Annotated in this window: 53 protein-coding genes and 1 pseudogene (1 of these 54 running past the window's edge); 36 read left to right on the top strand and 18 right to left on the bottom strand. The window is 59.9% G+C overall.

Annotation, left to right across the window (positions count from 1 at the left end; translation table 11 throughout):
• The 4 genes in view from AC13RC_RS19265 to mnhG are tightly spaced (each overlapping or abutting the next) and all read left to right on the top strand, a layout consistent with a single transcriptional unit that may run on beyond the window.
• A protein-coding gene (locus AC13RC_RS19265) for a monovalent cation/H+ antiporter subunit D (protein ID WP_488558128.1) crosses the window boundary here: on the top strand, positions 1-229 show its 3' portion. 1382 nt of this gene lie to the left of the window's left edge; only the last 229 of its 1611 coding nucleotides appear in the window; the start codon falls outside the window, past its left edge; it ends in the stop codon at positions 227-229.
• On the top strand, positions 229-705 hold the full coding sequence (locus tag AC13RC_RS19260; RefSeq protein ID WP_488558127.1) for a Na+/H+ antiporter subunit E: 477 nt from the start codon (positions 229-231) through the stop codon (positions 703-705). Before AC13RC_RS19265 ends, AC13RC_RS19260 begins: the two co-directional genes overlap by 1 nt.
• On the top strand, positions 702-983 hold the full coding sequence (locus AC13RC_RS19255) for a K+/H+ antiporter subunit F (protein WP_068393522.1): 282 nt from the start codon (positions 702-704) through the stop codon (positions 981-983). Before AC13RC_RS19260 ends, AC13RC_RS19255 begins: the two co-directional genes overlap by 4 nt.
• On the top strand, positions 980-1363 hold the full coding sequence (mnhG, locus tag AC13RC_RS19250; protein ID WP_488558126.1) for a monovalent cation/H(+) antiporter subunit G: 384 nt from the start codon (positions 980-982) through the stop codon (positions 1361-1363). Before AC13RC_RS19255 ends, mnhG begins: the two co-directional genes overlap by 4 nt.
• Positions 1364-1386: 23 nt before the next feature.
• Here mnhG and AC13RC_RS19245 read toward each other — a convergent pair whose 3' ends face one another.
• Entirely contained in the window at positions 1387-3741 is a 2355-nt protein-coding gene (locus tag AC13RC_RS19245; RefSeq protein WP_488558125.1) for a helix-turn-helix transcriptional regulator, read from the bottom strand.
• Positions 3742-3878: 137 nt separating this feature from the next.
• Here AC13RC_RS19245 and AC13RC_RS19240 point away from each other — a divergent pair, with 137 nt between their 5' ends.
• The 9 genes from AC13RC_RS19240 (at position 3879) to AC13RC_RS19200 (ending at position 15487) form a co-directional block, all read left to right on the top strand.
• Positions 3879-4907: an ABC transporter permease gene (locus AC13RC_RS19240; protein ID WP_488558124.1), complete on the top strand. Its 1029-nt coding sequence runs from the start codon at positions 3879-3881 to the stop codon at positions 4905-4907.
• Positions 4907-5788: an ABC transporter permease gene (locus AC13RC_RS19235; RefSeq protein WP_113389492.1), complete on the top strand. Its 882-nt coding sequence runs from the start codon at positions 4907-4909 to the stop codon at positions 5786-5788. The genes AC13RC_RS19240 and AC13RC_RS19235 overlap by 1 nt, the downstream gene beginning before the upstream one ends.
• 3 nt (positions 5789-5791) lie before the next feature.
• Positions 5792-7438: an ATP-binding cassette domain-containing protein gene (locus tag AC13RC_RS19230; RefSeq protein ID WP_488558123.1), complete on the top strand. Its 1647-nt coding sequence runs from the start codon at positions 5792-5794 to the stop codon at positions 7436-7438.
• A 17-nt stretch (positions 7439-7455) separates the two neighbouring features.
• On the top strand, positions 7456-9012 hold the full coding sequence (locus AC13RC_RS19225) for a hydantoinase/oxoprolinase N-terminal domain-containing protein (protein WP_145319556.1): 1557 nt from the start codon (positions 7456-7458) through the stop codon (positions 9010-9012).
• Positions 9005-10138, top strand: coding sequence for an S-methyl thiohydantoin desulfurase family protein (locus AC13RC_RS19220; protein WP_488558122.1), 1134 nt, complete (start codon positions 9005-9007; stop codon positions 10136-10138). The genes AC13RC_RS19225 and AC13RC_RS19220 overlap by 8 nt, the downstream gene beginning before the upstream one ends.
• 41 nt (positions 10139-10179) lie before the next feature.
• Positions 10180-11775, top strand: coding sequence for an ABC transporter substrate-binding protein (locus AC13RC_RS19215; protein WP_488558121.1), 1596 nt, complete (start codon positions 10180-10182; stop codon positions 11773-11775).
• Positions 11776-11842: 67 nt separating this feature from the next.
• Positions 11843-12919, top strand: a complete 1077-nt coding sequence (locus AC13RC_RS19210) for an S-methyl thiohydantoin desulfurase family protein (protein ID WP_488558120.1) — start codon at positions 11843-11845, stop codon at positions 12917-12919.
• Positions 12916-14454, top strand: coding sequence for a hydantoinase/oxoprolinase N-terminal domain-containing protein (locus AC13RC_RS19205; RefSeq protein ID WP_488558119.1), 1539 nt, complete (start codon positions 12916-12918; stop codon positions 14452-14454). Before AC13RC_RS19210 ends, AC13RC_RS19205 begins: the two co-directional genes overlap by 4 nt.
• 88 nt (positions 14455-14542) lie before the next feature.
• Complete coding sequence (locus AC13RC_RS19200) at positions 14543-15487, top strand: isoaspartyl peptidase/L-asparaginase family protein (RefSeq protein ID WP_488558118.1); 945 nt, start codon at positions 14543-14545, stop codon at positions 15485-15487.
• Positions 15488-15518: 31 nt separating this feature from the next.
• Here the strand turns inward: AC13RC_RS19200 and AC13RC_RS19195 are convergent, their stop codons facing one another.
• Together AC13RC_RS19195 and AC13RC_RS19190 are read right to left on the bottom strand one after the other, a co-directional pair.
• Complete coding sequence (locus AC13RC_RS19195; RefSeq protein WP_488558117.1) at positions 15519-16064, bottom strand: GNAT family N-acetyltransferase; 546 nt, start codon at positions 16062-16064, stop codon at positions 15519-15521.
• Between the two features lie 305 nt (positions 16065-16369).
• Positions 16370-17071, bottom strand: coding sequence for a FadR/GntR family transcriptional regulator (locus AC13RC_RS19190; RefSeq protein ID WP_488558116.1), 702 nt, complete (start codon positions 17069-17071; stop codon positions 16370-16372).
• Between the two features lie 136 nt (positions 17072-17207).
• Between AC13RC_RS19190 and AC13RC_RS19185 the strand changes: the two genes are divergently transcribed.
• Positions 17208-18503, top strand: coding sequence for an MFS transporter (locus AC13RC_RS19185; RefSeq protein ID WP_488558115.1), 1296 nt, complete (start codon positions 17208-17210; stop codon positions 18501-18503).
• 11 nt (positions 18504-18514) lie between these two features.
• Positions 18515-19411, top strand: a complete 897-nt coding sequence (locus AC13RC_RS19180; protein ID WP_488558114.1) for a dihydrodipicolinate synthase family protein — start codon at positions 18515-18517, stop codon at positions 19409-19411.
• Between the two features lie 13 nt (positions 19412-19424).
• On the opposite strand, the gene AC13RC_RS19175 is transcribed toward AC13RC_RS19180, so the two are convergent.
• Positions 19425-20171 carry a FadR/GntR family transcriptional regulator gene (locus tag AC13RC_RS19175; RefSeq protein ID WP_113329324.1) on the bottom strand — a complete coding sequence of 249 codons (747 nt, stop codon included), beginning with the start codon at positions 20169-20171 and terminating at the stop codon, positions 19425-19427.
• A 125-nt stretch (positions 20172-20296) separates the two neighbouring features.
• Here AC13RC_RS19175 and AC13RC_RS19170 point away from each other — a divergent pair, with 125 nt between their 5' ends.
• The 3 genes from AC13RC_RS19170 to AC13RC_RS19160 all read left to right on the top strand — a co-directional run bounded on the left by AC13RC_RS19170 (position 20297) and on the right by AC13RC_RS19160 (position 23995).
• Positions 20297-22018, top strand: a complete 1722-nt coding sequence (locus AC13RC_RS19170; protein ID WP_488558113.1) for an IlvD/Edd family dehydratase — start codon at positions 20297-20299, stop codon at positions 22016-22018.
• A 446-nt stretch (positions 22019-22464) separates the two neighbouring features.
• A complete protein-coding gene (locus tag AC13RC_RS19165; RefSeq protein ID WP_488558112.1) occupies positions 22465-23091 on the top strand; it encodes a GNAT family N-acetyltransferase in 627 nt (208 codons plus the stop codon).
• A gap of 91 nt (positions 23092-23182) precedes the next feature.
• On the top strand, positions 23183-23995 hold the full coding sequence (locus AC13RC_RS19160; protein ID WP_488558111.1) for an LLM class flavin-dependent oxidoreductase: 813 nt from the start codon (positions 23183-23185) through the stop codon (positions 23993-23995).
• Here AC13RC_RS19160 and AC13RC_RS19155 read toward each other — a convergent pair.
• Complete coding sequence (locus AC13RC_RS19155; RefSeq protein WP_069610031.1) at positions 23992-24540, bottom strand: cupin domain-containing protein; 549 nt, start codon at positions 24538-24540, stop codon at positions 23992-23994. The two genes, AC13RC_RS19160 and AC13RC_RS19155, sit on opposite strands and share 4 nt — an antisense overlap.
• A 143-nt stretch (positions 24541-24683) precedes the next feature.
• Here AC13RC_RS19155 and aptA point away from each other — a divergent pair, with 143 nt between their 5' ends.
• The 3 genes and pseudogenes from aptA (at position 24684) to AC13RC_RS19140 (ending at position 27663) form a co-directional block, all read left to right on the top strand.
• Positions 24684-26018 carry an omega-aminotransferase AptA gene (gene aptA / locus AC13RC_RS19150; RefSeq protein ID WP_488558110.1) on the top strand — a complete coding sequence of 445 codons (1335 nt, stop codon included), beginning with the start codon at positions 24684-24686 and terminating at the stop codon, positions 26016-26018.
• 66 nt (positions 26019-26084) lie between these two features.
• Positions 26085-26589, top strand: a pseudogene (locus tag AC13RC_RS19145) (MDR/zinc-dependent alcohol dehydrogenase-like family protein); the annotation flags it as partial.
• A 468-nt stretch (positions 26590-27057) separates the two neighbouring features.
• The gene (locus AC13RC_RS19140) at positions 27058-27663 is read left to right on the top strand and encodes a hypothetical protein (protein ID WP_488558109.1); all 606 of its coding nucleotides are present in this window, start codon (positions 27058-27060) and stop codon (positions 27661-27663) included.
• Positions 27664-28172: 509 nt separating this feature from the next.
• Here the strand turns inward: AC13RC_RS19140 and AC13RC_RS19135 are convergent.
• Complete coding sequence (locus tag AC13RC_RS19135; protein WP_488558108.1) at positions 28173-29111, bottom strand: GlxA family transcriptional regulator; 939 nt, start codon at positions 29109-29111, stop codon at positions 28173-28175.
• A gap of 194 nt (positions 29112-29305) precedes the next feature.
• On the opposite strand from AC13RC_RS19135, the gene AC13RC_RS19130 reads away from it, so the two are divergent.
• Both AC13RC_RS19130 and AC13RC_RS19125 read left to right on the top strand, forming a co-directional pair.
• Entirely contained in the window at positions 29306-30100 is a 795-nt protein-coding gene (locus tag AC13RC_RS19130) for an SDR family NAD(P)-dependent oxidoreductase (protein WP_488558107.1), read from the top strand.
• Between the two features lie 243 nt (positions 30101-30343).
• Positions 30344-31408: a glycosyltransferase family 2 protein gene (locus AC13RC_RS19125; RefSeq protein WP_488558106.1), complete on the top strand. Its 1065-nt coding sequence runs from the start codon at positions 30344-30346 to the stop codon at positions 31406-31408.
• Positions 31409-31458: 50 nt separating this feature from the next.
• Here AC13RC_RS19125 and AC13RC_RS19120 read toward each other — a convergent pair whose 3' ends face one another.
• The 3 genes from AC13RC_RS19120 to AC13RC_RS19110 form a co-directional block, all read right to left on the bottom strand.
• Positions 31459-32724: a glycoside hydrolase family 5 protein gene (locus AC13RC_RS19120; protein WP_488558105.1), complete on the bottom strand. Its 1266-nt coding sequence runs from the start codon at positions 32722-32724 to the stop codon at positions 31459-31461.
• A gap of 76 nt (positions 32725-32800) precedes the next feature.
• Positions 32801-33283, bottom strand: coding sequence for a YybH family protein (locus AC13RC_RS19115; RefSeq protein WP_145319612.1), 483 nt, complete (start codon positions 33281-33283; stop codon positions 32801-32803).
• A 17-nt stretch (positions 33284-33300) separates the two neighbouring features.
• Positions 33301-34539 (bottom strand): YbfB/YjiJ family MFS transporter, encoded by a 1239-nt coding sequence (locus AC13RC_RS19110; RefSeq protein ID WP_488558104.1) that lies wholly within the window; start codon positions 34537-34539, stop codon positions 33301-33303.
• Positions 34540-34643: 104 nt separating this feature from the next.
• Here AC13RC_RS19110 and AC13RC_RS19105 point away from each other — a divergent pair, with 104 nt between their 5' ends.
• On the top strand, positions 34644-35528 hold the full coding sequence (locus AC13RC_RS19105) for a LysR substrate-binding domain-containing protein (RefSeq protein ID WP_488558103.1): 885 nt from the start codon (positions 34644-34646) through the stop codon (positions 35526-35528).
• Here the strand turns inward: AC13RC_RS19105 and AC13RC_RS19100 are convergent.
• The 6 genes from AC13RC_RS19100 to AC13RC_RS19075 all read right to left on the bottom strand — a co-directional run bounded on the left by AC13RC_RS19100 (position 35512) and on the right by AC13RC_RS19075 (position 42620).
• Entirely contained in the window at positions 35512-37242 is a 1731-nt protein-coding gene (locus tag AC13RC_RS19100; RefSeq protein WP_488558102.1) for a M14 family metallopeptidase, read from the bottom strand. The genes AC13RC_RS19105 and AC13RC_RS19100 overlap by 17 nt on opposite strands.
• Positions 37243-37247: 5 nt before the next feature.
• A complete protein-coding gene (locus AC13RC_RS19095; protein WP_113329314.1) occupies positions 37248-38096 on the bottom strand; it encodes an ABC transporter permease in 849 nt (282 codons plus the stop codon).
• Between the two features lie 5 nt (positions 38097-38101).
• Entirely contained in the window at positions 38102-39025 is a 924-nt protein-coding gene (locus AC13RC_RS19090; protein ID WP_145319624.1) for an ABC transporter permease, read from the bottom strand.
• Between the two features lie 63 nt (positions 39026-39088).
• Positions 39089-40624, bottom strand: a complete 1536-nt coding sequence (locus AC13RC_RS19085; protein WP_488558101.1) for an ABC transporter substrate-binding protein — start codon at positions 40622-40624, stop codon at positions 39089-39091.
• 44 nt (positions 40625-40668) lie between these two features.
• Positions 40669-42495, bottom strand: a complete 1827-nt coding sequence (locus tag AC13RC_RS19080; RefSeq protein ID WP_488558100.1) for an ABC transporter ATP-binding protein — start codon at positions 42493-42495, stop codon at positions 40669-40671.
• Positions 42492-42620, bottom strand: a complete 129-nt coding sequence (locus AC13RC_RS19075; RefSeq protein WP_488558099.1) for a hypothetical protein — start codon at positions 42618-42620, stop codon at positions 42492-42494. The genes AC13RC_RS19080 and AC13RC_RS19075 overlap by 4 nt, the downstream gene beginning before the upstream one ends.
• 317 nt (positions 42621-42937) lie before the next feature.
• On the opposite strand from AC13RC_RS19075, the gene AC13RC_RS19070 reads away from it, so the two are divergent.
• The 4 genes from AC13RC_RS19070 to AC13RC_RS19055 all read left to right on the top strand — a co-directional run bounded on the left by AC13RC_RS19070 (position 42938) and on the right by AC13RC_RS19055 (position 47294).
• Positions 42938-43630, top strand: a complete 693-nt coding sequence (locus AC13RC_RS19070) for a GntR family transcriptional regulator (protein ID WP_113329310.1) — start codon at positions 42938-42940, stop codon at positions 43628-43630.
• Positions 43631-43862: 232 nt separating this feature from the next.
• Positions 43863-45086, top strand: coding sequence for an MFS transporter (locus AC13RC_RS19065; RefSeq protein ID WP_488558098.1), 1224 nt, complete (start codon positions 43863-43865; stop codon positions 45084-45086).
• 262 nt (positions 45087-45348) lie between these two features.
• On the top strand, positions 45349-46026 hold the full coding sequence (locus AC13RC_RS19060) for a FadR/GntR family transcriptional regulator (RefSeq protein ID WP_488558097.1): 678 nt from the start codon (positions 45349-45351) through the stop codon (positions 46024-46026).
• On the top strand, positions 46023-47294 hold the full coding sequence (locus AC13RC_RS19055; protein ID WP_113329307.1) for a CynX/NimT family MFS transporter: 1272 nt from the start codon (positions 46023-46025) through the stop codon (positions 47292-47294). The genes AC13RC_RS19060 and AC13RC_RS19055 overlap by 4 nt, the downstream gene beginning before the upstream one ends.
• A 177-nt stretch (positions 47295-47471) precedes the next feature.
• Here AC13RC_RS19055 and AC13RC_RS19050 read toward each other — a convergent pair whose 3' ends face one another.
• From AC13RC_RS19050 to AC13RC_RS19040, 3 genes are all read right to left on the bottom strand, one after another.
• The gene (locus AC13RC_RS19050; RefSeq protein WP_113350882.1) at positions 47472-47945 is read right to left on the bottom strand and encodes a Ros/MucR family transcriptional regulator; all 474 of its coding nucleotides are present in this window, start codon (positions 47943-47945) and stop codon (positions 47472-47474) included.
• A 265-nt stretch (positions 47946-48210) separates the two neighbouring features.
• Positions 48211-48630, bottom strand: coding sequence for an NUDIX hydrolase (locus AC13RC_RS19045; RefSeq protein WP_113389509.1), 420 nt, complete (start codon positions 48628-48630; stop codon positions 48211-48213).
• Positions 48631-48721: 91 nt separating this feature from the next.
• Entirely contained in the window at positions 48722-49705 is a 984-nt protein-coding gene (locus AC13RC_RS19040) for an alpha/beta hydrolase family protein (protein WP_488558096.1), read from the bottom strand.
• 179 nt (positions 49706-49884) lie between these two features.
• Between AC13RC_RS19040 and AC13RC_RS19035 the strand changes: the two genes are divergently transcribed.
• The 8 genes from AC13RC_RS19035 to AC13RC_RS19000 form a co-directional block, all read left to right on the top strand.
• Complete coding sequence (locus AC13RC_RS19035) at positions 49885-50211, top strand: PadR family transcriptional regulator (protein WP_092707768.1); 327 nt, start codon at positions 49885-49887, stop codon at positions 50209-50211.
• Positions 50208-50780, top strand: a complete 573-nt coding sequence (locus AC13RC_RS19030; RefSeq protein WP_183808688.1) for a DUF1700 domain-containing protein — start codon at positions 50208-50210, stop codon at positions 50778-50780. The genes AC13RC_RS19035 and AC13RC_RS19030 overlap by 4 nt, the downstream gene beginning before the upstream one ends.
• A gap of 33 nt (positions 50781-50813) precedes the next feature.
• Positions 50814-51521, top strand: coding sequence for a GIN domain-containing protein (locus AC13RC_RS19025; protein ID WP_113329301.1), 708 nt, complete (start codon positions 50814-50816; stop codon positions 51519-51521).
• Positions 51522-51653: 132 nt separating this feature from the next.
• The gene (gene hpaR / locus AC13RC_RS19020) at positions 51654-52175 is read left to right on the top strand and encodes a homoprotocatechuate degradation operon regulator HpaR (protein ID WP_488558271.1); all 522 of its coding nucleotides are present in this window, start codon (positions 51654-51656) and stop codon (positions 52173-52175) included.
• Between the two features lie 96 nt (positions 52176-52271).
• Complete coding sequence (locus AC13RC_RS19015; RefSeq protein WP_113350887.1) at positions 52272-53258, top strand: helix-turn-helix domain-containing protein; 987 nt, start codon at positions 52272-52274, stop codon at positions 53256-53258.
• A gap of 103 nt (positions 53259-53361) precedes the next feature.
• On the top strand, positions 53362-54768 hold the full coding sequence (locus tag AC13RC_RS19010) for an aldehyde dehydrogenase family protein (protein ID WP_488558095.1): 1407 nt from the start codon (positions 53362-53364) through the stop codon (positions 54766-54768).
• 3 nt (positions 54769-54771) lie between these two features.
• A complete protein-coding gene (locus AC13RC_RS19005; RefSeq protein ID WP_488558094.1) occupies positions 54772-56367 on the top strand; it encodes a GMC family oxidoreductase in 1596 nt (531 codons plus the stop codon).
• A 59-nt stretch (positions 56368-56426) separates the two neighbouring features.
• Positions 56427-57671 (top strand): ABC transporter substrate-binding protein (locus AC13RC_RS19000; RefSeq protein ID WP_488558093.1); only part of this gene is annotated, 1245 nt, incomplete at its 3' end.

Genomic DNA, 57671 nt, shown 5'->3' with positions numbered 1-57671 from the left:
CGGCATACGCACATTCTGGAGTTCGCTGGAGGGCACGGTTCCCCGTGTGCTCGTCATCGAGATAGTCCCGGTCATGGGCCTGCTCGCCTTGACGCTCGCATTGACCATTTGGGCAGGCCCCGTCATGCAATATATGGACGCGACCATTCGCACGCTCAGCGACCCCAATATCTATGTCGATGCGGTTCGCAATGCGGTCGTTGCGCCCGCGAAAGCGGGAGGCCTGTGATGCTGCCTTATCCGCTCCTGGCGTTGAGCCTGATCCTGATGTGGCTGCTGCTGAACGGCTTCACGCTTGGTCAGCTTATCCTCGGCATCATCGTCGCGGTTTTCGCCTCCTGGGGCATGGCATCGCTGCGGCCCGAAAAACCGAGGCTGCGGAAATGGTATTTGCTGCCCACGCTGTTCTTCCGGGTCGTTTTCGACGTCTTGAAATCGAATGCCCAGGTGGCCTGGATCATCCTGAGGGGACGCTCGCGCAAGACGACGCCGGGCTTCGTTGTCCTTGAGCTCAGGGTGCGGGATCAGATCCCGCTGGCGCTGCTTGCGGTTATCCTGACCAGCACGCCGGGGTCCGCGTGGCTGGAATATGATTCCAACGACAACACCGTGCTGCTTCATGTCCTCGATCTCGAAAACGAGGCGCAATGGCGCGATACGGTCGCCAATCGCTACGAGAGCCTGCTGATGGAGATATTCGCATGAGCGCCATGATCATCCAGATATCCGTGGCGGCCGCGCAGCTGATGATCGTGGCGGCCATGGCGATCGCTTCCATCCGCATGTTTCGCGGCCCGCGCGCGCAGGATCGCATCATCGCGCTCGACACGCTCTATGTGAATGCGATGCTGTTGTTGTTGACCTTCGGCATAGGCACCGGTCGTGTCGTCTATTTCGAGGCGGCGCTCGTCATCGGCATGCTTGGCTTCGTTGCAACCGTTGCATTGGCGAAATTCCTGATGCGCGGAGAGGTGATCGAATGAGCACGCCGTTTGAAAACATACCTCTATGGGCCGCTATCCCCGTCGGCGGGCTTCTCGTGATCGGCGCTTTCCTGACGCTCATCGGCGCCATCGGCTTTCTGAGGCTTGGAACATTCTACGAGCGCATCCATGCGCCGACATTGGGAACGAGCGGCGGCATCGGGGCAATCATGATCGCGTCGATGATCTTCTTTTCGACCGCGACACGGACGCTCGTCATTCATGAATTGCTGATCGGTATTTTCATCACGGTGACGACGCCGATCACCTTCATGCTCCTCGCCCGCGCCGCGCTGCATCGCGATCGCGCCGAGCAGAACGGCAACGTTCCGCCCAAGCAGCCGCCCGAGGAGACATCGGTCGAAAGGCGCCCGTCGTAACGTTCAACCCATCCGCTCGATGCTCACAGCCAGCCGAGTGCGGTTGCCGCCCGGATTGCTTCGGCGCGGCGATGACAGCCCAGCTTGCGGAACAGATTTCCGAGGTGAAACTTCACCGTCACCTCGGAGACATTAAGGGTATGAGCAATGCGCTTGTTCGACATGCCGCTCGCGATCAGCTGAATCATCTGGACCTCGCGCTGCGAGAGACCGCCCTGGAGGGCTTTCGCCTGTGGCGAGTTCACGGAGCTTGCAAAGAGCGAAAGTGCGGTGCGGACCTCGGATGAGGTTTCGATGAAGCTGCGAATGCGCTGGTTCTTGAGAAGCGGCGAGAGAAAGATCCGCTCCTCGGAGAGCACGCCGTTGCAGCCAAGGCGCGTTGCGCCTTCAAGCGCCGATAGAAGATGCGCGCGCGTCGCAGCATTGTCGCGACGCTGGTAAGCGGTATAGCTTTGCCATAGCTGCAGGGCGACTTTCTCGCGGTTGGTGACTTTCGGGTTTGCGATCAGCGCGTCGATCTGGCGTGACAGATAGGGCCGCGGCGTCGAGAGGCGCACGCTGTCGCGTAGCCATGCCATGGCATAGGAAATTTCGTCCCGGCGGGTCAGGCGCGTCAGCTCCTCGTTGGCGCTTTCCACCCAGTTACGGCCGATACGCATTCGGACGGCGGACAGCGTTGCCGCCGCGTCGCTCCAGCGATTGGCATTCTGGTAGGCGATGGCGGTGCGGATCTCCATCATCGCGTGAAACTGCAGGCCCTCGGACAGATGAATCCAGAGTCCGTCGAGAAAGCCGGGCCTGATCACCATCGGAAAATGGTCGGCCAGCACCTGTGATGCGTAGTGGAGAGCGAATTGCATCAGGCTCGGCCAGATTTCTGCGGCGGCAAAATCATCGAATTCGTTTTGAACGAATTGGAGAAGATCGCGCGGCTGGCCGGCTTCGTAGGAGATACAGGCTTCGGCGAGCCGCAGCATACGGAATTCAGCCTCTGCTGCGTGCGGCACCTGTTCCAGTTTCTGCCGTGCTTCCTGGGCGGCACGACGCGCGAAAAGGGCATCGCCGCTCATCAGTCGAAGCACTGTCTGATGCAGATGGATGAAGAATTCCAGCAGCGGCTGGCCGCCCATATGGCCGAGATAGATCAAGGCGCGGGCTGCGGCGGCTTCCGCTTCGCGGAAATTCCTGCGGCGAATCTCGAATTCCAGCAGCGCGTTGTAGTAGGCGGCCCACTTGCCGTAATCGCCCATCGGATAATCCGCCATGAACTCGCCGAGGCGGGTAATCATTGCGTCCGTCGGCATCAGGTCCTCGGAAATCATGAGGTTGAGCCGGAACGTTCGCGCCGCGAAGGAAAAGCGCGATCCGCGCAGCAGGACCTTCAGCGGATCGAGATAGTCCGAACCCAGATGTTTGCCGACGAGGTGCCGCACGCGCTGCAATTCTCCGAGCTTCAGGAGCGTGCGAGCCATGGCAAAAAGCACGACTTCATTGGTCGCGATCATCTCGTGGGAAAAGCGCATGATGATATCGCGAAAGGTCCCGAGGCTGTTTCGATAGATCAGCTCCAGACCCCGGGCACGCTCCAGAATCTGCGCCGCATGGGCCTCGTGCCCATGATCGAGGAGCAGCGACATGGCGGCAAGCGCACGTCCCGCCTGCTCGTAAGCGGAGGCTACCTCGATCACGGCGACGGTGGTTTCGAAGGTTGCCAGGCGTTCGCTGACGGCGCCCGTCAAGAGTGTCAGCAGTTCCTGATGTTCGTCCGGTGCCTCGATCAGGCGTGGTGGCAAAAGGCCCGTCCACTCCTCGACGGTGACAGGAGATCGCGTTTCGAGCCAGATGGAAAGCAGCGCGGTCTGTCCCGGCGAAAGGTGGCCGAGGAAATTCTCGCGCAGATAGTCGATGGATAGGCGAGGATCCTTTTGGCGTGTCAGCGGCAGGAAAACCGGCCAGCCGGCATAATCCCTGACTAACCGGCTGGCTTCTTCGACTGGCAGTTCCCCCAATTCCTCAACGGAAAATGTTAGATCGCCGGCGTCGAGCGTCACCGCACCTCGATGCAGGATGAGCCGCGCCAGCCCGCTGATGCGCTGATCGGGACGGCAGGCGATGACCAGAACCTCGACGGTCTCCAGGAGCTGAGCGGAAAGACGAGCCGATCGAGCGGAAACCGGTATATCCCATAAGAGCCATCCATCCCTCACGTCGCTCATGCGCGGTTGCTGCAGGTTGCAAACCTCCTTGCCTATCGCCTTTGCAGCCATGGACAGAACTGTGCTCTTTCCGGCGCCCGCGGGGGCACGCAGGAAGATGACGCCGGCGCGTTCCGTCGCGATGCGATGGCAAAGATGAGGTCGGGCAATCAGTCTGTGCATGCGGGGGTTTGTAAGCGAGTATTGAAAAATAACCTATACCATAAGGCTGAAAAACTATACCTCCAGCCGGTTGTCCATCGTCCGCAGATGAGGACTGTTGTTTGTCAGTTAGCTGACGAACAAGGAAACTCCCGTCGATGCAGCAACATCCGTTGGTCGCGATCCTGACGCGGCTTGGCACCTTCGTTCTGGTCATGATCGCGCTTTCCATCATGATTTTCGCTCTGGCGCGCGTCGTGCCAGGAGACCCCGCGCGCATGGCTCTCGGCCCGGCGGCAATGCAGGAGCAGGTCGATGCGCTGCGTGTGCAGATGGGGTTGGACAAGCCGCTTCTGGTTCAATACGTCGACTATGTCGGCAAGGCGCTGCAAGGCGATCTGGGCATGTCGCTGGTCTCGCAACGTCCCGTCACGACCGATCTGGAACAGACGGTGCCCGCCACCGTGGAACTGGTTCTCGTCTCCGTGGTCTTCATGTTCGTGGTGGCCATTCCGCTCGGTGTCGTCACCGCACATTTTAGGGATCGTGCGCTGGATCATATCGGCCGCATCCTGTCCTTGACCGGTGTGACCATTCCGAGTTTCCTGTTTGCGATAAGCCTGCAATTGCTTGCCGCGCGCTGTCTGCCGAATTGGCCGATCATCGGCCGGCTTGATCATTCTCTGAGCTTTCAGCCCGGACCGACCGGATTTCTGTTGATCGACGGCCTGCTGGCGGGACGTCTGGATGTGTTTGTCGATGCGCTTCAGCATCTTGTGCTGCCGGCTTTCGCGCTTGCCATGGCCGGCATCGGCCAGATTACCCGCATCACTCGTTCCTCCATGCTGGAGAACCAGCGCAAGGATCACGTTCTGACCCTGCAGAGTTTCGGTGTGCCGGAGCGGGTCATCATTTTCCGCTACCTTCTCAAGCTGTCGTCGATCGCGCCGTTGACGATCATGGGCCTCGAATTCGCGTCGCTGATCGGCAATGCCTTCGTCATCGAGATGGTGTTCGCATGGGGCGGCTTCGCCTCCTACGGGCTGAACGCCATCCTGCAAAAGGACCTCAATGCCGTGACCGCCGTGGTGCTGGTCGCCGGCCTGTTTTTCATCGTTGCGAACCTGGTGGTGGATGTCCTGATCTCGATGATCGACCCGCGCCAACGCCGCAAGGAGGCACGCTGATGGCCGATATGAAGATGCTGGATGCATCCGATCGCGCGCTGAGCACCGGTTACATGATGTGGTATCGCTTCAGCCGCAATCCGGCCGCGGTAATCGGCACGCTGATCCTGATTTCGGTCTTTGTGCTGGCTGTGTTCGCACCGTGGCTTACTCCCTATCCGAAACATGTCGGCGCCGTGGTCGATTTCCGCGCTCGGCACGTGTCGCCGGATGCCGCTCATTGGTTCGGAACCGACAAAGTCGGTCGGGATATCTTTTCCCGCACGGTCTTCGGCATGCGCGTTTCACTGCTTCTGGTCATCGGCGTGCTTGGCATTTCGGTGCCGATCGGTACCGTGCTCGGCCTTATCGCCGGCTACTTCGGCGGTTGGGTCGAAAAAATCATAACCGGCCTGACAAATGTGATGCTGGCAATGCCGCCGCTGGTCATGGCGCTTGCCGTGTCGAACCTGCTCGAGCCGAACCTGACGAACGCGATGATCGCCATCACGCTGCTTTGGTGGACCTGGCATGCGCGGCTGATCTACTCCGTTTCCAAGTCTATCGCGTCGGAAGACTATATCGAGGCCGCCCGCCTTGCCGGCGCCGGGCCGATGCACATCCTGTTTCGCGAAATCCTGCCGAATTGCGTGGCGGTCATCTCCGTCAAGACAACGCTGGATGCGGCCTTCGTCATCCTGTTCGGCGCCACGCTCAGCTTCCTCGGCTTCGGTGTGAAGCCACCCATTCCGGATCTTGGCTCCATGGTCGCCGACGGTCGCCAGTTCATGCCCGATTACTGGTGGGAGGTCGTATGCCCTGGTGCTGCGGTCTTCTACGTGACGCTCGGCTTCAATCTCCTGGGCGACGGCTTGCGTGACATGTTTGATGTGGAGAGCTAAGCGATGAGCGAGCCGCTTCTCAAGATCGAGGCTCTGAACGTCTCGTTCACGACCTACGGCCGCACCCGGCAGGTGCTCCGTGACATTTCCCTCACCGTCGCTGCTGGGGAGCGCGTCGCACTGATTGGCGAGACGGGGTCGGGCAAGTCCGTGACAGCAAAGGCAATCATCGGCACCTTGCCGAAGAATGCCGCCATCAACTCCGGCGTCATTTCCGTCGCAGGACGTGACGTTCTGAAAATGCAGCGAAGGGAACGCGAGGCGCTGAAAGGCACCGCCTTTTCCCTGATCATGCAGGACCCGCTCTCGTCCTTCAACCCGGTCTTCAAGATCGGCACGCATCTCGATGATATCATGCGTTTTGCGGACAAGCGTGATGGCATTCGCTCGTCGAAGGCCGAGCGGCGGACGCGAATTGCCGCGGTCTTGCGGAGGGTGCAGCTTGCTGACGCTGAGAGAGTGATGAACGCCTATCCGTCCGAGCTTTCGGGCGGTATGCGTCAGCGCGTTCTGATCGGGCTTGCGCTGTTGCACCAGCCGAAGCTTCTGATCGCCGATGAGCCGGGCACTGCGCTCGACGTGACGACCCAGGATGAGATTCTCAATCTGATCAATCAGTTGGTGATCGAGGAGAACATGGCTCTTCTGATGATCACCCACAATCTCGGTGTCGTGCGCAAAGTTGCCGACCGGGTGGTGGTCATGCATCACGGCGATATCGTCGAGGCGGGACCTTGCCGCGAGATACTCACTGCCCCGCATCAACCCTATACGAAGGCGCTCCTCGACGCCGTGCCGCCGCTTTACGGCGAACGCGTGATCGATCTGTCGCAGAGCGACCGCGCGCCTATCGTCAGGGTCGAGGGCCTGAACAAGATCTATGGCCGGAAGCCAGGCTTTCATGCCGTTCGCGACGTGAACCTCACGTTGTGTCAGGGCGAAATCTTCGGATTGGCCGGCGAGTCCGGCTCAGGCAAGACCTCGGTTGCACGCATCATCATGGACCTGTCACGTCCGACCTCAGGCAGCGTCACCATCGACGCGCCGGCACCAGGGCGTGGCAGACGGCTGACGCAGATCGTCTACCAGAACCCCGGCACATCGCTCAATCCGAAGCGCAATGTCCAGCAGACTCTTGCCTTGCCCCTGAGATCCATAGGTATGGATGGGCCAGCCCGCGAGGCACGGATGAAGCAACTGATGGATCTCGTGCGGCTGCCGCAATCCTATCTGGCAAAGTATCCGCACGAGCTTTCCGGCGGTCAGAAGCAGCGTGTGGCGATTGCGCGCGCGCTCGCGGCCGAGCCGAAGATCCTGATCCTCGACGAACCGACTGCGGCGCTCGACGTGTCGGTGCAGAAAACCGTGATCGAGCTGTTGCTGCAGTTGCGCGAGGAACTGGGTCTCACCTATCTGATGATCTCGCATGACCTTTCGCTGATACGCAATTTCTGCTCGCGCATCGCCATCATGCTGCGCGGCGAGATCGTCGAGGAAGGGCCGACGCCAGAGGTCTTCGCCGCCCCCAATCATCCATACACGCGCGCGCTGATCGCGGCGATCCCCGTCGTTACCGACGAGGAGGAACGCCTGAAGCCCGTCGTGACCGAAGAGGAGCGCATGCGCTTCCTCGTCAAAACCACAGACTGATCGAAGAGGAGCCTGACGTGTATCGCGTTGGAATTGACGTCGGCGGCACCAATACGGATGCCGTCGTCCTGGAGGGAAAGACCGTTCTTGCTGGGGTCAAGGCCTCGACGACCGAAGATGTGACTTCGGGCGTGATCGAGGCGCTGGAGAAGGTTATCGATGCCTCGGGCATCGATCGGGCCCGTATTGCCGCTGTCATGATCGGCACGACGCATTTCACCAATGCGGTCATCGAGCGCCGCCACATGGATGAGGTCGCGGCCATCCGCTTGAGCCTGCCCTCTGGCGCCGGTCTGCCGCCGATGGTCGATTGGCCCGACGATCTGCGCGAGATCGTCGGCAATCACGGCTATCAGGTCAAAGGCGGCTACGAGTTCGATGGGCGCGAGCTTTCGCCGCTCGATGAAGACGCCATCGTGCGTATCGCAGGCGAAATCCGTGCAAAGGGTTTAAAGGCCGCCGCCGTGACCTGCGTCTTCAGCGGCATCAACGATGCCATGGAGGTGCGGGCCAAGGAAATCCTGCAGCAGCATTGCCCCGGCCTGCCTGTGGTGATGTCGAAGGACATCGGCCGTCACGGCCTGCTGGCGCGGGAAAGTGCGGCGATCATGAATGCGAGCCTGCTGTCGCTGGCGGATCGCACCGTCGCAGCCTTCGGCAAGGCGCTAACGGCGGCTGGTATACCATGCCCGTTCTACATCACCCAGAACGACGGCACGCTGATGGCCGCCGATGTCGTGCGTGCCTTTCCGGTGCTGACCTTTGCCTCTGGCCCGACCAATTCCATGCGCGGCGCCGCGTTTCTGACCGGGCTCAAGGACGCCGTCGTCGTCGATGTCGGCGGCACGACTTCGGATGTCGGGGCTCTCTCGCACGGCTTTCCACGCCAGGCTTCCACGACCGTCGATATCGGCGGGGTTCGCACCAATTTCCGCATGCCCGATGTCTTTTCGATCGGTCTCGGCGGCGGTTCGCTCGTCGTCAGGGGTGAAGCGGGCATTACAATCGGACCGAAGTCTGTCGGTTATCGGGTGCGCAAGGAGGCGCTCTGCTTCGGCGGATCGACACTGACCGCAACCGATATCGCGGTTGCCTCCGGCAAGGCCGACGTCGGTGACTGCGCCTTGGTTGCCAATCTCGACAAGGGTCTGGTCGATGGGGCCGTGGCAAAGATCAACGCCATGCTCGAAGCCTGCGTCGAACGCAGTCGAATTTCCTCGACGCCGGTGCCGGTCATCGCTGTTGGTGGCGGTTCAATTCTCATGCCCGACCGTATCGGCGATCTCGAAGTGATCATGCCTGAGAACTTTGCCGTCGCAAACGCGGTCGGCGCCGCCATCGCCCAGATCAGCGGCGAAACGGATCGCGTCTTCTCGCTCGTCAATGGCCGCACGCGCGAGAGCGCGCTTGCGGAAGCCGAAGCGGAGGCGCGCGAAAAGGCGATCGCAGCCGGCGCTCTCGCGGAAACCCTGGAAGTTATCGAGCGCGAGGATACGCCTCTTGCCTATCTGCCAGGCAACGCCACGCGCATCCACGTCAAAGTCGTCGGTGAAATGGGAGGCCATCATGCCTGAGACGCGCAAGCAGAAATATGATGATGCCGCTCTGCGCCGGCTGACATCAGAGGATCTCGATGCTTTGGAAATCGGGGCGGGCATCCTTGGCACCGGCGGCGGCGGTAATCCCTACCAGGGCAAGCTTCTGGCTCTGGAGGCGATGAAGGCGGGTTACGAGATGAAGGTTCTGGCGACCGACGCCATCGAAACGGACGCGCTCTGCATGTCGATCGGCGGTATCGGCGCACCGGTCGTCGGCGTCGAACGCATCCGTGAGGGACGCGAAGGGCTGCGCTGCCTGCGTGCCATGGAAGAACTCATCCGCACGCCGATCGATGCGATCGTCTGCGAGGAGATTGGCGGCGCAAATGCGATGAACCCGCTTGTGACGGCGGCGCTCGGCGGTCTTCCCATCCTCGATTGCGACGGCATGGGCCGGGCATTCCCCGAAATGCAGATGACGACCTTTTCGATCTATGGTCACAGCTCGACGCCTTCCGTCATGTGCGACCTGCATGGCAATGCGGTGATTTTCAGCCATGCCGTATCGGAAGTCTGGCATGAGCGCATGGCGCGCGCTTGCGTGGTCGCGCAGGGCGGCGCCGCCATGCTGGCGACGGCGCCGATGCAGGCTCACTATGTCCATCAGTATGGTATTCCAAAAAGCTTCACCAAGGCGATCGCGCTGGGCGAAGCCGTGATCCGGGCCCGCAAGGCGCAGGAAGATCCCATTGCCGCCGTCTGCGCGCTGGAAGGCGGACGGCGGGTGTTCAACGGCAAGATCACTGATCTCAAACGCCATCTGCGCGGCGGCTTCGTCGTCGGCGACATGGAGCTCGCCGGCTTCGATGATTGCAACGGCCAGACAGCGAGCGTGGCGATCCAGAACGAATTTCTGGTCTTCCGCCGCGATGACGTGATCGAGGTTTGCGTGCCGGATCTGATCGTGCTGCTCGATGTCGATACCGGCTATCCGATCACAACCGAAATGCTGCGCTACGGCCAGCGCGTCGCCGTCGTCGCCATTCCCTGCCACGAGCTGCTGCGCAGCGTTCGCGCGCTTGAGGTCGTCGGTCCTGCCGCCTTCGGCTATCCGGACATTACCTATTCGCCGCTGCCGGCTCCGGGCCGGAAGGCAGCCTAACCATAAGCGGGGCAGTTCCCGCATCAAAGAGGAGAACTAGAATGAAGATGGGTTCCAGAAATCTGCGTCTTTCAGCGCTTCTGCTTGCGAGCGCCTTGGCGTTGCCGCTAACTTCGGTTGCCGCATCGGCGGCCGACAAGGTGTCGATTGCCGTCAACACGATGCAGATTTTCAGCTCGCTCGATCCGGCCAAGGTCACAGACTACACAGGCTATATGGCGATCGTGAACATGTATGACGCGCTGACGACCGTCAGCCCTTCGGGCGAGATCCTGCCCCATCTGGCAAAATCCTGGGATATCTCCCAGGATGGGCTGACCTACACCTTCCATATTCGCGATGACGCCAAGTTCCAGGATGGCATGCCGGTCAAGGCCTCCGACTTCGTCTGGTCTATCCGGCGCCTGATCGGCATCAATAAGGGGCCATCGAACCTCGTCGTCGGCCTCGTGCAGCCCGACAATGTCACCGCGTCCGATGACAAGACCGTCGTCGTCAAGCTCGATCGCCAGTTCTCGCCGTTCATGGCCGTGACGCCGCTGATGATGGCGCTGAACGAGAAGCTGATCGAAGCCAATTCCAAGCCGGACGACAAATGGGGCGAAGCTTATGTGGGCGAGCATTCGGCCGGCTCGGGTCCCTACAAGCTTGTTAGCTACAATCGCTCCGCCGATATGGTGATCGCGCGCAATTCCGATTACTTCCTAGGCTGGACCAAGGGAACGCCGATCGACGAGGTGCGCTTCGTCCAGACGAGCGACGACGCCACCGTCAAGGCGCTTGCCGAAAAGGGTGAGCTCGGACTTTCTTCGCATGGTCTCGGTAACGACACCTATGAAACCATCGGCAAGATGCCGGGCTACAAGCTGCTCCAGTCGACGACGGCCGGCGGCTTCGTCATCAAGCTGAACAGCAAGGTTTATCCGACCGACGACGTGCATGTGCGCCGGGCAATCGCCTATGCCACCGACTACAAGACCATTCAGGAAGCGATCTATCCGGGCTTCGACATGACCGGCCCACTCTCGACCGTGTTCAAGGATGCGCACAACGACGATATCCAGCCCGGCGTCTTCGACCTCGAAAAGGCAAAGGAAGAGCTCGCCAAATCGAAATATGCCGGTCAGAAGATCACGCTGGTCAACAGCTATGTCGCCTCGCTCGCTTTCGAATCCGAAGTGGCACTGCTGATGCAGGCCAATCTCGAACAGATCGGTATCACGCTCGACATCAAGCCCGAGCCTTGGAACCGCATCGTCGAGCTCTCCTCCAAACCCGAGACCACGCCGGCCTCGACACAGGTCAACATCTCGCCCAACTACCCGTCGCCGGATGCGATTTTTTATAATCAGTATCACTCCAAGGCTTCCGGCACGTGGATGTCGATGGAATGGCTGCAGAATCCCGAGGTCGATGCGCTGATCGACAAGGCGAGGTCGACCACCGATATCAAGGAGCAGAACGCGACCTACAAGGAGCTGCAGGTCAAGCTCGCCGAGCTGCAACCCGACGTATGGGCGGTGTCGCCAAACCGGCGCTATGCGGCAAACAAGTGCCTTCAGGGCTATGAGTTCATTCCCATGCAGAGCTGGGATCTGAACTTCTCGAACTTCCATTGGGACTGCAAGGCGAACTGATCTTCGCCTGCACATGACATAGACCGGCCCCATTCGGGGTCGGGGGAGCTATTGCCGAAGGTGAAACATGCTTCAGGAATTTTCCGAAGACAATATCGAGCCGCTCGCAACGGGAGCCTGGATTCTGGGAACCGGCGGCGGTGGCAATCCCTATATCTCGACTCTTAACCTTCGAAGACTCTATGCCGAGGGGCGTCGCGTGCAGGTGATGGATCCGATGGCGCTCGATGACAACGATATGGTTGCGGTCGTCTCGAAGATGGGCGCGCCGCTGGTCGGGCAGGAGCGTCTCAGCGATCCCGCGCATCTGGCGCGCGCCGTCGAGGTCATGGAGGATTATCTCGGCAAGCCCTTTCGCGCGATCATGAGCGTCGAGATCGGTGGCTCGAATGCATTGTCCTCCTTCCTTGCGGCCGCGATGCTCGGCCGGCCTGTTGTCAATGCCGATGCCATGGGACGCGCCTATCCCGAGGCGCAGATGACCTCCTTCGCCATTGGCAATCTGCCAATGTATCCGCTTTCCCTCGTCGACGTACGCGACAATGAGGTCATCGTCACGAAGGCCGCATCCTGGAAATGGATGGAGCGAATTTCGCGCAAGGTCTGTACGGAGGTTGGCTCGACTGCCGCCACCTGCAAGGCGCCGCGCACCGGCCGCGAGGTGAAGGAATGGGGCATTCATTACACCATAACGAAGGCTACAGAGCTTGGCCGCGCCGTCATCGAGGCGCGTGCCCGTCATGACGATCCGGTAAAGGCAGTTCTCGATCACGAGGGCGGCAAGCAATTGTTTCGCGGCAAGGTGATCGATGTGGCACGCGAAACCACAGGCGGCTTCCTTCGTGGGCGAACCGTGATCGAAGGTATCGATGCCGACAAGGGTTCGCGGATGGAACTGGCCTTCCAGAACGAGTGGGCCGTCGCCTTCCGCGATGGCGAGCCGGTGGCGATGACGCCGGACCTCCTTTGCCTGCTCGATACGATTTCCGGCAGCGCCATCGGCACGGATTCCGTGCGTTACGGCCAGCGCGTGACCGTGGTGGCTCTTCCGGCACCCGAACTCCTGACCTCGCCTGCCGGGATCGCTGCGGTCGGTCCTCGTGCCTTCGGTTACGACATTGAATTCAGATCGGTATTCGCATGAAACGCATCGGTATTGACGTTGGCGGCACTAATACGGATGCCGTTCTGATCGACGGTGAGACGATCATCGCTTCCATCAAGGTTCCCACCACGCAGGACGTCATGTCAGGCGTGAAGTCGGCCTTGAGCCATGTCGCCGGCCATGCCGACGTATCCGGCCGGCCGATCGACGCCGTCATGATCGGCACCACGCATTTTACCAACGCCGTTGTCGAACGGGCGCGACTGGAAAGGGTGGCTGCGATCCGCATTGCACTCCCGACCGGCGCTTCCCTTCCGCCGATGTGCGATTGGCCAGACGACCTGCGCGCGGCAGTCGATCCGCTCATCTTCATGGTTCATGGCGGTCATGAATATGACGGCAGCCCGCTCGTGCCGATGATCCCCGACGAGATCCGCGAAGCCGCGATGCAGATCCGCGATGCCGGCATCACGTCGATCGCGATATCCGCGACCTTCTCGCCGCTGACCACCGAATGCGAGGTCAAGGCGGCTGAGATCGTTCGGTCGGTGATCCCGGATGCGAGGATCACGCTGTCTCATACCCTCGGTCGAATCGGTCTGCTCGAGCGCGAGAATGTCGCACTTCTCAATGCGGCGCTGCAGTCACTCGGCAGGACCACGGTGCAGGCGTTTTCGGACGCACTGCGCGAAGCAGGTGTTGCCGCACCCTTTTATCTGACGCAGAACGACGGTACGGTGGCGTTGGCGGATGTTGCGGCCGCCAATCCGGTTCACAGCTTTGCCTCCGGTCCGACGAATTCGATGCGGGGTGCTGCTTTCCTGACCGGCTTGAACGACGCCATGGTGGTCGATGTCGGCGGCACTACTTCGGATATCGGCTGCCTCGTCGGCGGCTTTCCGCGCGAGGCCAACAATATCGTCCACATCGGCGGCGTGCGCACCCTGTTCCGTATGCCCGATCTCCTGCCGATCGCCCTTGGCGGCGGAACGATCATCGATCCGGAAACCGGCAAGATCGGCCCGCGTTCGGTCGGCTACCGCATCCTGACGGAGGCTCGCGTCTTTGGCGGCAACACGCTGACGACTTCGGACGTCGCCGTCGCCGCCGGTCTGATCGAGATGGGAGACAGGGATCGCGTTCGCGATCTCGATCCGGCCTTCGTTAAGGCAAGCCTTGAACGAATCCGCGATATGGTGACGGACAGCTTCGACCAGATGAAGACGTCGGCAGAGGACGTACCGCTGATCGCCGTCGGCGGCGGCGCCTTTCTGATCCCGGAAAAGATCGCGGGAGCTTCCGAAGTTCTTCGTGTCGAAAATGCAGGCGTTGCCAATGCGCTCGGCGCTGCGATGGCGCAGGTGTCGGGCGAAGTCGACCAGGTGTTTTCGGGGTTGAGCCGCGACGAAGCCATCGCCAAGGCAGAAGCGGAGGCGCAGGATGCAGCCGTTGCTTCCGGTGCGAGCCAGGAAAGCGTAAAGACGCTCGAAGTCGAGGATATTCCGATTGCCTATCTTCCCGGCGGAGCGCGCCGCGTAAGAGTAAGGGTCATCGGCGATATCGCCTTCAACTGAAATGACGTCCCGATCAGGCTGATCGGGCGTTGGTGAGGAGAGCGGTGTTGGGCATAAAGGTTGCACCGGCGCCGGATCGGAGTGGAAAATGACGAAGATTGCGCTGGCTATTCACGGTGGCTGCGGTGTCATGCCCGAAGACAGCATGACGCCAGAGGAATGGGAGGGCGCGCGCCGCGACCTGGCTGCCGCTTTGCGTGCAGGTTATACACGGCTGCAGGCCGGTGACAGTGCGGTCGATGCCGTCGAGGCCGCCGTCGTGGTCATGGAAGACAGCCCGCATTTCAACGCTGGCCATGGCGCAGCGCTCAACGAAAACGGCGTGCACGAGCTCGATGCCTCGATCATGGATGGGACGACGCTGGAGGCGGGCGCCATCAGCGCCTCTCGCACGATCCGCAACCCGATCAAGGCTGCCCGCGCATTGATGGAGGATGGCCGTGCCGTCTATCTGACCGGCCCGGCTGCCGATCGTTTTGCCGAAGCCAAGGGGCTGCAGATCGAGCCGCAATCCTATTTTACCACACCGAAGCGGGTCGAGGCGCTGGAGGCGATGAAGCGCCATGCCGCTGACGGCACCGAAGGAACCGAGAACGAAAAGCATGGTACGGTCGGGGCGGTGGCGCTCGATGCCGCCGGCCATCTTGCCGCCGCCACCTCGACGGGCGGCTACAACAACAAGCCTGACGGGCGCGTGGGCGACAGCCCGGTCATCGGTGCGGGCACCTATGCACGCGACGGCGTCTGCGCGGTGTCTGGAACGGGTAAGGGCGAGTTCTTCATCCGCTATGTGGTTGGACACGAGATTGCCTGCCGCATGGCCTATCTGAAGCAGGATATCGCGACCGCGACCGAGGGGTTGATCAACCACGATCTGGCGCCGCATCAGATCGGCGCCGGGCTGGTGGCTATAGATAATCAGGGTATTGCCGTCGCGCCCTACAATACGCCGGGAATGTTTCGTGGCTGGGTGACGCCGGAAGGCAAGGGTTTCGTCGCGACGCATGAGCGGGTCTACGAAATCGAGCTCTAAGGACGCTGCGGCTTAGCACCGCGCTGTGGGTTCACGGCATTTGTCGCTCGAGCACATAGCAACATTGAACGATGGTTTCGCTGCGCGCCCGCGAGAAAAGCTCCCTGCTGCCGACTTGGCGGAAGCCAAGTTTGGTCAGCACCCGTCCAGAGGCCGGGTTGTCGGATGCGTGACCGGATTCGAGGCTGAAGAGACCGACTTCGTGGAAGATGAAGCCGATCAGTGCCTGCGCCGCCTCGAAGGCATAGCCCTTTCCCCAGGCTTGCCTTTCCAGCCAATATCCAAGACTGCCCGCGCTGCCGACAATGCCATCGACATCGACGACACCGATCATTCTTTCGGCTTGTTCGATGGCGAAGCGATAGGCGGAGCCTTCGGCCCATTCGCGCTCATGGCTGGAAAACCAATCTCTGATATCGTTTTCCTTCGGCGGGTATGAGGCGTTGCTCAGCATGCGCGTCACAGCCCAATCGCTCTGAATTTCGGATGCGCGTTTGGTATCGGCGGCCGATGTCGGACGCAGGCGGAGGCGTGCTGTCTCGATGGAGGAGCGATGGATCGATCTTGCGGTCATCATATGAGGGCTCTTGCCGAGTGAGGGATATCGAGGGGCGGCGCCCGAGGCCACTATCTACGCACGAGGTGATAATGGGAACCGATATCGCGCTATTTTGTCTGGTCTCCATTATTTAGCGTTAGACAATATATTGCCGCAATGGGCGCGCAAAAGCGCCGCCTCTTGCGGGCCTGGCCTGCAGGAAATATGGGACCGGCCGTGAGAGCGTTCCGTTTACGAGGGGCGAACCCCCTTTCGCGGTCCGGTCCTTCCCCCCGTCATTCCATGTCCTCACAGTCCTCGCTTTGGCGAGCAAATCTTGATGGCTATGATGCCGCCCGCTCCCGCGCGTGCCTAAGGAAGCCTGACGTCTGGTCGAGAACAGCCTCCATCGCGTGTCTGGCGGCGATACTGTCGCCTGCGGCGATTGCCTCGGCAACTGCGGCGTGGTTTTCGAGATTGGCCGCAAATGCACCGACCGTATGCGGGAAAACGGCATCGAGAATGGATTCGATCGCCTGGCGCAGGCTTTGCAGCACCGGATTATGCGTTGCTGCAAGGATCGACATGTGAAAGGCCTTGTCGGCGATGACGGCTGCGGTGGGGTTTTTCTGGTCCCGCTCCATGCGGTGGTAGATGTCGAGGATCGCCTGACGTTCCAGGTCGGTTGCCCGCAATGCCGCCAGTGCGGCGGCTCCGGGCTCGATGATCTGGCGGGCTTCGGCAAAAGCCATAAGCTCATCGTGCGAGATCCGTCCGCGCGACAGCCATGCGATCAATTCCCCATCGAGCCATTGCCATCGCTCTCGCGGCTCTACTCGCGTGCCCGTGCGCTGCCTGACGGTCACGAGACCCTTGGCCGACAATATCTTCGCCGCTTCACGCACGACCGTGCGGCTGACGCCGAATTCCTGTTCCAGTTCGCCTTCCGAGGGGAGATAGGCGCCGGGCAGGATCTGCCCCGATGCGATGCGGATGCCGAGAGCTTCCACGAGGGCCGTCGTCCTGTTCGGCTTTGTCTTCGTCATTCGTCGGTCCTTCGCCTCCATCACCAACGAGACCAATCAGAATGCGGTGACAAAAGCAAATAGCTTGTTGCTTAACAAACATCATATGTTAAAGATATGATGTTTGTTAGGCGCCGATGAGTGCCGTGGAGGGGGAATGAACTTCGAAACCAATGAGGAGGCGGTTCGCCGCATCAATCTGCGCATTTTGCCTTTCCTCATGCTGCTCTACCTGGTCGCCTATATCGACCGGTCCAATATCTCCGTCGCAGCGCTCGGAATGAACGAGGAACTGGGTCTGACGAGCCAAATGTACGGGCTGGCGGCTGGCATATTTTTCGCGACCTATATTGTCTTCGAAATACCGAGCAACATGCTGCTGGCCCGGTTCGGCGCACGCCGCTGGATTGCCCGCATCATGATCAGCTGGGGCATTATTGCTGCCGGCATGGCATTCATTTCCAGCGCCTATCAGCTCTATGGAATGCGCCTCCTTCTCGGGGCGGCCGAGGCCGGCTTCACGCCGGGCATTATCTACTATCTCGCGCAATGGTATCCGTCGCGCGACAGGGCGAACGCCATGTCCTTCTTCTATATCGGCGCAGCGCTCGCATCGGTCATCGGCTTGCCGCTCTCCGGCCTGCTGCTCAATGCGCACGGCATTCTCGGCCTGTCGGGATGGCGCTGGGTGTTTCTGATCGAAGGCATTCCCGCCATCCTCTTGGGCTTCGTCGTGTTGAGGTTTTTGCCCGATCGCCCGCGAGACGCGGCCTGGCTCACGACCAAGCAGCAGGATGGCCTCGAGCGAACCATCGCCGCCGAGGAGGAGAAGGCGCCTGTCCCGCATCATGCATCCTGGAGTGCCGCCTTTTCCAACACGCGCGTCTGGATGCTTGCCGTCTTTTGGCTGCTTCAGGCCTTTGGGACGATCGGCATCACGCTTTTCATGCCGCTGATCGTCAAGAACCTGTCCGGCGGCGGCAATCTGGCGGTAAGCTTGCTTTCGGCGGTGCCGTTTCTGGCTGCCTGTATCTTCATGTTCTTCAATGGCAGGCATTCCGATCGAACCGGCGAGCGCGCGTTTCATCTCGGGCTTCCGCTCACCCTGGCCGGTGTCTGCCTTCTTGGTACGCCCCATGCCGGCGATCCACGTCTGGCCTACTTGCTGCTCGTCCTTTCGGCGGCACTCAACTGGGCGGTTATTCCGATCTTCTGGGCTGTCACCACCGAGTTCGTCTCGGGGATTGCGGCGGCCGTATCGATCGCGCTCATCAATGCGCTGGCGAATGTCGCAGGCCTCGCCCTGCCGCCGGTGATTGGCTGGATCAAGGATTCGACCGGAAGCTATGATGTGGCGCTGACGCTGGTGGCTGCCGCGTTGATCGCGGGTGGCCTCCTCGGCATCGCAATCGTCCGCAAAGGTGCGCCGGCCCTTCGGCTTTCTAAACAATAAGGCGAAACGAGATGGCGTTCGAACCTGAGAAACTGCACGGTATTCATGCGATCCTCTACGCGCTCTTCGATAAGGAGGAAAAGCTCGACAGGTCGGCGATGAAGCGGCAGACCGAGATTTGCGTGGCGGCAGGCGTGCATGGGCTTGCCGCGCTCGGCCTTGCTACGGAGGTCTTCAAATTGACGGCCGCCGAGCGCCGGACCGTGATGGAATGGCTTGCCGAGGACAATGCCGGCCACCTGCCGCTCGCCTTCACCATCTTCGGCACTTCGGTTGCCGAGCAGGTCGAGCAGGTGCGGCACGCCGAAGCCGTTGGCGCTGACTGGGTGATCCTCCAGCCGCCACCGGTCGGCACTTTCGGCGCGGGCGAATATATTGGCTTCTTCGGCCGCGTCGCGGATGCGACGAACCTGCCGGTGGCGATCCAGAATGCCCCTGCCTTTCTCGGACGCGGCCTGACGGGACCGGATCTCGCGGCATTGCGCGCTGCCCATCCCAATGTAAAGGTGTTGAAGGCGGAGGGCTCGGCCATCGAGGTCAAGGCGTTGATGAAGGCGATCGGCGAGGGCGTGCCTGTTTTCAACGGTCGAGGTGGCCTGGAATTGCTTGACGGGCTGCGGGCAGGCTGCGCCGGCTATATCCTCGCTCCCGATCTCATCGACTATGCGGTCGACGCATACACCGCCTTTCGCGCCGGGAATGAGGTCCGTGCCGAGGAAATCTATCGTGCCATGCTCCCATCCGCCGTTGCCGTCATGCAGGGGATCGAGCACCTGATGTGCTACGGCAAGCGGCTGTTTGCCGCGCGGGCGGGGCTCACGGTTCACGATCGCGCTCCTGCCATGCGTCCGACACCGTTCGGCGAGGAACTTGTCGCCTTGCATGCTAAGAGGCTCGGATCTTTCTGAAACCGATCTGCTTCTAATTTTCGGATTGCGGCAATTCCAGCTTCTGGACCTCCAGCGCCTCGCGCAGGAGGTTCTTCATCTGCTCGGCAGCGCCCGGACCATCGGCGCCGGCAATGGCTTCATAGACATTCTGGTGACGGCGTATCCAGCGTTCGTCCTCCTTTGCAGTCCGTTGCAGCCCCGCCTTGAACACATGCTTCAGCCCCACTGAGATCAGCGACCCCAATGCCAGATAGAAGGCATTGCCGGTCGCTGCCAAAATGGCGGTGTGAAATGCGAGATCGTGCTCGATCTTTTCGTCCGCGGTCGAGGCGAGGGTCATGCCGAGCAAGGCATGTTTCATTTTCTGTAGCGTCTGCGGCGTCGCACGCGCGGCGGCAAGCTCCGCCGCGGCCGGCTCGAAGGATTGCCTGAGTTCATAGAGATCGATACGTGCCCTCTCGCTGCCGTTTTCCGCGCCGAGCCTCCATGCGAGGACCTGCGGGTCAAGCAGCAGCCATTCCGAGTGATCGGTCACTCTAGTGCCGCTTCTCGGGCGGCTTTCGAGAAGGCCCTTGGCCGACAGGATCTTGATGGCTTCCCGGATGACGGTACGGGATGTCCCGAAATGATCGCAGAGCTCCTGTTCCGTTCCGATGGAGGCTCCGGCCGCAAGCGCGCCACCGACGATCCGCTCACCCAGCGCATGCACGATCGCGTCGTGGTATCTCTTGTTGGTGCCGAGGCTTGCATCATCGGCGTCCGAAGTCATCCCGGCCATCTGCCTTTCCCAAAAATCGAGACATGTCTAGCGTCTTCAGCCTGTGGTCACAAGCGCTACCGCGCTTGACCGCCATGGCTTATTTGTATAACAAAAAAATAAATTATAATACAAAAGAGGCCATCATGACCAAGGATCCAAAGCGGCGGTCGCAGGCGTGGTTCAGCGGAGTGGACAAGGACGGCTTCATCCATCGCTCGTGGATGAAGAATGGTGGCCTGCCCGATGATGTGTTCGACGGCCGCCCCGTCATCGGCATCTGCAATACGTTTTCGGAATTTACGCCGTGCAACGCGCATTTCCGCGAACTGGTCACGCATATCAAGGCCGGCGTCCTGGAAGCCGGCGGATTGCCGCTTGAATTTCCGGTCTTCTCCTGCGGCGAGTCCAATCTGCGGCCGACTGCGATGCTCTTCAGGAATCTCGCTTCCATGGATGTCGAAGAGGCGATCCGCGGCAATCCCATGGACGGCGTCATCCTGATGGCCGGCTGCGACAAGACCACACCATCGCTGCTGATGGGTGCGGCAAGCTGCGATCTGCCGACGATCGTCATTTCAGGCGGGCCGATGTTGAATGGTAATTTTCGCGGCAAGCCGATCGGCTCCGGCACGGACGTCTGGAAATTCTCCGAGGAAGTAAGGGCAGGCACCATGAGCCGGCAGGAGTTCATGGATGCGGAAAGTGCCATGTCACGCTCGCCCGGCCACTGCATGACAATGGGAACGGCCTCGACCATGGCGTCGATGGTCGAAGCCCTCGGCGTTGCCCTGCCGACCAATGCGGCATGGCCTGCCGTCGATGCCCGACGGGCGCGGCTTGCCCGGATGACCGGGCGCCGCGCCGTCGCGATGGTCAAGGAAGATATGCGGCTTTCGAAGGTTCTCACGAGGCAGGCGTTCGAGAACGCCATCAAGATCAATGGTGCGATCGGCGGATCGACCAATGCCGTCGTTCATCTGCTCGCCATCGCCGGGCGTATCGGCGTCGACCTGTCACTGGAGGATTGGGACAGGCTCGGGCGCGACGTGCCGACGATCGTCGACCTCATGCCGTCGGGCAAATACCTCATGGAGGATTTCTGTTATGCCGGCGGCATTCCCGCCGTGATGAAGGAAATTTCCGACCTCCTCCATCTCGATGCACTCACCGTATCGGGGGGGAGCGTCGGAGATAATATTGCCGATGTCGTCAACCACAATCCGGACGTCATCCGCAGCCGGTCGAATCCGCTCGTCGACAGCGGGGGAATTGCCGTCCTCAAGGGCAATCTTGCGCCTGATGGGGCGGTGCTCAAACCATCGGCCGCATCGCCGCATCTGATGCGTCATCGCGGCCGCGCCGTCGTCTTCGAGACTATCGAGGATTTCCATGCCAGGATCGACGATCCGAACCTCGATGTCGATGAGAATTCCGTTCTCGTGCTGAAGGGGGCCGGTCCGCGCGGCTATCCCGGCATGGCCGAGGTCGGCAACATGGCTTTGCCAAGCAAACTGCTGGAGAAAGGCGTACGCGACATGGTGCGCGTTTCCGATGGCCGCATGAGCGGCACGGCCTACGGAACCGTGGTGCTGCATGTATCGCCGGAAGCCGCCGCCGGCGGTCCGCTGGCGCTCGTCGAGCAAGGGGATTTCATCGCACTCGACGTCGAGGCCCGCACATTGGTTCTCGATGTTCCGGACCATGAGCTTGCACGGCGGCGCGCGGCCTGGAAGGAACCGGTGCCGGAAATGACCTCAGGATACCAAGGCCTTTACATTCGAACGGTCATGCAGGCCAATACCGGCGCAGACCTCGATTTCCTGGTCGGCGGACGCGGCGCCAAGGTTCCGCGCGAGAGCCACTAACTCCATTTCATCCAGAGCGAATATGCCTACGTTCCTGGGCATCGCTATTCTTCATCGGTTACTTCGTTTTCGAGGTGCGGAGCAATCTTCTGCTGACAAGGTTTGGTGCGAATAAACGGGTCGCGCATATCCCGGCGTCTGTGCACTCGATCTCCCGATGTTCTCTTGTATGCCGCAAAACAGGGCGGCGAGCTGGTGCGCTTGTGCGGCTCTTTGGTTGCATAAATTTGACGATATAATCTATAATTTTAATAGACAAAAGAATCGGGCAACGATGTTTCAATCATCGACCGCACAATGAAAGATCGTGCCGTGCGAAGCGCACCATCGATCATGCATGCTCTGCCTGCGAAGCGCTGAGCGGAGTTTGCAGAGTGGTCGGCAAGATCGGCGATCCTCACGATCGATCCCGGGCAGCCTTCAGAACATTGTTTGGAGGCATATGCATGAACGATATCATAGTCCGGTCGTCATTGCTGGACCCGGCGGCGGAACCGCTGATCGACGGTCTTGCCAGCGAGTATGATAGCAGATATGGCGCCGTCAGCCGCCCGGGCGGCGCGCGCGCGGAAATCATGCGTTATCCGAGTGCGCTGTTCGCCCCGCCGCTTGGCGATTTTCTCCTGCTGCAGCGCGACGGTCAGACCATTGCCGGCGGCGCCTTCATGAGCCACGACGACGAAACCGCTGAGTTCAAGCGGATATGGGCGCATCCGGATCTCCGGCGTCAGGGACTGGCACGCCGCATCATGATCGCGCTCGAGGAGAGTGCCGGGCAACTCGGCTATAACAGGGCCTACCTTAGCACCGGCTTTCGCCAACCGGAGGCCGTGGCCTTCTATCTGTCGCTCGGCTATCGCCCTCTTTTCGACCCGACCGTCGACCCGAGCCTCTATCGCTCTCTGCCGTTCGAAAAGCATATCGGTAAAAAGGCGGGAGCACCCGGTCTGACACCGATCTATCCGCCTGCCGCCTCCTTTGAGGAGGCTACGGCGCGCGTGACTGCGCTGAAGGCCGGGCAGGAGCAGCTGATCATCGCCCGCCTGGCGGCTCACGAAACCTCTGCTGCGTGACGGGCATGGCCGCTCCGATGGCTATCGGCAGATCCCGGCAAGAAATCGGATCTGCCTTCGAGCTTCACAATATCGCGAAACAGGACTTCACATGACGCATCCAAATGGTCTCAGGGTCGGCATCGGATTAGATGTTGCCGCGCAAGCCCGCAATTCGCGCGACGCTCAGAAAAAATTCTGGCGGGCGCTTGTTGGGCGTTTCGACACGGTGGTCGATTTCGTGACGCTGGAAGATGGCTTCGCCCGTCCTGACGGCGACGGGCTGGATGCCGTGCTGCTTGCAAACTGGCTTGCCGCGAACAGCAGCAATATCGGAATCATCCCCGGCGCAGCGGTCAATTTCCTCGAGCCGTTTCATGTCTCGACCGCCATCGCGACGCTGGATTTCGTAAGCGAGGGCAGGGCGGGTTTTCTGGTTCAGCATTATGATGGATCGAGGGCCATGCATGCCTGGCAAGCTATTGGCGCCCTCAATGGCTTTCCTGCAGCGGGAAGCGCCGCCTTGCGTCAGGACGTGCTTGATGTCGTCGATGTCGTGCGGGGGTTATGGGACAGCTGGGAAGATGGAGCGGTCATTCGAGATAAGGAAAGTCAGCGCTTTCTGGATGGCTCGAAGCTGCATTACATCAATTTCAAGGGCAGTGGCTTTCAAGTTCTCGGTCCTTCGATCACGCCGCGCCCGCCGCAGGGACAGCCCGTGGTCGCGACAGCGTATCGTCATGGCGAGAACCCATCCGTGGCCTCGGCTGCCGATGTTGTCTTCCTCCATCCAGATCGCCTGGACATCGCCAATCTCATCAGGACGATCGGTACTGCGGACAAGAACAGGGTGCGGGCGTTCGTAGCCGACGTCGTGATCGATGCCGATCGTAAGCGCAGGCCTTCCGGCCTACCCATCCACTAGAAGCTCGGCGGCGTGCAGGCGCTGATGACTTCACAGGGATATGGCCCGACACAGCGGAAGCGATGCGGGCGGCGACTTTCGAAGTAGTAGGCATCGCCTGGGCCGAGAATGCGGCGTTCGTCATCCACCGTCACCTCCAGGCGGCCGGTGAGCACGATGCCGCCTTCCTCTCCCTCGTGCACCAGTGGTACCTTGCCGGTATCGGCGCCCGGCTGATAGCACTCCTTCAAGATCTGAAGGCTGCGGCCGAAGAGGTTTTCGCCGATCTGCCGATAGGAAATCGGGCCTTTGCCGATTTCGACCAACTCCTCAGCCGCGTAGAAAGCCTTTTTCGGTGCTTCCGGTTCGAAGGCGAAGAATTCGGCAAGGCCGATCGGGATGCCGTCGAGGATGCGTTTCAGCGCACCGACGGATGGATTAGCCGAATTGGATTCGATCAGCGAGACCGTCGAATTGGTAACGCCCGCGCGCTTGGCGAGTTCGCGTTGAGAAAGATTGTGCGCAAGGCGCAGATGACGCAGGCGATTGCCGATATCGACGGACATGACGGTCTCGGGTTTCAGATGTTCGAAATATCGAAAACATCTCATGTGATATAAGCAAAATCAATGGGTTAAATTCAGCAAGAAAAGGTCTTGTTCGAAACAGGAAAATCGCTGATGTCAGGGATAACGCAATGGAGGCGACCATGGACAAGATCACGCATTCCAACACCCCTGTTCTCGAAAATTTCTGGATGCCGTTCACGGCAAACCGGCAGTTCAAGGCGGCTCCGCGCCTGCTCGCAGCCGCCGACGGCATGTATTACACCGATGTCGACGGCAAGAAGGTGCTTGATGGGACGGCAGGCCTCTGGTGCGTCAATGCCGGCCATGGCCGCAGGAAGATCGCACAGGCGGTCGAGCGCCAGCTCTCCACCATGGACTACGCGCCGACCTTCCAGATGGGCCACCCGATCGCCTTCGACTTCGCGGCAAAGCTCGCCGCGCATGCGCCGGGCGGTCCGGAGGCCGGGCTCGACCGCGTGTTCTTCACAGGCTCCGGCTCCGAGTCGGTCGATACCGCGCTGAAGATCGCCATCGCTTATCAGCGCGCCATCGGCCAGGGCACGCGCACCCGCATCATCGGCCGCGAAAAGGGCTATCACGGCGTCGGCTTCGGTGGAATTTCCGTCGGCGGCCTCGTCAACAACCGCCGCGTCTTCCCGCAGATCCCTGCCGATCACATGCGTCACACTCTCGATATCGAGCGCAATGCCTTCAGCAAGGGCCTGCCGGCCCATGGCATTGAGCTTGCGGAAGACCTCGAACGGCTGGTCGCGTTACACGGGGCTGAAACGATCGCCGCCGTCATTGTCGAGCCGATGTCCGGTTCTGCCGGCGTCGTTCTGCCGCCGAAGGGCTATCTGGAGCGGCTGCGCGCCATCGCCGACAAATATGGCATCCTGCTGATTTTCGATGAAGTGATCACCGGCTTCGGACGCTTGGGCACCCCGTTTGCAACCGAATATTTCGGCGTTGTTCCCGATCTTGTCACGACGGCAAAAGGCATCACCAACGGCACAATACCGATGGGCGCCGTCTTTGCCAGCCGCAAGATCTATGATGGCCTGATGACCGGCCCGGAAAACCAGATCGAGCTCTTCCACGGCTATACCTATTCCGGCCATCCGGTCGCCTGCGCCGCCGGGCTTGCGACCATGGAAATCTACGAGGAGGAAGGCCTGCTGACGCGTGCAGCCGAACTGGCCGGGGACTGGCAGGTTGCGCTGCATTCGCTGAGGGGCCTGCCGCATGTAGTCGATATCCGCAATCTCGGCCTAGTCGGCGCCGTAGAACTCGCGCCGCGTGATGGCGCCCCGGGCACGCGCGCCTACGACGTCTTCGTCGATTGCTTCCAGAAGGGCCTGTTGATCCGCGTAACCGGCGATATTATCGCTCTTTCTCCGCCGCTCATCATCGAGCGCGCAGAGATCGAAACGATCGTCTCCATGCTTGGCGATGCGTTGAAGCGGGCGGCCTGATAATTTCTGGAGCTGACCGGCGCGGACAGCGTCGGTCAGGCTCGACAAGGATCGCCCTGCACATGCAAGGTTGGCTTCGAACCATCGATCTTTCCAGGAGCGATCGTCTGGGCGATATGATCGCTGAAGTCATCGGCACCCATAAGGTGGATAGTGCGATCGATGCAGTCGGCTTCGAGGCGCCTGGTCATTCAGCCGCGAGCGGCCGGTGATCATGCTCAATCAAATGATGGAGACGATACGAGCCGCCGGTTCGATCGGTATTCCCCGGCTGTATGTAACGGAAGGTCCCGGTGCCGTAGACAGTGCCGCGAAACAGGGCGGTCTGTCTCTGCGCTTCGGTCTCGGCAGGGCAAAGGTACTATCCTTTCATACGGGACAGACGCCGGTGTTGAAATACAATCGCCAGCTCAAGCGGGCGATCCTGCAGGACAGGCTGCCGATTGCAGATATTGTCAACTCCAGGATCATTTCGCTCGAGGATGCTGCACAAGGATATGAGAGTTTCGATCGAAGTGCTGCAACGAAGTTCGTGCTGGATCCGTATGGCGAGCTGACGAAGGCGGTGTAGAGTGGAAGAACTCACAGGATCATGGAGTGATCCCGAGATGGATACGGACCGAGCGCAGAGGTTGCTATCTCGGGCCTCGGTCTCGTAGAGTCGAACGTATAGGAGTTTGCCGGACAACAAAGTGGCGGCAAGAGCCAGAGACGGCATCAACTATCCGTCGACACGCCCGCAAGGTTTGTGCATCGCCATAGAGCATTTCCAAGCAAGGATGCACCGCAGCACGCCTTGCAGAAGTTTTCAGATCATGTCCGGAAATGGCCAATCGGGTCGGAAAATTTGCGAAAATTAAGCGCCTTTGCTCTCCAAAGGCGGCTGCAAAAGCCCGATTATCGACGATAATGACGTATTATGTTGCCATTATACATCTATCCTTTACATATATGCGGGCATCCATGCGGAGGAGCTTCGTCATCGCTTCTTAAGCAACGGCGGCTTGACAAAGAACGCTAACCTGAAGAGATCGGATCAATGGCAAACTTTCTTGAGAAATGGACTTCAAAAAAGGCTGATAAGCCGAAGGCTGGCGCACGCAATGTTGTCGATACATTTCGTGCTCGAGTAGCGGAACAGAAGGCATATCTGGAGGAGTACGAGCGAGACGCTGCAGGCTTCAAGAAGTGGCGCTCCACCTGGTTCCAGCGTGTTCCCGGTGGCTTTGGCGTGACGGTCGGCCGCGACTCCATCAATGCCGGTCGTGGATTGAGCTACGTCGTTGTCGACACGGTCAAGGACGTGGCTGAGTTTCTCGATGATCTGGCCTTTCATGCGGAGAATGATGTCGGCTTCCAGCAGGCTCTCGAGCAGAACCGCCAACGTCGCGTCGCACTCCTGAACGCGGCAAAGACTGGAGGCAAGGCAGCGGCTTCGAAGACGAAGGCGAAGGCTGCCAAGCCCGCGGCAGCGGTAAAGTCGGCCGCCGCCAAGCCTGCTGCTACCAAGGCAGCACCAAAAGCTGCGGCGCCCAAAGCTACCCGGACAAAGGCTGCTTCGGTTGCTGCTCCCGCACCGACTGCTGCCGAGGCAGCAAAGCCGAAGCGCACGCGCAAGACGAAAGCTGCAGGCGCAGCAGAATAAGACTAAGAAGCCCGCTTCATGCGGGCTTTTTCTTGCCTGGGACATGCTGATGTCATCGAGGGTGTGTAGTTGCGCCATCGAACAAGCATCATGGCGGATGTATCTTCGACATTGCCGGCCCCAGGAGTTAAACTGAACCGGAAGAGAGAAGCGCGCTCAATAAGGTGACTATGCGGCTATTGGTGCTGACATATTGATTGGAGCTCCTAGCGCATCGGATCAACCTGCCGATGGTCGGTGATGTGGCCGACAGACCATGCAGCAATCGTTGTAGTGAATGCTTCGAGGCAGCGGCATAAGATCGCGACGAGCAAATGTGTTGAGCAGGACTTCTCCTTGAGCTGAGCGATCGTGGCGAGTGGGCAATGACGCTCCGCTCGGAGAAGGTTCATTCCATGCCGTGCAGCAATCCGAAAGGAGCGGGTACAAGCCGCCCCTTTCGGTCGATCTCACCTCTTCTCGCTATGGGCCTTGATGGCGGCCGCGACTTCGTTCTTCGCCGGCTACATCTACCCGAAAGCGCGTACGTTGCGGCGGATCGTCTGCGGCGGCTGGCCCAGCACGCGCAGGAATGCGCGACGCATGCGCTCGCGATCGGTAAAGCCGACTTCGGTGGCGATTTCGTCCATCGAATGGCGGCCGTCTTCGATCATCAATCTCGCAGCCTCCACCCGCATGTTCTCGATCGCCTTGGCGGGGGATTGGCCGGTTTCGCTGCGGAAGACGCGGTTGAACTGGCGTGGGCTGAGGCTTGCCGCCTCCGCCAGCTCCTCGACCGATACGATCTTGCGCAGGTTTCGTCCGGCAAAGTCGAGCGCGCGTTGAACACGGTCGGACTTCGGCTCCAGCTCGAGAAGCGTGGAAAATTGCGACTGCCCACCGGCGCGGCGGTGATAGACGACGAGCTTTCGGGCCACTGCTCGTGCCAGCTCCTCGCCGTGATCCTTCTCGATCATCGCAAGGGCGAGGTCGATGGTGGCGGTCATGCCCGCCGATGTCCAGATGGACCCATCGATGATGAAGATTTTGTCTTCATCGACCTTCAGCGCGGGGAAGCGATCCCGCAGCTCTCGCGCAAAGACCCAATGTGTCGTTGCGCGGCGACCATCGAGCAGGCCGGCTTCAGCCAGAGCAAAGGCGCCGGTGCATGGAGCCGCGACGCGCCGGGCGGATTTTGCTGCCCGACGGATATAGTCGAGGATCGCCGGAGATGTTGATGAAACTTCCGTCGCCGCGCCTATGAAAAGAGAATCAAAGGCAGCGTCGCCAAATGCCTCCATTTCGACACAGAACCCCGCCGATGAGCGTACAGGCCCTCCTGTTTCCGATAGCAGCGTTACACGATAGAGCTCCCTCTCACTCGCCAGATTTGCAACCTCGAAGGCGGTCACTGCGGTAAATCCCATGACCTGAAAGCCGGGGAAGACGAGAAATCCGATGGAATGCATGGCAAAGCTCACGGCTGGAAAAGGTGCTTATAGCATTTATCGGTCGCAAACGGCATCAGTTTTCCACGATTCGAGCCATTATTTACCGTTCTGAATGTCTGAAAACGTGGTGAATATGACATTTGGGTCATCGGCATTCGCGCGTATTGTTATCGCAGCGGGATAGTGACGCCGCAGGACAAGGAATGGAAACAATGACAAATTCATCGGGCAAAGCATTGGTAACGGGCGCTTCTTCGGGCATTGGCGCCGTCTATGCGCACCGGCTCGCCCACCGGGGCTACGACCTTATTCTAGTGGCGCGCAATGAAGACCGGCTTTCGGCAATTGCGGATCGGCTGCGTGCAGAGACGGGACGCAAGGTCGAAGTGATCGCCGCAGATCTCGGCTTGCCGAATGGGCTGCGGCGTGTGGAGCATGTGCTGAAGACGGATGAAGCGATCACGCTTCTCGTCAATAATGCCGGCTTTGGCGGGGCGGCACCCCTGCTGGAGGCCGATGTCGACAAGATGCAGCAGATGATCGATCTGAATGTCACGGCGCTCATGCGGCTGACCTATGCAGCGGTGCCAGGCTTTGTTCAGCGTGGTGGCGGCTCCCTTATCAATATCGCGTCGATCGTCGCAATCGCACCGGAATTGCTGAATGGCGTTTATGGCGGCACGAAAGCCTTCGTCCTTGCCTTCAGCCAGTCCCTCAAGCATGAGCTGGCGGACAAGAATATTCGCGTACAGGCAGTTCTGCCCGGCGCGACTGCAACGGAATTCTGGGCGGTCGCCGGTGTCCCCGTCGAACATCTGCCATCGGAGATCGTCATGTCGACCGAGGATATGGTCGATGCAGCGCTGGTTGGCTTTGATCGGGGCGAGCTTGCGACGATCCCCGCCCTCGAAGACGTCGATCTGCAGAAGGCTTATGAAGATGCACGGCAGGCCTTGAAGCCCAATCTTTCGCGCTCTACCGCAGCTCGACGTTATCAAGTGAAGTAAGAATCTATCGAATGAATAGCGTGGCCGGCATTCACATCATGCCGGCCGGTCATTCAAAAGCCATAAAACTGGTGAGGCTCGGAAAGGCAAGACGGATCAACAGGATCCAAGCATCGGCTGCATAGGATATCACGTAATACCACTTATGCGTCAGGATCTATCCCAGCCAGTATCGACGTCATTCATCAGGACCTGAATGAGAAGGTTCGCCGCGACCAAAGCAAATCTGCGAGGTTCAATGCGATGTATTCCATCCAAGACCGCACTCCCGTCTCCATCGTCATTGCGAACTACAACTACGCGCATTTTCTGAGGCGCAGTATCGACAGCGCGTTGGATCAGGATTACGACGATGCCGAGGTCATCGTAGTCGATGATGCATCGACAGATGCGACGGCTGACGTCATCGCCTCCTATGGCTCTCGAATAAAGACATGTCTGCGTGAGGTGAACGGTGGACATGCTGCAGCATTCAACACCGGCTTCGCATCCAGCCACGGCGAGATCGTGCTGTTTCTCGATGCGGATGATTATCTCTATCCGAATGCTGTATCAGAGGTTGTTGAAGCCTTCGAAGAGAAGACAGCCCAGGTGCAGTTCAGGCTGCATATCGTTGATGAACAGATGCATGTAAAGGATGTATTTCCGCCTGTCGAATTGCCCTTCGATTCCGGCGATGTCACTCCGGAATTGCTGCGGAAAGGCCGCTATCAGACGACGGTCACCAGCGGTCTGGCATTCAAGCGTTCGGTGCTGGACAAGGTCATGCCGGTCCCGGAACCGGAGTTTCGCCAGGGCGCCGATGGATATCTTGCCACGGTTGCGCCGCTCCATGGCGAAGTGACCTCCATCGAAGATTGCCTCGGCGCCTATCGCATACATGGCGCCAATCATTCCGTCTTTGCCGAAAAGCTCGGTCAGCGCGCGCGCTGGCGCATAGCGCATGATTTCCGCCGGTTGGAGGCCCTGTCGGATCAGGCAACGGAAATCGGATTGGACATTCCCGATGATGCCGGTCTGCGCGATCCCGTCCATCTGGAGGAGCGTCTGGCATCACTTTGTATCGACAGGGACCAACATCCTGTTGCGAATGATTCTAGGCTCTTTCTTGCTATGGCCGGCGCGGTTGCCAGTCTCAAGATGAATGCGTCGCGAAAGCGTCGCCTGATGCTGGCCGGATGGTTTCTTTCGATCGGTGTCCTGCCTCGGGATATGGCAAAGACCATCCTCTCGTGGAAGCTCGTGGCCTCGTCCCGGCCTCCATTTCTGCTGCGCCTCTCGAAGACCATCAGGCATGCAATGGGATAGGTGGATTCCTGGAGGCATGGAGCATCTCGCGCCAATGGATCGACCGTGATCTATTCGGCCTTGCCTGATTTGCGCGAAGGTTCCATCAAGGCGTCGACCACGGCTTGATGATGGATATTCCTGTCATAGCGGCTGTCGGTTGCAAGCTGCATCAAGCCGGCAAAGGCGCTTTTGGCGGAAGGTTTCTTGCCCTCGCCGCGGAGATAGGCAATCAGCCGGCGATAATTTGCATTCGTCTTGATCTCCAGCGGATTGCCGGCGCCCATCTTCTTCAATGGCCACCACGACCAGCCAATGCCCTTTCTTTCCTGCAATGCGACGGCGCGGGCATACCAATCATTATTGTTTTCGCCGGATTCACCGTTCCATAGCGGCATATCATATTGCTCGCGCAGTTTCAGGAAGGGTTCGATCGATTCCTGCGTCGTTGGGGTCCAGTATTTGTGGAAGCTGAGCGCCGTATTGCGATCGTCGATCGGCAATATGCCGGCATAATTGTTGCCCCAGCAATTGCCCTCGATAATAAGCATATGGTTGGTGTCGATCGCGCGGATGGCGCGAATGGTACGCTGATAGATGTCACGCAGCGGCCGGTTTTCGGTCTCGCGGCAGCCGCCCTTATCTTTCTTGTCCTGAAAACCCCAGTTCGGCTCGTTTAACAGATCATAGCCCGCGATCGTCGGCTCGTCCCTGTAGCGGCGCGCGATCTCGCTCCACAGCGCAATCATCATTGCCTGGTTCTTATCGCTGTGCCAGAGAGACGGCTTGTTCGGATTGCGATCAGAAATGGCGATGTCGTGACCCTGGCCGCCAGGTGCCGCATGCAGGTCGAGGATCAGGTACATGTCATTGGCTTTCAGCCAGCGGATCAAAAGGTCGATCCGCCGAAAGCCCTCCTCGTTCCAGACAATGTTCTTGGACGTGTTCTTGCCGTGCTTGTCCTCGATGAACAGGTTCCAGTGCATCGGCAGGCGTACGCTGTTGAAGCCCCATTTGCCCATCGCGTCGATATCGGCTTTCGTTACCGCATTCTCGCGCCAGGATCGATAGAATTGCTCGGTCCTTTTCTCGCCGATGACTTCGGAAATGCGGCGGCGAATGATGTGCTGCGCCTTCAGATTGGAAAGCCCCATCATATAGCCCTCTTGCACCATCCAGCCGCCGAGGCCGAGACCGCGCAGTATGAGGGGATTGCCCTTGCCGTCGACGATCCGCTGATGATCGGCGCGAACGAAACCCTCGGCCTGTGCCGGCGGTGCAAAAGACCCCAGGCAGAGAATGGACAGGCTGGCGAACAGCAGCAGAAAATGCCTCATGAATCCCAACTCGCGTGAAACTTTGGCGCCATGTGGGCAAGGTAGCGCGCAGAGGGCCAAAATCTCGTGACAGCATCTAGGCCGGTCGCTCCAATGGCGCGCCGAAGATGATTTCCTGATAGGCAGCAAGCAAGGCAGGTTCCTCAATGGAGCCATGATGGTGGAGCTGATGCCAGACGCCGTCGATCCGGGTGAACCAGCGTGTCGTGCGGATGCGAAGCTCGATATTCCTGTCGGCGGTGACGCAACTTCCCCGCTCCCGGCCAACGAATAGATGCCAGTCATCGCCGCCCTGGCTGGTAAAATCATGGAATGCGACTTGGACTCTCGCCTTTCCACCAAACAGCTTCGCATAGCCTTCACGGATCGACGGCCATCCACGCCGGATGCCTCCGATCGGATTGTCCATGCTTGGCTTGTCGCCATCGGCCCAGTTGGCGGCGAGTGCGTCCAGGTCGCCGGCATTGAAGGCGCGATAGAAGCCGATGAGCGCATCGAGCGCACCACCATTCCCCATCATGTTTTCGCTGCCGGTAATTTCAGTCAAAAGCTTTATCATGTCATGTTCTCCTATTGTTAGGCGTCGGGACCTTGGGCATTCTCCTGAGGAGCGCGGACCAACATCGCAATGGTGAGGTCGATCGCCAAAGCGAGAACCATTGCGCCGGCTCCGATCAAGAAGAGGACCCTGTAGTTTCCGCCGGTTCGGGCGAAGATGAAGGAAAGTCCATAAGCCGCGGCCGCCTGAAACAGGGCAAAGAATACGGTTGCCAGGCTCCATGCGACCTTCTGCTGCGCCGGATGGTGCGGCAGCAATTCCGCGATCCTCCCGAGTATCAGGGGAACCGTACCGGTTACGAAGGCGCCGACGATCAGGCTTGAGGCGATGAGCCAAGCCTGCCCGAGACCAAAGGTGGGAATGGCGACTGCGATGGCCTCGAGAAGGAAGGCGAACCGCAGCGCTGCGGCAAAACCCGTGCGATCGGCCAAATGGCCGGCGAGGATGGGGCCGATGGTCGCGCCGAGGCCAAACAGCACCCAGTATTCCGCGCCGATCTGCAAGCCCTCTCCCAAGCCGCGGGCAACAAAATCCACGAGGAAGATCATATGCGGAACCCAGCCGGCGGCATTCAAAGCATATTCGATGTAGAGCGCGCGCAGCGTCCACTGTTTCGGGATATGCGTGGCATCATGGCTTGTGGCGGTGTGGGCAGCGATTTCGCGCGGCCATCCGACCCACGCGATAATCGTAAGCAGCAGCGATAAGGCGCCGAGGCTGAGCCATGTCTCACGCAAGCCCTGTCGCAGCAGCAGGGGCACCAATGTGCCCGATAGTGCGACGCCAGCGCCGATGCCCATGAAGATTATACCGCTGGCAAGCCCTCGGCGAGACGGTGCGATCAGCGGCAGGACGGTCGGCGCTGCCAGAACCATCAGGGCGCCGCCGGCAAGGCCGGCTGCAAAACGCCACGCAAAGAACCATGGAAAGCTGATAGGAAAGGCGCAGGCGAAGAAGGCTGCCGTTGCGGCAAGCATCATGATCCTGAGCGTCAGGACCGTGGAGGCACGGGCGGCGACCGTCCGCCCGAGCAATGCGCCGACCAGATAGCCGGAAAGATTTGCGGCACCCAGATAGGCGGCCGCCGAGGCTTCGAACCAATTGTTATCGACGATGGCGGGCAGGAGCGGCGTATAGGCGAAACGGGCAAGACCGATGCCGATCAGGCAAGCGCAGAATGCCGACAGGATGGCACGCCATGCCATATGAGCATCATGATGGTTCCTGTCGGTTTCGTGCGTGGCGGTTTCGGTCATGGGAACTCTCTCAACTATCAGTACTTGAGAGAATACGCCGTGCATTATATCATAAAAAATGAATTATTATGAGAGCAGTTATCTCTATTGGAGATAAGAGGAAGATGGACCTATCCGATCTTAGGGTATTCGAAGCAGTATCGCGGCACGGCAGCATGAACCGGGCAGCACAGGAGCTGCATACCGTTCAATCGAATGTGACGGCGCGGATCCGGGCATTGGAAGAAGAGCTGGGCGTCAGCCTGTTCCAGCGGCATGCCAGGGGCGTGTCGACCACGCCGGCCGGACAGCGAATTCTGCCATTTGTCGGCCGCATCACCAAGCTTCTGGCCGATGCCCGCACCGCCGCCAGGGATGATGGCGAGCCGGGCGGGACGCTTTCCCTCGGCAGCCTGGAGACGACCACGGCGCTGCGATTGTCGCCGCTCCTCGGCCAATTCGCCAAGACCTATCCACAGGTGCGCCTCGTCGTCGCGACCGGTACGACCCGCCGACTGATCGACGATGTCGTTTCATGTCGGGTCGAGGGTGCCTTCGTGGCAGGTCCCGTCAGCCATCCCGATCTCGAGCAGGAGGTGATCTTTAAGGAAGAGCTCGTCCTTGTGACATCGCCCGCAATTCGCGGAATGGAAGATTTGGCCGGCATTGTCGATCTCAAGACCATCGTCTTCCAGATCGGATGTTCCTATCGGCAGCGGCTGGAGTCGCTTCTTGCCGATATGGGTATCGTCACCTCGAAGCCGCTGGAGTTCGGCTCTCTCGATACGATCGTCAGCTGTGTTTCGGCCGGCGTCGGCATCACTCTCCTTCCGAAAGGCGTCGTCGCTGCCGCTGTCCGGGAGGGCAGGGTTGCAATCCACGAGCTCCCGCCGGAGCGGTCGCTGGTGGATACGCTCTTCGTGCGCCGGAAGGACGCCTATACGTCCAGTGCGATGACCGCGCTTCTCGATATGATCCGATCAACCCGTCCGACTAACTTGAAGCCATGATCTCCTGCCAGGCGCGATAGGCCGAAAGCACGGTTTCCATCTGCGCGGTATGGCCGGCGATGAATGCGTCGCCGTAAATGGTCTCGTCCGGATATTCGGTGATCAAGGTCATGGGCACCGTGTGGCGGTCGTCGATACTGGCGAGGCACGGGAAGCCGTTGATGATGCGGAAGCCGGTTTCGCCGGCATGGATTTCATAGAGTGCGATCTGGCGGTCGTTATAATCCAGCAGCCCCGGGATGGCGCCGAGGTGCCTGGTGACCTTGTCCAGAAGGTGCTCTGCCTGAGCCGCCCAGCCGGAATGATAACGGGCAATCAGGAAAAAGCCCTTCGGCAGCGCCCACATGGCGAAATTGCGTGGGACATAACCGGAGAGCGGCCGCGTCCATTCATGCGCCGGATAGCCATGCAGGTTGACGTGCAGCCGCGCGCCGCTCAGCCTTTCCGCCTGGAAGCGGATTTTCTTTTCGAAGAGATGGGAGCCGGCAGTCTCTTCGGTCCGATATTCGAGATCGTCGCCAAGCGCGGTGTAGCGGGCAGCATGATACATGTGGCGCGGGCTGTCTTGGCGCAGACGCTGATGAAGGGCGTAGCCATCCGGATTTTCCAGCGGCGAGATGGTGAAATGCGCACCTTCGACCCCTGCCAGCCGCCGCGCTGCCCGCAGCGCGCCCGCGCCGCCAGTCGTCTCGTTGGCGTGCTGCCCGCCGCTGATCATCACGGCCGCGTCGCTGCCCTTGATGTAGCGCGCTCGAACTGTGCGGCCAGAGCGTGTGACGGCCTCGAATGCTTCGCCGCCGATCTTGTTAAGCTCGGCCTCGATCTGCTGCACAGCAAGTGGTTCCGTTGCCATCTCGATCTGCTGTTCCGGGCCATCCCAATAGCGAGACGTCAGTGGTTGCGTTTCCACTTGGACGGAAATCTGGCCAGAGGACTGCAGGATCTGCGGGACGATTTGTCCCGGCTTCAAGCCGCGGTCGCCGAGGGGGCGGCCGGATTTCTTCTGGAAGAATTCGAGCAGCGAGAAATAGAAGTCTTCATGCAGCGCCTCGCGAAGGCTCATGACTTCGTCGCCGACGGGCAAGGCCTCGTCCAGCGCCGGCAGGGCAACGCGAATGTTCAGTTCCTCGAAATAGGGTTCGCTTGTGCCCCAGTCGAAGTGTGTGACCGCGGCAATGGTCTCCTCAAAGAGTTGTTCATAATCGGTGGCGAGCCGGTTGCCCGTCGCATTGCCATCCCGCACTAGCCAGCCGGTCAGAGAAACGCTCGTTTCGCCGGCGGCATCGATATGGACGCGATTGGGCGTCAGCACCTTCAATTGCCGTTCTTGGCCGGCATTGCCTTTCAGCAGAACGTCGTAATGAAAGTCGCTGTCGGCTCGCGCGGTAAAGGTGATCTTGCGATTTCCCACCATTGCCGCCAACGGATAGGCTTCCAAGCGGAAGCGGTTTTCCGGTGCGTTGGGATGAACCGGATAGCGGATCTCGATCGCATTCACATCATGCAGGTCGATTTCCTCGATGAAGGCATTGATCAGCGGCTTGTAGGCGCTGCGAATGCGAGCCTTTATACCTTTTTCCGCGAGCGTACGCTCAGCCTGCTGGCGGCTCTGACGATCATCGAAAGTCCATGCCTCGAAGTTCTGGCCAGGCTTCGCATCGGCAACAAGGCGCGATAGCGTGCGCTCAAAACGTCTCTCGAAAATCACGGTCATGATATCTACCTTGTCGTTCTGCCTGTTGGGTCGAGGCTGTCGCGCAGCCAATCGCCGAGGAGATTGAGACCGAGCACGGTCAAAAGGATTGCGACGCCCGGGAAAAGGCTCACCCACCACGCCGTCTGCAGATAGGTGCGGCCATCGGCCAGCATGCCGCCCCAGCTCGGAATTGTCGGGTCGACGCCCAGTCCGAGGAAGGTCAGGCTGCTTTCCAGGAGAATGTTGGTGGCGATGTTCAGCGTCATCAATACGATCACCGGTCCGATGAGGTTCGGCAGCAGGTGCTGGAAGATGATGCGCCAGTCTTTGACGCCGATCGCGCGTGCCGAGAGGATGAATTCCCGCTCGCGCAGGCTCAGCACCGAGCCGCGCACGAGGCGCGCATATTGCACCCATTGCGATACGATCAAGAGAATGATCGTGTTGGTGAGACTGCCACCGACAATGGCGATGAAGGTGATCGCCAGAAGAATGAAGGGCATGGCAAGCTGGACGTCGGCAAAGCGCATCAGCAGCATATCCCAGATGCCACGATAGTAGCCTGCGGCAAGCCCTACAAGCACGCCAAGCACAACGCCGCCAAGGACCGAGGTCAGGCCGACGGTCAGCGAAATCTTGCCGCCTGCTACGACGCGAGCCAGCACATCGCGGCCAAGGGGGTCGGTGCCGAAAGGATGGGCGAGGCTGGCGAAGGGCCTTGCAAGCCTTGCCATCAGATCGATCTTTTCCGCGCCGCCTGGAAAAAGCACGTCAGAGAGCAGCACGGCAAGGCAAATAACAGCCGTGAGCAATACACCGAATATGAATTCGAAGCTGTAGAAGCGCGAACGGTGAGAAACTGTGGCGGCCATCAGCGTTACTCCGTGCGGATACGGGGATCGACGAGGCCATAGGCGATGTCGACGAGGAGATTGACGCCGACGATGAAGAGCGCCAGCACGGTGATTACGCCCTGCAAGACCGGGTAGTCGCGGGCGCCGACGGCGTCGAATGCCAGCGTGCCGAGGCCGGGCCAGTTGAAGACGCGCTCGATGACGACGATGCCGCCGAGCAGCCCGCCGAACTGGATGCCGAAATAGGTGATGAGCGGTATCGCGCAATTGCGCAGCGCATGCTTGTAGAGCACCTTGCTTTCGCTAAGGCCCTTGGCGCGCGCGACCATGATATATTGCGACTGCAGCGTTTCCAGCATGGCGGTGCGCACCAGGCGCACATTGGTCGCCGTCAGGATGACACCCATCGTCACGGCCGGCATGACGTAGCTCGAAATGCCGACCATGCCACTGGGCGGCAGCCAGCCGAGCGTGATGGAAAACAATAGCACCATCATCAGCGCCAGCCAGAAGTTCGGGAAGGAGAGGCCGAGGAGCGAGAGAACGCGGATCACCTGGTCCGCCGTCTTGCCGCGTGCTGTCGCTGCCTTGATGCCGAGCGGGATGGAGAGCGCGATCGATACCACCATCGAGATGAAGGCAAGCAGCAGCGTGGCGGGCAGGGCATTGGCGATCAGTTGCGAGACCGGCGTACCGCCGGTGAAGCTGCGACCGAAATCGAGCGTCAGCAGCCCCTTCAGGAAGGTGAAATACTGCACGAGGAAAGGTTGATCCGTGCCAAGGGCTGTGCGGATACGGGCCAGGTCGTCTTCGGTCATGCTGCCGCCGCCCTGAAACATCATCACGGCAGGGTCGCCGGTGAGGCGGATGGCGAATGAGACGAGAAGGGTGATGGCGATTACGACGAAAATCGCCTGCAGCAATCGCTTGATGAGAAAACCGGCCACGTTCTTACCCCGAGAGCTTTCGCATGACGCCGCCGGCCGTGCCGGCGGCGTCATGCTTGATGATTAGTCGACGGTGACTTCGTTCAGCTTGATGCGGGTATCCGGAGCGGGCACGAAGCCCTTGACGCGCTTGCTGACGCCGTAGATCGCATTGCTGTTGTAGAGCGGCAGTTCGAGCGCCTTATCAGCGACGTATTTGCCGATGTCCTTCAGCACCTTTTCGCGCTCGGCGCGATCGGTGAGGGGGCGCTGCGATTCCAAGAGCTTGTCCAGAGCGGCATCCTTTTCATACGGATTCCACCTTTCGCCGGAGTGATACATCGAATAGGCAGTGTTGTCGTAGTCGAAGGTCCAGCCGCCCCACTTCTGCTGGAACATCGCGCCGGTCTTGCCCTGCGGGATGATGTCGTTCAGCAGAACGTTGGTTTCATACGGCTTGATGGTGGCGGTGAGGCCGACCATCTGCAGATAGCTTGCCACGACCTGCGCCACCTCGTTCATGGTCGCGTCGTTGCCGCGAATGTCGATCTGCAATGCCGCGCCCGGCTTCACACCGGCTTCGGCGAGCAGCTTCTTGGCGCCTGCCGGATCATAGGGAAGCGGCTTCAGATCGGCATCGTAGCCGAAGGAAAGCGAATTCTGGAAGCTGACGATCTCGGTGCCTTGGCCTGCAAGGATCGACTTGACAATCGTGTCGCGGTCGACTGCCATGATGATCGCCTTGCGCACGCGCGGATCGGCCGTGATGCCGTCGCGGGTGTTGAAGCGCAGTGCATCGACCGTCGGGCCGGGAACGCTGGCGATTTCCAGCTTGGAGTCACCCTGAATGACCGGCAGCATGCCGATCGGGATGGTCGGCGGGATGACGATATCGACGCGGCCGGCCTGAAGCTCGGCAACGGCGGTCGCCGGCTCGCTGATGAAGCGATATTCCAGTTCGGAGAGCTTCGGCGCGCCGCCCCAGTAGTCCGGGTTGGCTTCAAGCTTGATGTTCACCTTCGGCGTATAGGAGACGAATTTGAAGGCGCCGGTGCCGACCGGATTGAGGTTGAAGTAATCCTCGCCCTTTTCCTTGATATATTTCGGCGGCACGATCATCGCGCCATAGCCGGCAAGCTTCGTCAAAAGCACCGGATCGGGCGTTTTCAGCTTCATATCGACCGTGTAGTCGTCGATGATATCAACGCTTTCGATAGCCGTGTAGTTCGAGCGCTGCGGTCCCTTGGCGCCCTGTTCGCCGAGCAGGCGGTCGAAGGTGAACTTCACCGCTTCGGCATTGAAGGGCTCGCCGTCATGGAATTTCACGTTATGGCGGAGCTTGAAGCGGATACGCTTGCCCTGATCCAGCTCTTCCCAGGATTCGGCAAGACCCGGTACCAGCTTGAGATCGGGGCCACGATAGGTAAGGCCGTCGAAGATGTTGGTCGAAACGGCAGCCCATGCCACGAGGAACGTGTCGATCGGGTCCCAGCTGCCGGGATCCTGCGACGACGAAACCGTCAGCTTGCCGGCCGCGAAGGCCGGAGCGGCGCTGATCGCGACGCCTGACATGACAAGTGCCGTCAGAGCGGTCTTCAATCCCCATGTTATTGTTTTCATTGAACCTGTTTCCTCTTCAGATCGATGCGGTGGTTGGTGGTCGTTCAGGCGCTCTTGGCGATGAAGTGGCCTGAGGTGATTTCCTCGTGAGCCAGGATCGGCGGTTCGTCGCCGACGCGGCGGACGGGATTGGGGATCTCGCCCTCCAGCAGGGCGGTTCTGCGCTCCTGCGTCGGATCGGCGATCGGAACGGCCGAGAGAAGGCGCTGCGTATAGGCATGCATCGGTGTTTCGAAGACTTGGCGGCGACTGCCGATTTCCATGATCTGGCCGAGATAGAGGACGGCGACGCGATGGCTGATCTTTTCCACTACGGCCATGTCATGGCTGATGAATAGATAGGCGAGCCCGCGTTCCGCCTGGAGATCCATCAAGAGGTTGATGATCTGGGCCTGGATCGACACGTCGAGAGCGGATAGCGCTTCGTCGGCGATGATGAGCTTGGGATCGGAGGCCAGGGCACGGGCGATGCAGACGCGCTGGCGCTGCCCGCCGGAAAACTCGTGCGGATAGCGATCGGCATGAGCCGGCGTCAAGCCGACGCGCTCAAGAAGTTCGTCCACTCGGCGGCGAACCTCCTTCGATCCGGATATGATGCCATGGGTGTTGATCGGCTCTGCAATCGAGAAACCCACCGTCTTGCGCGGATCGAGCGAGGCGAAGGGGTCCTGGAAAATATACTGCACGTCGCGCCGCAGGCGGAATCGCTCCAGCGCCGACATGGCGGCAAAACTCTTGCCGTTGAAGGTGATTTCGCCGGAGCGCGCTTTCTGCAGTTGCTGGATGGTGCGGCCGATCGTCGACTTGCCGGAGCCGGACTCGCCAACGAGGGCCAGGGTTTCACCGGGATGAATATCGAAAGCGACCTTCTGGACGGCACTGCAGCGATGCGTGACCTGGCCGAATATATTCTTCTTGATATCGAAGCGCACGAAGAGGTCGCGCACGGACAGGAGCGGCTGCTGGTCGTAGCGGGCAGTATTCTGGACCCGTTCCTCACCGACAATCTTCGGCTCGCCGCCGTCGAGGACGGTCAGCGGCATGCGCTTTGGAAAATCCTGACCGGTCATGCTGCCAAGCTTCGGCACTGCGGCGAGAAGCGCCTTCGTATAAGGGTGCCTGGGATTGGCGAATATCTCGCGAACTGGGCCCTCCTCGACCTTCTTGCCCTTCCACATGACAACGACATCGTCGGCCATTTCGGCCACCACGCCCATGTCATGGGTGATGAAGATCATGCCCATGCCGAGATCCTTTTGCAGGTCCCGCATGATGTTGAGGATCTGCGCCTGGATCGTCACGTCAAGGGCAGTCGTCGGCTCGTCGGCGATCAGCAGCTTCGGGCGGCAGGCAAGCGCCATGGCGATCATCACGCGCTGGCGCATGCCGCCGGAAAGCTGATGCGGATAGCGGTTCAACAGTGCCTGCGCATCCGGCAGACGCACCATCTCCAGCAGGCGCTGTGCTTCCGCCATTGCGGCGGACTTGCCGATCTTCTCGTGAAGGAGAAGGACCTCGCAGATCTGGTCGCCGATGGTGAAGACAGGGTTGAGCGAGGTCATCGGCTCCTGGAAGATCATGGCGATCTCCTTGCCGCGAACTGCGCGCATCTCCTTCTGCGAGAGTTTGAGCAGGTTCTTGCCGTTGAAGAGGATGCTGCCAGTCTCGAAGCGCGCGCCCATCATATCGGCAAGCCGCATGACCGAAAGCGAAGTCACGGATTTACCGGAGCCGGATTCGCCGACAACTGCGAGCGTTCGCCCCGGCTCGACCGAAAAGGAAAGTCCTTCGACGACGCGATTTTCGCCGAACCGCACAGTCAGATCCGCTACAGACAGAAGCGGTTTGTTGTCGCCTGTAGCAGCCGTCATGCGCTTACCTCGATATTGGGCAGGTCGTTCATTGCATCGGAGACGATTGCCGTGTCACACTTTGCGTCGATGATGCAGGTGCGCTCACCGGGATCGCCGCCACAGCCGGATAGTAGCATGCTCATGCGGACACCCGTTGCGGCCTGGCAAAGGCTGGCGATGTTTTTCTACAAAACAGGCGTCTTATGAACATCTGTATCCGCGTTCCCATTATATTTGTTAGGCATGAGATAGCATCAAACAACAATCTGGTCTATATTGTTCAACAATTTTCGTGTTGCCAATCAAAAATGGGGACAAACCTGCATAAAATCGTCCAGCGGACTTGCCGTTGGGGTGGTGCGACTGCTGCAGACAAGCATGAGAACGCTGTACGCTTCTCAGCAAACGCCTGATATGGCCGGACATCGAAGACGATTGAGTGCAGGCGCCGGGAGAGCAAATGAAGCAGACAAATCTTGCGAGCATCGAGCCGACATCGGTTGCTGAGGCGGGGCAGACGCTGGCGGAACTGACAGCTGCCCGCATTCGCGAGCGCGTGATCAGCGGTATGCTATCGCCGGGTAGCCACCTGTCCGAAGCAGCTCTTTGCGAGGAGCTACAGGTCTCGCGCAACACGCTGCGCGAAGTCTTCCGGCTGCTGACGAAAGAGGGCGTGCTGCGTCACGAAGCCAATCGCGGCGTCTTCGTGTCCACGCCGAGCATCTCCACGATCATGGATATCTTCCATATTCGCCGCCTGATCGAGTGTTCGGCGCTTGCCAACGCGCATCACCGCCATCCAAGCGTCGACAAGATGCGTGCTGCCATCGAGGCTGCCGTGCAGCATCGCGATCGTGGCGAATGGCTGGAGGTCGGCAGCGCTGATATCGCCTTTCATGCCGCGATCGTCGAGCTTGCTGATAGTCCTCGGCTTTCAGCCTTCTATGCGCAGATCTCGCTTGAACTGCGCCTCGTCTTCGGGCTGATCCGCGATCCCGAATATCTGCATGCTCCCTATGTCGGCCAAAACGCGACCATTCTTGCGCATCTGGAGGAGGGGGCGCCGGCGAGTGCTGCCGACGCGCTGGAGAAATATCTGTTCCAGGCCGAACGCTTCATTCTGGCAGCCTATTCGAGAGCAATGCCGGGCTGAGTCCGGTTACTATAATTGATATGATGAATGGTGTGGACAATCTCTGCGAGATGGGTCCAAGCTCCATGTAACCATTTGCCTCCCGATCCGCTTTGATCGAAGGATATGCAACACCCCGGACGTAGGCCTGAGGTCCATCGGACAGCAGAATTCGCTTTTGCTGCAATCGATCAGGGCGTCCTGCCGATCAACCGGCAAACTCGTTTCGACAACCATTAAGACGGATGGGGCTATGGACGCGCAATCCCCGACGACCTCCAGCAGGGCCCCGGCGATCCGGCAGGTATGGGTTTCGCCGCTGTATCGCGGTGCGACGCTTGCGCTGTTTCTCTCCGGGCTTGCAACATCCGCCTCGCTGCCGCAGATCGTTCTTTTCCTCGTCAAGGAACTTGGGGCGTCCTTGCCAATGGCGGGGCTCTATTATCTCACCGGTCTCACCGCACCGATTGCCGGCTATCTTGTTGGCAGCTATTCCGACAGAACTGGAAGGCGTCTTAGTCTTTTTCGGCTTTGTGCCGTTGCCGGCGCTGTTGGTTGGGCGGGGATCGCCCTTTCGACGCAACCATGGATGCCGTTCGTGATCGGCACCGTCATTCTGGGTTTTTCCGGATCTGCCACTTCGCAGCTCTTCACCGCCATCCATGACGATCTCAAAGTCAAGGGTGCCGGTGCGAATGACAGCGTCGTGGCCATCATCCGCATGGCTTTGACCGCGGGCTGGGTCATCGGGCCGTTTCTTGGCGCCTGGTTTGCTGTCGAAATCGGGCTTCGCGCCATGTTGTGGGGAACGGCGATCTGTTTCTTCGCGCAGATCCTGCCGCTCGGAACACTACATGCGCTTGTTGGTCCGGGGCAGCGAGCCGACAAGAAGACCGATGCCGTTGGTCACGTCGACTGGTCCGAGATGCTGCCGCTGCTGGCCTTTACAGGTCTCTACGTCCTCGTCTATGCCGGCGAGCCGATCAAATACGGATTCCTGCTGCTCTATATGCAGGACCAGCTCAAGCTTGATCCCTCTATTCAGGGCTCGGTGATAGGAACGCAGCCATTCATCGAACTCATCCTCATGCCCTTCAGTGTCGTGCTGGCGCGACGGATCGGCATCTTATGGATGATGTGTGTCGCCGCGATTTGCGGCGTCATGGCCAACCTCTGTTTTGCGGCCTGGCCGACGGCCATGGGCATGTTTGCCGGCCAGATGCTGATGGGCGGAGTCTGGGGCCTCTACATGGTCCTCGGACTGATCGTTGCTCAAAGATTGCTCCCGAATGCAGTCGCGACGGCTTCGGCGATCTTCATGAGCTCCTCGGCGCTCGCCAGCGCCCTTGGCGGCGGTGTAGGAGGTGTCGGCGTTACGTATCTGGGGCTTCCGAACGTTTTCTACCTCCCGGCGGCATTCTCCCTGGTAGCGGCGATCGGCCTGGCGGCCATGGCTCGTTCGGGCGCCATCAAATAGGGATTTCATGCCATAGGACAGGCATTATTTCATTCCGAGAAGCTCCAGCCAGCGTCAAATCTGCTGCAAGCCCTTCGCCATGATTTCGGGTGCTCTACCAGATCCCGGATCCGCCTATGACTTGCATCCCCGCTTTCGGTTTCGCCATCGCCGCCACATCGCCGTAGCCAACCGATTGTTCGCCTTGCTGAAAATACGATTGACTGAAGACGATCGATTGACTAAGTGATAAAGTCATCCGATGACTTGATGAAATCCAATCATGCGCGCTCTGACCAAAACGACGCTTGCAGATACGGCCGTGGAGGCAATTCGCAGCGAGATTACCGGCCGTCGCTGGCTCGTTGGCGAAAAGCTGCCCAACGAGGCCTCCCTCTCGTCCATGCTGTCTGTGAGCCGCGGCACGGTTCGTGAGGCGGTGAGGGTCCTGGTATCCCAGGGCTATCTCGAGACGCGGCAAGGATCCGGGACCTATGTCCGGTCGAACACAGATGTTGGTCGGCCACTGGACATGGCACGCCGCGCCGGATTGAGAGACCAGTTCGAGGCCCGGCTTGCGCTGGAGGTCGAGGCAGCAAGGCTTGCAGCCTTACGTCATTCCCCTGAAGCCGTTTCGCAATTGCGCGCCTTGCTGGTTGCTCGCGGCAACTATGCCGGCGGCGACAAGGCGGCGTTCGTCGAGCGTGATCTTGCCTTCCACAAGGCTGTCGTCGCGGCCTCGCAGAACAGGGCGATGATCGAAATCTACGAGTTCTTCTCCCTCTCGATTGCCGAGACCATCGAGGCGACGCTCGGCGAGGATATCCCCGAGCCGGATATGCAGGCGCATATCGCTATCGTCGACGCCATCGAAACCGGCAGCCCCGAAGCGGCCGATAGAGCTGTGCGCCGCTTCATGGCCCCTATCGTCGCTACACTTGATCGGTTGCTTATGTCATGACCATGTCCTCGCAAAATCTCGCCTCCGTCGAATTGATCGATGCCGAGGCTGATGAAGTTCCCGCACCGCTGCCGCATGGAGGCAAGTCGCCGATCGGCAGGTTTTTGCTGGGTGCGAGCCTTGTGCTCATCGCTTTCAATCTGCGGCCGGTTTTTTCCAGCGCATCGGCGCTCTTGCCGGAGATACGGACCGGTCTTGGCCTCTCTGCCTTCGGCACCAGTATTCTTACGACCTTGCCCGTCATTTGCATGGGGCTGTTTTCACCGCTTGCGCCAAGGCTGGCGCAGCGCGTGGGGACCGAGCGCGTCCTGCTCGGTGTCATTCTCCTGCTCGCGCTGGGCACGGCGCTGCGAGGCTTTTCTTCGATTTCGCTGCTGTTCTTGGGCACCGCATTGGCCGGCGCCTGCATTGCTATCGGCAATGTCCTGTTGCCGGGCGTGGTCAAGCGCGATTTTCCCGATAAGGCGGCGCTTATGACGGGTTGCTATACGATGGCGCTATGCGCGGGAGCTGCAAGTGCGGCCGGCTTCACGCTTCCCGTCGAGCATGCTCTCGGCGGTTCGCTTGGCGGCGCGCTGGCCGTCTGGGCCTTGCCTGCCTTTGCCGTCGGACTTCTCTGGCTGCCGCAGGTAATCGGTGCGCGCAGCCAGGCGCGGCGCGCCGGCTTTCGTGTTACCGGTTTGTGGAGCGACCGCATCGCCTGGCAGGTAACGCTTTTCATGGGACTGCAATCGGCGCTCGCCTATTGCGTCTTTGGTTGGCTGGTGCCCATTCTGCGTGAACGTGGTCTCGACGGCGTGACGGCCGGCGTCATCGTATCTGCCTCGGTCATGGTACAGGCGGCCGCCTGCTTGGTGGCGCCTCATATCGCCGTCAAGGGTAGAGATCAGCGCGCGATCAATGTCATCCTCTGCACAATTGCCGTCGTCGCCTTGCTGGGGCTGCTCTTTGCTCCGCTCTGGACGGTCTGGTTCTGGGCCGTGCTTCAGGGCATCGGGCAGGGCGGATTGATCGCGGTGGCGCTGACTGTCATCGTATTGCGATCGCCCGATGCGCATGTTGCCGCGCATCTCTCCGGCATGGCGCAATTCGTGGGTTACCTGCTTGCTGCGATCGGTCCGCTCGTGGTCGGCATGATCCATGGTTGGACTGGAAGCTTCGCATGGAGCTCCGTCCTATTCCTGCTGCTTGGCCTCGGTGCTGCGATCAACGGTTGGTTCGCCGGCCGCGCCATCACGGTCAATGCCAGGACGATCGAAACGTCCTAACGGCCGCGAGCGGATCGCATCCAGGCCGGCGAGCGAAATCATGAGGTGCCAGCCCACTGCCAAGGGGCGGTCCTGAATTTATGCCCCAGCCCGTGATCAATTTTGTTCATGCAAAAAGCAAACCGCCCGTTCGAAAAACGGGCGGCATGGTTATGGTGCGTGACGAAACGATCCGGATTAGCCGGCCTTCCGTTGGCGCCGTGGTGGTTCGACCGCCGGAGGAATGTCGCTCAGGTTTTTCGTATGGCCCAGGAGAGCCTGCTTTGCCAACGTCGATCTTGTGGCTGCATAGGACGCCGAGACCATCGGATAATCCGCGGGCAAGCCCCATTTCCTTCGATATTCTTCGGGCGTCAGACCGTATTTGCTGTTCAGGTGCCGTTTGAGCGACTTGTATTTTCCGCCGTCTTCGAGGCAGATCAGATAGTCGTCTGTTATGGATTTTTTGATCGGCACGGCCGGCTTCAGCAGCTTTTCCACCGCCGTCGTTGTTGAGGCGGCCTGCTGAGAGCCTGTCAGTGCAGAATAAGTCTCCGTGATGAGCCTGGGTAAGTCTTCCGGCGTTGTCGCATTGCGAAGTACGTAGGCAGAGACAATCTTGCTCGTGAGCTCAATATACCTTTCATGGCTGGCAGTATTTTCCCTTTTCATTTTCGGCCTCACGCAATGTTTTTTATTTATGTATCCAATGTTGTTTTTGCTTTCAATAAAAATTGACGTGACTTTGGATATTCTTTGTCCTTGGTTTATTTTCATAGTAAATATCAGGAGATGGAAGTTTAGAACTGTTATATTCTCATTTTACCACAATATTCAGATTGCGCGCCTTCAGGAGATGCGAGGTGCCGGCGTTCAAATATCTGTTTGCCAAGAACGGTGCGGGGCCTGCCGGCTTTCGCCTTGCCTGGGTTGGATGTCAGTCACATCGTGGATATGACTGTTGCCGGTGGAATGGCAGGACATGATGTTCGGTCAGCGGCGCCATGGTGATATCTCCCGGATCTTGGGGTGATACCCAGCGGATCTCTTCGATCTCTGCCGCTGCCGTGATTGCCGTATCGCCCACATGCAGCCGGAATATATCTGCAACGACGGTATGGTCTGGCTCGTTGGCAGCTGGCGCCTGGAAACCGCCAAGAAAAATCAGATCCTTAGCCTCCGCGGTAAGCCCCAGCTCTTCGAAGAGTTCCCTGATGAGCGCCGTTTCCGGCGTCTCCTGTGGCTCCATCTTGCCGCCGGGTTGCATGAAGGCATCGGTACCGCGCTTGCGCACGAGCAATGTCTTCCCGTCCGGGCGCAACACCAGAGCCGCCGCAATGCGTATCGTTTTCGTCATGTCTTGATCCGATCGGATTCGCGGACGAGTTTCAACACTGATAATGTCTGCGCATAATTCGACGGCGTTCGACACGCGGACACCTTCGCTGTTACGGTTTCATCAGGTGCTGGCGGAAAAATGCGACGACCGCGGCGTTGAACTGCCTATGAAACGCGATGCGATCGAACCCCGGCGCGTCGATGCAGGCATCGGACGATGGGTGTATTTCCGGGCAGGGCGTCAGAAACGACAAATGCACGGCATTGGGGACGATCCGAAAATCAGGCTTTTCCGGCAATAGGCGCGCAAGCGTCGCGACATTTTCGGGAGATGCTCCACCACCCCCTCCAAGTTCCGAGCCCCAAAGCTGAAGCGGAACTCTGACATCTTTCATGCTGTCCACAGTCTGGAAGACGATGCTCAGCGGGTCAGCTACAACGACTGCCTTGATACGGGGGTCGTGGGTCAATGATTGTGGTAGCGGTTGTCGCCGCGGAGGCTGAGCATGGTCCGCTGGCGGGCAGCCGGCTGCTTTTGGATCTGAACAGCGTGGAGGCAGCTTGGTAAAATCCGGATTGGCTCCCGCAACGACGAGACCGGTATATCCGCCCTGGGAAAATCCGTAGAAGCCGATCCGCTGCGGATCGATCCTCGCAGCATCGGGGGAGGCACCAAGCATGAAATCGACGATCCGCTTGATATCGGCAGGTCGCTCGATCAATACGCCAAGACCGTTTGCCCGGCTCATGTCGGCATGATTGGCGTGCGGATGATTGATGGCGACGACAATGAAGCCAGCGTCGGCAAGCGCTTCTGCGGTATCGTGATGGCCGAGATACCAGCCGCCATAGCCGTGCGAGATGATGATGAGCGGCAGCTCCTCGCCTGCAATTGGACAATCCGGCGTTGCCGGTATTGCGAGAGCACCGATCTTCACTTCTGTCGGAGGGGTAGCGCAAGGAGACCATATGGCGGCGTCGATCGCCGGGTTATCCGTATCTCCGGAGATGCGAATGAATTTCAAACCTGCCGCATATCCCGATGATGCAGCGAGAAAGAGTGCAGTCGCGAGAGCAAGGCGAAAGCGGATCATTGCAACTGCTCCATTTAACCACAGTATAGGCTGCGCAATGGCTGAGACGGCAAGGTGTGCCGGTCCGTAGTAGGCCAGACGACCACGCGAGGACGCTGCATGCCGGCTGCGAAAAACCATCCAGCTACCTTGCATAAACAGATAGCTTGTTATATTCGTTCTGTAAAGCTGAGGCGTTCATGACTGACTCGATCCAAGTTCAATTGCGGAAGGGCGTGCTCGATCTTTGCGTCCTGGCCGTGCTCTCGCGGGGCGAAAGCTACGGCTATGAAATTGCGAGTACGCTGGTTGCTGCGGTCGGCATGGGCGAAGGAACGATCTATCCGCTGATGCGCAGGATGCAGAATGACGGACTGGTTGCGACCCGCATCGTCGAGTCGAGCAACGGGCCGCCGCGTAAATATTATCGGCTCACGCCGCTGGGGCGCTCGATTTTTGAAGCGCATCGTCGCGACTGGCGCTCGCTAGCAGGCTCCGTCGACAAGCTACTCGAGGATTTGCCGTGACCAGGGAAGCCTTTTTGCGCACGCTGAGATTGGGACTTGCAGGCCTGCCGCCTCACGAGGTCGATGATATCGTGGCCGACTATGCCGCCCATTTTTCCGAATCCGAGGCCTCTGGCCGAAGCGAGGAGGAGGTTTCCGCCGCTCTCGGCGATCCGGCCAGGATTGCGCGAGAGCTGCGTGCGGATGTCGGACTGCGCCGCTTCGAGGCGCATTGGAGCGTGCCGAACCTGTTGGCTGCCATGATGGCGCTGGCCGGCCTTGCCATCGTCGATATCTTCTTCCTGCTGCCTTTGCTGTTTGCGGCGATATTCGTCACGCTCGGCCTTGCGATCGCATTGGTGGCCGTCGGCGCCGTTGGCCTGAAGATCATCGTCACGACCGTGTTGTTCCATATCGGCCTGCCTTCCGTCGGCATGCTGGCCCGCCTGCTTGTCGGTGCCGGGCTGGTGAGCTGCTTCGTGGGTGGCGGCGCTTTGCTGCTGATGGGTTTGAGTTTGGGTATCCGCATGCTCGGGCAATATGCCCGCCTGCATTTCCGCCTGGCGCAAGTGGACGAAGGTCGAGCTTGAGCGCCGGACTGCACATCGTTGGAGGAAAAGACAATGAACGGGAAGCTGGCGACTGTCGCGACGACCGGACTGATTTGTGCATTCGTCTTTCTTGCGCTCGGCATCGGACTTTCCGGGCCGGATTGGGCAAACGCAGCGCATTGGTGGGGTGGCATGCAATCCAGCTGCGGATCTGCGGCTTCCGGCCGGCAGCAGGTTATCCTGCCTTTCAGCTCCAGTGGCAGCCTGACGATCGATATCCCGGCCTCCGTTCATTATCAGCCGGGCGGAAAGGCGGAGGCCGTCATCACCGGCGATCCCGCACTTCTCGATCATGTGCGGCTCGAGGGCGGGAGGCTGAGCATGGATTGCAATCCGGGTTGGTCCAACTCCAAATTCGATGTCAGCCTGTCGGGGCCGCTCGTCACTGATTGGAGGGTGCGGGGCAGCGGCGATCTCGCTCTGTCGCAGCTCGATCAGGCAGATCTGCGCCTGAGGATCTCCGGAAGCGGCAGCGTCACGGCCACGGGAAGCGCACGCTCGGTCGATCTGGATGTATCGGGTTCGGGCACTGCACGTCTCAAGGACCTGGCCGCTCAATCCGTGAAGATCAGAATTCATGGCAGCGGCGATGCGGAAGTCGCCGCTGCGGCGGATGCAGACATCTCGATCAGCGGAAGCGGCAATATCGAACTCTACGGACATCCGGTGCTGCGGCGTTCCGAAATCAGAGGCAGCGGCCGCCTGGTACAGGTGCCGTAGTCCATTGCGAGAAAGCGCGCCGCGCGGCGACGATCCTTGCCGTCGGCTTTGATCGATATCATGCGATCGCCTTGCTTTGAATGATTCTCATGTTAATCAGTGAGGGCCGTAATCGAAGCGAACATGCAAAAGATGCAAAACAGAACAGACAGTGGCGTGAGGCCGCGCCCCGAATCTGAAACCGCAGCAAAACAAGCTAAGCGGCCGCTGCGCGATCGCCGCCGCTCGCTGGCGATCGGACTTCTGCGTGCCCGTGAAGCGGTCATGAGCCATTTCCGGCCGATCCTGGCGGCGCATGACGTAACCGAGCAGCAGTGGCGTGTCATTCGCATTCTCTATGAAGGCGGCCAGCTTGACGCGACCGAATTGGCCGACAAGGCATCCATTCTAGCGCCAAGCCTCACGCGCATGATCCGCTCGCTTGAGGAGCGCGGCTTCATCACCAAGCACAAGGATGATGCCGACGGACGCAGAGTATTGCTGCAGATCACCCCGGCAGGGCAGGCGATCGTCGAGGACGTCATGCCGGAAAGCCAGAAAGTCTATGCCGATATCGATGCCCGTTTCGGCGAGGAGCGGGTGGAGAAGCTCCTCGATATGCTGGAGGAGCTTGCCTCGCTGAAATTGGAGAACGGCCCGGCCGGCGAGGAATGAGGCCTCTTCGATTTTGTTAATGTGTTAAGTATTTGATTGACGCGTCAGGAGATCTGTAGCAGTCTTCCGCGGTGCTGACACTGTTGGGAGGCGGAGTTGGACCTGCTACAAAATCGCAGCCTGGTCGACCGGACCTGGTCGCCGACGCCCTACGACCAGTGGGTTGACGATCTTCAGAGCATTTGCGGCAACTTCAATCCGCACACGGTGCAGCGCGGTGACAGTGTCATAGGCACAGCCAGCCGCATCGACGTCTGCGGCATGGAATTCGCCCATGTTTCCAATGATCTCGACTATGTTCATCGCGATTGGGATGACATTCGCCGCGACGCCAATGAGCACCTGTTCCTGATCCTGCAGCTGGAAGGCGTCTGCGGCGTCGAGCATTCCGGCCAGCAGAACATCCTCGATGTCGGCGAATGCATTCTTGTCGACTCCACGCGACCGACAACTTTCTATTTCCGCGGGCACTTTTCCAATCACCTGTCGCTGCATCTGCCCCGGCAGCTGATGTATTCCGAGAGCAAGATCGATTTTGATATTGCGCGCAAGCTCGAGGCGAGCGATCCGATGGCAATGATGCTGCGTGCATTGATCGCCAAGATGATGACCACGCCGGATAATGAAGCAGCTTCGCCCTATCTTCGCCAGCTGATGTTCGACACGACCCGCCAGGCATTCCTCTCCACAGGCGCCCAGACGGCAAGCCTGAATTCCCTGCATGAAAGTGCCAGCAAGCGCATGCAGATGGTCGATATCCTCATCGACAAGCATCTGACCGATAGCGACCTCAGCGCCAAATGGCTGGCGACACGGCTCGGCATTTCGATCCGTACCCTGCAGCAGGATTTTCAGGGCATGGGCATGACCTGCACGACGGTCATTCGGGACAAGCGGCTGCGCTTTGCGCGCGAAAAGATCGAGCAGCTCAAGGAGCAGCGCAACCCGACGACGATAGCCGAAGTCGCCTATTCGGCCGGGTTCAATGACATTTCCTATTTCAATCGCAGCTTCAAGGAGCTGTTCGATTGTGCGCCGAGCGAGCTGCTGCGCGCCGCAGAGCCGGCCCATAGATCGGACTGAACCGCGGGGCTGCGCTTCAGTCCAAGACGAGGCGCGTTTCTCCCCAAGACGGATGTTGGGGCAAAAGCCATAGTCCTCCCGAAAGTCACGGGAGGAAAATGTCGTGAAGCAGTACACCCTGCTTATCGGTGGCGAGCCTGTTGCCACGTCCCATCATGCGCCGGTAAAAAACCCATCGAATGGCGACGTGGTCGGCTTTATGCCGCTTGCCGGCGAAGCGGATCTCGATCGCGCCGTTGCCGCGGCCGCGCAAGCCTTCAAGGGCTGGTCGCAGGTATCGAGCGGGGAACGTGCGGCGGCCTGCCATGCCGTTGCGGAAAAGATCAGCGAGCACGCCGAGGAGCTGGCCCAGCTGCTCACACGCGAACAGGGCAAGCCGCTCAATGGTCTCGGCTCTCGCTTCGAGATCGGTGGCGCGCTGGCATGGACGCGCCATACTGCCGAGCTGGATCTGCCAATCGAGATCCTGCAGGACGATAATGAAGGCCGCGTCGAGCTGCATCGCAAGCCGATCGGAGTCGTCGGTTCGATCACGCCCTGGAACTGGCCCGTGATGATCGCGTGCTGGCATATCGTGCCAGCCGTCCGTGCAGGCAACACCGTCGTCATCAAGCCGTCGCCCCTGACGCCGCTGTCGACCATCCGTCTCGTCGAAATCATGAATGAGGTTCTCCCACCCGGCGTCGTCAACGTCGTCACCGGCGAAAACAGCATTGGTGCCGCCCTTTCCGCCCATCCCGGCATCGCCAAGATGACCTTCACCGGCTCGACGGAAACGGGCAAGAAGGTCATGGCGTCTGCGGTTGCGACCCTCAAACGCCTCACGCTGGAACTCGGCGGCAACGATGCCGGCGTCGTTTTACCTGATGCCGATCCGAAGGCCATTATCGAAGGCCTTTTCTGGGGCGCCTTCATCAACAACGGCCAGACCTGCGCGGCGCTGAAGCGTCTCTACGTGCATGACAGCATCTATGAGGAAGTGTGCCGTGGTCTTGCGGACTACGCTTCCAAGATCGCCGTCGGCGACGGGCTGGACGAGGCAAGCATTCTCGGCCCCGTGCAGAACGAGATGCAGTTCAACAAGGTGCGCGAACTGGTCGAGGATGCGCGCGCCAATGGCGGGCGCATCCTGACCGGCGGCGCACCGATGGATCGCCCGGGCTATTTCTATCCAATCACGCTCGTCGCCGATGTAGATCATGGCGTGCGCCTGGTCGATGAGGAGCAGTTCGGTCCGGCCCTGCCGATCATCCGCTACAGCGACATCGACGAAGTGGTTGCTCGCGCCAACCAGAATCCTGCCGGGCTTGGCGGCTCCGTCTGGTCCTCCGATGTCGAGAAGGCGAAGCGCTACGCGATACAGCTCGAATGCGGCTCGGTCTGGATCAACAAGCATGGCACGATCCAGCCGAACGCACCTTTCGGCGGCATCAAGCAGTCCGGCATCGGCGTCGAGTTCGGCGCGGAAGGGCTGAAGGAATTCACCACGATCCAGACCGTATTGAGCTGAGCCATGACGACTTACGACTATATCATTGTCGGTGGCGGTTCTTCGGGTTGCGTGCTGGCAAATCGGCTTTCAGAAAATCCGGCGCATAAGGTGCTGCTGATCGAGTCCGGCCGCCGGGATTCCGACCCATGGATCCACATTCCTGCGACCTTCTTCAAGGTGCTGGGCAAGGGCATTGACATCCATCCCTATGCCTCGAACCCCGACAAGGGCCTGAACGGGCGTCCGAGCGTCGTGCCGCAGGGCAATGTGCTCGGCGGCGGCAGCTCCGTGAATGCGATGATCTATATTCGCGGTCATCGCAACGACTACGATACCTGGTCGCAGATGGGCTGCCAGGGCTGGTCCTACGAGGATGTGCTGCCGGCCTTCCGTTCTCTGGAAAATAATGAGCGGCTGAACGGCCAGTACCATGGGAAAAAGGGCGGTCTGCGTGTCTCGGACCCGCGCCATCGCCATCCATTGAGCGAGGCTTTCATCAAGGCGGCGACCGAAATCGGCATTCCGCATAATGACGATTTCAACGGTGCGGATCAGGCCGGTGTCGGCTTCTATCAGAGCACCACCTATGGCGGTCGTCGCTGGAGCTCGGCCCAGGCTTTTTTGCGCGAGGCGGAGAAGCGGCCGAACCTGACCGTGCTGACGGAGCGCAAGGTCGGCCGTATCCTGTTCGAAGGGCAGAAGGCCGTCGGTGTCGAGCTGCTCGATGGCACAGTCTTCAGGACATCCCGCGAGATCGCGCTGACCGCCGGTGCTATTGCAACACCGAAGATCCTCCAGCTGTCCGGCGTCGGCGACGGCGCGCATCTTTCCTCGCTGGGCATCAAGGTCGTTGCCGATCTGCCGGGTGTCGGTGCCAATTATCAGGATCATCTCGAGGTGCCGGTGCAAGGCGAGACGCGTGAGCCGATCTCGATCCTCGGCCATGACAAGGGGCTGCGGGCCGCCGGCCATATGCTGCGCTATCTGACTTCGCATCGCGGCCTGCTGTCGTCCAATGTCGTCGAATGCGGCGGTTTCATCGATACGTCAGGCACCGGCCAGCCGGATGTGCAGTTCCACGTCCTGCCTGTTTTGATCGGTTTCGTCGATCGTGATCCGGAACCAGGCCACGGCTTGAGTATCGGCCCATGCTATCTGCGGCCGCGCTCGCGCGGTTGGATACGATTGAAAAGCGCCGATCCGACCGAGCAGACGGATTTCAATGCCAACCTGCTTTCCGATCCGGTCGACCTTGAAACCCTGGTGCGCGGTGTGGAAACGGCGATCCGCATCCTCGACGCGCCGGCGCTTGCCAGGCTGGTCAAGCGCCGCGTGCTGCCGAAGCCGGGCGTCGAGAAAGATCCCGAAGCGCTCCGCGATTACATTCGCCAGTCCTGCAAGACCGTGTTCCATCCGGCGGGAACGGCCCGCATGGGCCGGACGGACGATCGCATGGCCGTCGTCGGGCCGGATCTGAAGGTCCGTGGGATCGAGGGTCTGCGCGTTTGCGACGCCTCCATCATGCCGACACTGGTATCCGGCAACACCAATGCACCGACGATGATGATCGCGGCCAAGGCTGCGGCTTTCATGACTGGAAAGGCGATTTCCGGCTGAGCCGGACGTCGGGGAAGAAAAGAGCCCGTGGGGAGCGGGACAACAAACTGGAGGAGACAATGCCTATCAATCTAAGAGGGCTGGCAATCGGCCTTTTGCTGACGCTCGCATCGGCATTCAGCGCGCATGCGGCCGCATCCTGCGGCGACAACACCGGCAAGCCGGCAACCGGCAAACCGATCATCATCGGCGCCATTACCGGCAAGACCGGGCCGGATGATTTTTCCAACTCCACCAAGGCGGCAAAGGCCTATTTCGACTGCCTGAATGCCAATGGCGGCATCAAGGGCCGGCCGGTCAAATATCTGATCGAGGACGATCAGTGGAATCCGGAAATCGCCGCGCAGCTCGCCGCCAAGCTCGTCAACGACGAGAAGGCCGTGCTGATGGTCGGCAATTCCAGTTATGTCGAGTGCGGAGCCAATGCCGATTTCTACAAGAAGTCGGGCATCCTTGTCGTCGCCGGCGTCGGCGTGCCGCGTGAATGCTATTTTGCTGAGAATTATGCGCCGACCAATGCCGGGCCGCGCGTCTCGATGCTCGGCGCCATGGGCTATGCGCTCGACAAGCTGAATGCGAAGTCCGTCGTCTGTATCGGTCCGAACATTCCGAATGTCGGCACCTGGTCCTGTGATGGCGTGATGCTGCTTGCCAAGGAGAAAGGTTTTGCCGCGCAGACGATCCTGATGGATCCGGGCTCTGCCGATGCCACATCGATCATCCTGCAGGCGGCTGCAAGCAAGCCGGATGTCATCGTGCTCGGCCTGTCGAAGGGCGTGGCCGTGCCGCTGCTGACGGCTGCCGAAGAGCAGGGGCTCAACCAGACGATCACCTTCCTCAGCGCGGCCTCGGCCTATGATCTCTCGGTTCCGGCTACCATTGGTTCGGGTTGGGACGACAAGTTCTATGTCAACATGGAATTCAACGATCTGAACGCGCAGACGCCGGATAATCAGAACTGGCTCGCCGTCATGGATCGGTACGGCCAGAAGTCCGATCCGCGCGATACCTTTTCTCAGGCTGGCTACCTCGCAGCTCGCATCGCCGAAAAGGCACTGATGACGCTTGACCCTGCCACGATCGACCGCGAGACGGCTTCTGCCGCCGTACGCGAGATCAAGGACTTCAGGAGCGATATCTTCTGCGCTCCCTGGTATTTCGGTGATGGCCAGCCGCGCCACAATGCCAATTCGACGACACGCATGGCGGTCGCCGAGGGTGGAAAGTGGAAAGTCGTTTCCGATTGCGCCCCATCGCCCGATCCGGAGCTGAAGGACGTGCGTGCTTTTGAAGAGTCCGCCGGT

The organism is Martinezella sp. CNPSo 3890 (assembly GCF_057784455.1).
Note: the sequence above shows the minus strand (reverse complement) of the source record. Positions and strands in the feature narration are given on the sequence as shown.

Coding starts and splice junctions, on each gene's coding strand:
- AC13RC_RS19005 (WP_488558094.1), top strand. CDS start 54,772: ATGACGACTTACGACTATATCATTGTCGGTGGCGGTTCTTCGGGTTGC.
- AC13RC_RS19245 (WP_488558125.1), bottom strand. CDS start 3,741: ATGCACAGACTGATTGCCCGACCTCATCTTTGCCATCGCATCGCGACG.
- AC13RC_RS19140 (WP_488558109.1), top strand. CDS start 27,058: ATGGCAAACTTTCTTGAGAAATGGACTTCAAAAAAGGCTGATAAGCCG.
- AC13RC_RS19055 (WP_113329307.1), top strand. CDS start 46,023: ATGACCATGTCCTCGCAAAATCTCGCCTCCGTCGAATTGATCGATGCC.
- AC13RC_RS19240 (WP_488558124.1), top strand. CDS start 3,879: ATGCAGCAACATCCGTTGGTCGCGATCCTGACGCGGCTTGGCACCTTC.
- AC13RC_RS19180 (WP_488558114.1), top strand. CDS start 18,515: ATGGCGTTCGAACCTGAGAAACTGCACGGTATTCATGCGATCCTCTAC.
- AC13RC_RS19105 (WP_488558103.1), top strand. CDS start 34,644: ATGGACCTATCCGATCTTAGGGTATTCGAAGCAGTATCGCGGCACGGC.
- AC13RC_RS19235 (WP_113389492.1), top strand. CDS start 4,907: ATGGCCGATATGAAGATGCTGGATGCATCCGATCGCGCGCTGAGCACC.
- AC13RC_RS19195 (WP_488558117.1), bottom strand. CDS start 16,064: ATGATGACCGCAAGATCGATCCATCGCTCCTCCATCGAGACAGCACGC.
- AC13RC_RS19095 (WP_113329314.1), bottom strand. CDS start 38,096: ATGGCCGCCACAGTTTCTCACCGTTCGCGCTTCTACAGCTTCGAATTC.
- AC13RC_RS19185 (WP_488558115.1), top strand. CDS start 17,208: ATGAACTTCGAAACCAATGAGGAGGCGGTTCGCCGCATCAATCTGCGC.
- AC13RC_RS19110 (WP_488558104.1), bottom strand. CDS start 34,539: ATGACCGAAACCGCCACGCACGAAACCGACAGGAACCATCATGATGCT.
- AC13RC_RS19135 (WP_488558108.1), bottom strand. CDS start 29,111: ATGCATTCCATCGGATTTCTCGTCTTCCCCGGCTTTCAGGTCATGGGA.
- AC13RC_RS19155 (WP_069610031.1), bottom strand. CDS start 24,540: ATGTCCGTCGATATCGGCAATCGCCTGCGTCATCTGCGCCTTGCGCAC.
- AC13RC_RS19160 (WP_488558111.1), top strand. CDS start 23,183: ATGACGCATCCAAATGGTCTCAGGGTCGGCATCGGATTAGATGTTGCC.
- AC13RC_RS19260 (WP_488558127.1), top strand. CDS start 229: ATGCTGCCTTATCCGCTCCTGGCGTTGAGCCTGATCCTGATGTGGCTG.
- AC13RC_RS19115 (WP_145319612.1), bottom strand. CDS start 33,283: ATGATAAAGCTTTTGACTGAAATTACCGGCAGCGAAAACATGATGGGG.
- AC13RC_RS19120 (WP_488558105.1), bottom strand. CDS start 32,724: ATGAGGCATTTTCTGCTGCTGTTCGCCAGCCTGTCCATTCTCTGCCTG.
- AC13RC_RS19220 (WP_488558122.1), top strand. CDS start 9,005: ATGCCTGAGACGCGCAAGCAGAAATATGATGATGCCGCTCTGCGCCGG.
- AC13RC_RS19125 (WP_488558106.1), top strand. CDS start 30,344: ATGTATTCCATCCAAGACCGCACTCCCGTCTCCATCGTCATTGCGAAC.
- AC13RC_RS19070 (WP_113329310.1), top strand. CDS start 42,938: ATGAAGCAGACAAATCTTGCGAGCATCGAGCCGACATCGGTTGCTGAG.
- AC13RC_RS19060 (WP_488558097.1), top strand. CDS start 45,349: ATGCGCGCTCTGACCAAAACGACGCTTGCAGATACGGCCGTGGAGGCA.
- aptA (WP_488558110.1), top strand. CDS start 24,684: ATGGACAAGATCACGCATTCCAACACCCCTGTTCTCGAAAATTTCTGG.
- AC13RC_RS19085 (WP_488558101.1), bottom strand. CDS start 40,624: ATGAAAACAATAACATGGGGATTGAAGACCGCTCTGACGGCACTTGTC.
- AC13RC_RS19170 (WP_488558113.1), top strand. CDS start 20,297: ATGACCAAGGATCCAAAGCGGCGGTCGCAGGCGTGGTTCAGCGGAGTG.
- AC13RC_RS19230 (WP_488558123.1), top strand. CDS start 5,792: ATGAGCGAGCCGCTTCTCAAGATCGAGGCTCTGAACGTCTCGTTCACG.
- AC13RC_RS19080 (WP_488558100.1), bottom strand. CDS start 42,495: ATGACGGCTGCTACAGGCGACAACAAACCGCTTCTGTCTGTAGCGGAT.
- AC13RC_RS19255 (WP_068393522.1), top strand. CDS start 702: ATGAGCGCCATGATCATCCAGATATCCGTGGCGGCCGCGCAGCTGATG.
- AC13RC_RS19175 (WP_113329324.1), bottom strand. CDS start 20,171: ATGGCCGGGATGACTTCGGACGCCGATGATGCAAGCCTCGGCACCAAC.
- AC13RC_RS19025 (WP_113329301.1), top strand. CDS start 50,814: ATGAACGGGAAGCTGGCGACTGTCGCGACGACCGGACTGATTTGTGCA.
- AC13RC_RS19045 (WP_113389509.1), bottom strand. CDS start 48,630: ATGACGAAAACGATACGCATTGCGGCGGCTCTGGTGTTGCGCCCGGAC.
- AC13RC_RS19165 (WP_488558112.1), top strand. CDS start 22,465: ATGAACGATATCATAGTCCGGTCGTCATTGCTGGACCCGGCGGCGGAA.
- AC13RC_RS19205 (WP_488558119.1), top strand. CDS start 12,916: ATGAAACGCATCGGTATTGACGTTGGCGGCACTAATACGGATGCCGTT.
- AC13RC_RS19050 (WP_113350882.1), bottom strand. CDS start 47,945: ATGAAAAGGGAAAATACTGCCAGCCATGAAAGGTATATTGAGCTCACG.
- AC13RC_RS19215 (WP_488558121.1), top strand. CDS start 10,180: ATGAAGATGGGTTCCAGAAATCTGCGTCTTTCAGCGCTTCTGCTTGCG.
- AC13RC_RS19040 (WP_488558096.1), bottom strand. CDS start 49,705: ATGATCCGCTTTCGCCTTGCTCTCGCGACTGCACTCTTTCTCGCTGCA.
- AC13RC_RS19210 (WP_488558120.1), top strand. CDS start 11,843: ATGCTTCAGGAATTTTCCGAAGACAATATCGAGCCGCTCGCAACGGGA.
- AC13RC_RS19075 (WP_488558099.1), bottom strand. CDS start 42,620: ATGAGCATGCTACTATCCGGCTGTGGCGGCGATCCCGGTGAGCGCACC.
- AC13RC_RS19190 (WP_488558116.1), bottom strand. CDS start 17,071: ATGACGAAGACAAAGCCGAACAGGACGACGGCCCTCGTGGAAGCTCTC.
- AC13RC_RS19130 (WP_488558107.1), top strand. CDS start 29,306: ATGACAAATTCATCGGGCAAAGCATTGGTAACGGGCGCTTCTTCGGGC.
- AC13RC_RS19100 (WP_488558102.1), bottom strand. CDS start 37,242: ATGACCGTGATTTTCGAGAGACGTTTTGAGCGCACGCTATCGCGCCTT.
- mnhG (WP_488558126.1), top strand. CDS start 980: ATGAGCACGCCGTTTGAAAACATACCTCTATGGGCCGCTATCCCCGTC.
- hpaR (WP_488558271.1), top strand. CDS start 51,654: ATGCAAAACAGAACAGACAGTGGCGTGAGGCCGCGCCCCGAATCTGAA.
- AC13RC_RS19035 (WP_092707768.1), top strand. CDS start 49,885: ATGACTGACTCGATCCAAGTTCAATTGCGGAAGGGCGTGCTCGATCTT.
- AC13RC_RS19065 (WP_488558098.1), top strand. CDS start 43,863: ATGGACGCGCAATCCCCGACGACCTCCAGCAGGGCCCCGGCGATCCGG.
- AC13RC_RS19200 (WP_488558118.1), top strand. CDS start 14,543: ATGACGAAGATTGCGCTGGCTATTCACGGTGGCTGCGGTGTCATGCCC.